The following is a 56,666-nucleotide window of genomic DNA, read 5'->3' as shown; positions in this document are numbered from 1 at the left end:
GAAGCTAAGCACATCGTGGGTGATGATACTACGCCTTACTGGCAGGGGGAAAGTAGCTCATTGCGGACTTGTTAAATATCTTCATTACTTACTTTATATATAAATCCTATGTTTATTTTTATTGTTGTTTTAGATGGTGTTTGGAATAGTGTAAAATAAAGATTTACTGTGTGCTTAGGGTTATATTAGAGAATAGGGTGTTTTTAGGGGTTTGGAAGGTTTAATATATTTGTATGAAAAGTAAAATAAATTAAATTTTATTCACACATTCCTTAAAGACTTTTCCACGCTCTGCGTAAGAGTTGAACTGATCTAAACTTGCACAAGCGGGACTTAAAAGAGCTACTTCATTGACTCTTAAGTGATTTGAAATTTCATTTACAGCTTTAGATAAAACTTCACATTTATAGGCTTTCAAATTCGCTTTTTTTGCATAATCAAGCATTTTTTCAGTACTAATACCTATAGCATAGAGTTCTATATCAAATCCTTTCATAAAATCAAATAAATTGCTAAGATCTACACCCTTATCATCTCCCCCTATGATAAGATGGATTTTTTTATCTTTATAGCGACTAAGTGCAGCCATTACAGCACTTTCATTTGTAGCTTTAGTGTCATTTACCCAAAGCCTATTTTGACTGTCTTTAAGCTCTTCGAGTTTATTTTTTTCCATTACAAAGCTATTTAAAAGCTCATAGCTTAAAGTATCAAGTAGAATTTTTTCTATAGCTAAAGCCATGATAGCATCGAGTAAAAAAGGATTTTTAAAGGAAATTTTTTCCGTATCAATGCCAAATTTAACAGATAGATCTTTTTCATCTTCATAGCTTATTTTATGAGCTTTTGTTGGAGTATTTGCATAAATTTTAGGCAGTATTACTACATCACATTCATTCATTCTTTTTAAAACGCTTAGCTTATCTTGAACATAATTATCAAAACTTTCATGCCAAGAAAGATGATCAGGACTTATAGGTAAAAGTGCATAAATTTCAGGTTTAGCTTTATGAGTGTAGTGTAGGGTAAAAGATGAAGTTTCAAGTATCCAAAGTTTTGCATAAGGATTAAGCTCTACTAAAGGAGTTCCAACATTTCCACCCATAACAGCACCAATGTGTGATAATAAATGTGTAGCCATTTGAGTGGTAGTGGTTTTGCCATTGGTTCCGCTTATCCAAACGGATTTTGGCATGATATCATAAAAAAAGTCATATTCACTTTGTAAATTTTTTGCTTTTTGAATGAGTTTGTGCTTTGGTGGAAAACCTGGACTAGGAATTTCAATATCGCTTAAATTATCATCAAAATCATTAGGATTTAAAAGTAAATTTCCTAGTGTATCTTTTTTTGTTTCTATAAAATGATCATCATAGATATCAAAAGACCCAAATTTATCTACCAAATTTTCAGCAATAGCGCGTGTGGTTTTTCCATATCCAAAAAGTGAAATTTTCATTATCTTAGCTTTATTGATGCAAGTGCAAGTAAATTTGAAAGTAGGGCTATCATCCAAAAACGCACTATAATTTTATTTTCTACCCAGCCAACTTTTTCAAAATGATGATGAATAGGTGCCATTTTAAATACTCTTTTATTAAAAATTTTAAAACTTCCAACTTGTAAAATTACAGAAACAGTTTCAAGAACAAAAACAAAACCTATGAGTAAAAGTAAAATTTCATTTTTGCTAATGATAGCTAAAAATCCTATGAATCCACCTAAAGCTAAACTTCCACTATCCCCCATAAAAACCTGTGCAGGATAACAGTTATACCATAAAAATCCCATTAAAGCACCGATTAATGCAGCACAAATAATCACTACTTCACCAAGTCCTTGAATTTTTGGCAAAAGTAAATATTCACTATAATTTAAATTCCCGCTCAAATATAAGAATATCCCTAAAGTAGATAAAGAAAAAATACTTGGAACTGTAGCTAAGCCATCAAGTCCATCGGTTAAATTTACAGCATTAGAGCTAGAAATTAAAACCAAAATCCAAAAAGCAATGGCAAAAATTTCCATATCAAAAAGAGGATGTTTGTAAAAAGGTATAAAAAGTTCTGTGCTAAGTTCTGAACTAAAATATAAAGGTAAGATACAAATAAGTCCTGCGATGATTTGCGCTAAAAGCTTCATTTTTGGGCTAAGTCCTGAATGATTATCTTTTTTTAGAACTTTGCCTAAATCATCTACGAGTCCTATCAAACAAAAAAGTATCAAACAAAGCAAAGCACTTATAGCAAAAATATTATCAAATTTGATACAAAATAAACTTGCGATTACTGCAGAACTGATGAAAATAAGCCCACCCATGGTTGGAGTATGGCATTTGGTTTTATGAGTTTCTGGGGCATATTCGTAAATAGGTTGACTAGCATTTTTAGCTTTTGCCCAAGTAATAAATTTAGGCATTAAAAATAAAGACAAACATAAAGCGATAAAAAAAGCAAATCCTGCACGCACACTAATATAAGTAAAAAAAGCATAATGACTTAAATCTGAAAGATAATACAAAACCTAGCCTTCTTTTTGGTTTTTAAAAGTTTAATTTTAGTAAAATCTAACCAAAAAAATTCTTATAAAAGAGAGAAAAATGAAGCAAAAATGCGTTTTAATTATTACAGATGGAATAGGGTATAATAAGAATAGTAAGTTTAATGCTTTTGAAGCAGCTAAAAAACCAAGTTATGAAAAGCTTTTTAAGGAAGTCCCAAATTCTTTACTAAAAACGAGTGGTTTAGCTGTAGGTTTGCCAGAACGGCAGATGGGAAATAGTGAAGTAGGGCATATGTGTATAGGAAGTGGGCGTATTATTTATCAAAATTTAGTGCGTATTAATAAAGCCATTGAAAACAAAGAACTTGAAAAAAATGAGAATTTACAAAAACTTTTAGCAAAATGTAAAAGAGTGCATATTATAGGGCTTTATAGCGATGGCGGGGTGCATTCTATGGATACGCATTTTAAAGCCATGCTTGAAATTTGTGCGAAAAATGGCAATGAAGTTTTTGCTCATGCAATCACTGATGGGCGCGATGTAAGTCCAAAAAGTGGCTTAAATTTCATAAAAGATTTAAAAGAATTTTGTGAAAACTTAGGCGTGCATTTTGCTACGATTTGTGGGCGTTTTTATGCTATGGATAGAGATAAGCGTTGGGATAGGGTAAAAGAGTATTATGAGTGCTTGTTAGGTAAGGCTTATAAAGTGCCAAATTTATTAGAATACCTACAAAAATCTTACGATGAAAATGTTACTGATGAATTTATCAAAGCAGCTCAAAATGAGAATTACAAGGGCATGAGAGAAGAAGATGGCATTATCTTTATCAACTTTAGAAATGATAGAATGAAACAACTTGTTGAAGTGTTAAATTCTAAGGATTTTAAAGAGTTTGAACGCGAAAAAATCTTTGAAAATTTACTTACTATGAGTGTTTATGATGATAAATTTAAACTCCCTGTGCTTTTTGAAAAAGAAAAAATTGAAAATACTTTAGCGCAAGTGATTTCTAAAGCAGGGCTTAGTCAGCTTCATACCGCAGAAACCGAAAAATATGCCCATGTAACTTTCTTTTTTAATGGCGGAAAAGAAGAGCTTTTAGAAAATGAAACAAGGGTTTTAATCCCAAGCCCCAAGGTAAAAACTTATGATGAAAAACCCCAAATGAGTGCTTTTGAAGTGTGTGATGCAGTGAAAAAAGGTATAGAAAAGGGTGAGGATTTTATAGTGGTAAATTTTGCAAATGGAGATATGGTTGGACATACAGGTGATTTTAATGCTACTATAAAGGCTGTTGAAGCGGTGGATACTTGTTTGGGCGAGATTGTAGAATGTGCAAAAAAGCATGATTATGCTTTTATCATTACAAGTGATCATGGAAATTGCGAAGCTATGCAAGATGAAAAAGGAAATTTGCTTACCAATCATACCACTTTTGATGTTTTTGTTTTTGTGCAAGCAAAGGGAGTTTCAAAGATTAAAGATAATATGGGGCTTAGCAATATCGCTGCAAGTGTGCTTAAAATTTTAGACTTAGAAATTCCAAAAGAAATGAATGAGGCTTTGTTTTAGTTTGTTTGCCTTTTTTATAAGAAATTTGTTAAGATTGCAATTTTTAAAATTAAACTTATTAAGGATAGATAATGAAATTTAGCGGAAAAAATGTTTTAATTACCGGAGCAAGTAAGGGAATAGGTGCTTCTATCGCAAAAACTTTAGCGGGTTTTGGACTTAAAGTTTGGATTAATTATCGTTCAAAACCTGAACTCGCAGATGCTTTAAAAGATGAAATTATTGCAAGTGGTGGCGTTGCTGCTGTGATTAAATTTGATGCAAGCAAAGAAGATGAGTTTGAAAATGGTGTAAAAACCATAGTGGAGAGCGATGGAGAGTTAAGTTATCTTGTAAATAACGCAGGCGTTACAAATGATAAACTTGCTTTAAGAATGAAATTAGAGGACTTTAGTGGCGTTGTGGATACGAATTTAAGCTCAGCTTTTTTAGGTTGTAGAGAAGCTTTAAAAACCATGAGTAAAAAACGCTTTGGTGCTGTTGTGAATATCGCTTCTATTGTCGGAGAAATGGGTAATGCTGGACAAGTAAATTATTCTGCTAGCAAAGGTGGAATGATAGCTATGACTAAATCTTTTGCTAAAGAAGGAGCAAGTAGAAATTTACGCTTTAACTGTGTAACTCCAGGTTTTATAAAAAGCGATATGACTGAAGTTTTAAGCGATGAAATCAAACAAGTTTATCAAGATAATATCCCTTTAAAACGCTTTGCAGAACCTGAAGAAGTGGCTAATTGTGTAGCGTTTTTACTTAGTGATTATGCCTCTTATGTGACAGGTGATGTGCTTAAGATCAATGGTGGTTTATATATGTAAGGAAAAATGATGGATTTAAAAGAAATAGCACAATTTTTAGATGATAATGCACCGGCATTTTTAGCCACTTTAGGAACTTGTGGAAATCCTAGAGTGCGTCCTATACAAAGTCCATTGCTTATGGGAGATAAAATTTATTTTTGCACAGCAAACACAAAGGGACTTTTTAAACATATAAAAAATTATAATGGTATTGAATTTTGTTCTTGTGCAAAAGATGGGACTTTTTTAAGACTTAGAGCTAATGCGGTTTTTGAACCAAATTTAGAAGTTAAAAAAATGATGTTTGAAAAATACCCTTATCTTGTAAATCTTTATGAAACTCCACAAAATCCAAAATTTGAAGTTTTTTATCTTGATCATTTAAGCGCTAGAATGCAATTTATGAATGGAGAATTTAAGCTTTTTAAGGCTTAATGATTTGATAATTTTATTAACTATATATTAATTAAGATAAATAATATCTTAATTAATATTAACTTTTTGTTATTTTTTTAAGATATAATCATTCCATTTAATTTGCAAGGAATAGATTATGATATATTGCAAAAATTTTTTAATATTTATTTTATTATATTCATCTATCTTCTTTGATTGCTTATCTTATGCTTTTTTATATTTATTAAATTATAAATTTGTTTTTAATTCATTTTATATTGAAAAGAGAGTTTGTTTTTGGATTTTTGGCATGCGGTTATGTAAGATTGACTTACATTAAAAATTATTATTAATTTTTTAAATAAGGAGAATGATATGGGTGAATTTTCTAGAAGAGATTTTATAAAAACAGCCTGTATTAGTGTAGGAGCTTTAGCTGCAAGTTCAAGTGGAGTTTATGCCTTAGATGATTCATCTAAGATGGATAAAGATACAAATTTACCTTCTTGTGATGTTTTGGTAATTGGATCAGGTGGAGCAGGTTTGCGTGCTGCAGCCGCAGTGAGAAAAGAAAATCCAAAATTAAGCGTTGTGGTAGCTACAAAGATGATGCCATCGCGTAACGCAACTTGTATGGCAGAGGGTGGAATTAATGGAGTTACTGATTTTTCTAATGGAGATTCCTATAAATTACATGCTTATGATACTATTAAAGGCGGAGCTTATTTGGTAGATCAAGACGCGGCTTTAAAATTTTGCGAATTAGCTGGAAAGGCTATTTTTAATATGGATTTTATAGGAACCTTGTTTTCAAGAAATGAGCAAGGTGGAGTAGCTCAGCGTTTAATGGGAGGAGCTTCTAAGAAACGCTGTAACTATTCTGCAGATAAAACAGGTCATATTTTAATGCATTCTTGTTTAGATGATGCTATTAGTAGTGGTGTGAAATTTTTAATGGATCATGAACTTTTGGATATAGGTGTTGTGGATGGAAAATGCGAGGGTGTCGTTTTAAGAGATATACAAAGCGGTGGAATTTATCCTGTATTATGCAAAGCTTTGGTGATTGCTACAGGGGGATATACAAGGATATTTTATAATAGAACTTCAACTCCTTTTATTGCCACAGGAGATGGCGTGGCAGCTGCTCTTAGAGCAGGACTTGGTTTTGAAGATCCTGAGATGATACAATTTCACCCAACAGGAGTTGCAAATAGCGGAACTCTTATTACAGAAGCGGCGCGCGGTGAAGGGGGATATCTTTTAAATAATCGTGGTGAGCGTTTTATGAAAAATTACCATGAAAAAATGGAGCTTGCACCGCGAGATGTAGTTGCGCGTGCTATAGAAACAGAAATTCGCGAAGGTAGAGGTTATGGTGAGGGACTTGGAGCTTATGTTTTGTGCGATGTACGCCACTTAGGAAAAGAAAAAATTTTAAAAGATTTACCAAAAATTCGTCACACTGCAATGCTTTTTGAAAATATTGATTTAGTAGATACTCCTGTACCTATCCGTCCAACGGCGCATTATTCTATGGGTGGAATTGAAGTGGCTAAATTTGAAGATATGAGTACTAAAATTGCTGGAATTTATGTAGGTGGAGAAGCTTCTTGTATTTCTATACATGGAGCTAATAGACTAGGGGGAAATTCTTTAGCCGATGCAGTTGTAACAGGGCATTTGGCAGGCATTGGTGCGACAAATTATGCTAAAGATGCAAGTTTTGGAAAAGGAGCAAAAACTCATGAACTTGCTCAAAAATGGCAGGCTAGATTTAAAGAAATTACAAATAATGGCGGAAATGGTCAAGAAATGTATGAATTGCGAGAAGAGCTAGGAAGTCAAAATTGGGATAATATGGGGATTTTTAGAACCCAAGAAAAACTCGATCTTCTAGCAAAAAATTTAGAAGATATACAAGCAAGATATGAAAAAATTTGTATTCCAAATCCTAATGAAGTGATGAATACTGCTTTTACAGATTATGTAGAGCTTGGTAATTTGATTTTACTTTCTCGCTGTGCTTGTTTAGCAGCTAGAAATAGACTTGAAAGTCGTGGGGCTCATACTAGAGAAGATTATCCAAAGCGAGATGATAAAAATTTCTTAAAACATAGCATTGTAAATTTAGAAAATGATGAATTAAAACTTAGTTATAAAGATGTCGTGGTAACTGAGTTTTCACTTGATGGAAGGAGAGTACAATGAAAATTATCATAGATCGTTTTAATGGCAAGGAAAAATATGAACAAAGTTATGATATTGATGATAAGGATATACAAGGAAAAACTCTGCTCTCTCTTTTGCTTTTTATCAAAAAAACAAAAGATATTACTTTAAATTTTACCGCCTCTTGTCAATCTGCAATTTGTGGGGCTTGTGCAGTTCGTGTGAATGGGCATTCTTATCTTGCTTGCGATACTAAAATGCAAGATTTGTTAAAAGAATATGATAATCCTTCAAGTATACGCATTTCTCCGCTTGGAAATTTTAGAGTAATTTCTGATTTAATTGTGGATTGGGAGCCTTCTATAGAAAATTTAAGAAAAATTCGTCCTGCTATGGTGGCAAAAAATGAATTTTCAGCGGAAAAGGGCTGTAAACAAAGTCAAGAAGAATTTGATCGTATTAGCAAGCAATGGGATTGTATTTTATGTGGTAGCTGTGCTTCAGAGTGTAATAAATTAGAAGCAGATAGTAGCGATTATATGCAACCTTTTGTTTTTACTCATGCTTGGCGTGCAGCGGCGGACTCTCGAGGTAAGGATCCTATGCTGCATGTAAAACCCAGCGTAATGAATGGACTTTGGCTTTGTGTTCATTGTCAAGAGTGCGCTGATCGTTGTCCAAAGGGTATAAGTTCAGTAAGTGATATAGCAAATTTAAGAGTGATGGCGATTAAAAAAGGTTTAAATGAAGGCTTAGGGCCTGATCATGCTGAAGCTTTTTATAAAGATTTAGTTGAAGGTTCAGGACGCTTGAATGAAATTTATCTTGCTTTGCGTTCTGAGGGTGTTATAGGTTCTATGGGTAAAACAGATATAGCTTTTAAACTTATGCGTGCAGGAAAAATGAATCCTATGCATGTTTTTGGCGAGGATGAAATAGAAGGGCATAAAGATTTGGTTAAAATGATAAAGGCGGCACAAGAAGCTGCTGTTAAGGAGTAAAATATGCAAAAAGAATACGCTTTTTTTCCAGGTTGTGTTTTATCTCAAGCTGCAAAAGAATCTAAAATTTCACTTGAAGCTATTGCACCTATTTTGGGTTGGAAGTTGAATGAAATTAAGGGGTGGAGTTGTTGTGGGGCTTCTCAAGCACAGTGTGTTGATCCTATTGCGACTTTGGTAGCTAATGCAAGAAATATTGCTTTAGCGGAAGAGATGAAAATGCCAATGCTTGCAACTTGTAGTACTTGTATGCTAACTTTAACTAAAGCAAAAAATACTCTTGATAAGGGTGCAAAAGAACGCATCAATACTTTTTTAGCACAAGGTGGAATGAAATATCAAGGTTCAACGCCTATTACAAGTCTTTTGTGGGAGCTTTATGAGGATTTGGATAATTTAAAAAGCAAGGTGAAAAAGCCGCTTTCAAATTTAAAAGTAGCTTTATTTTATGGTTGCCATAGTTTAAGACCTGAAGATACTTTCGGTAAAAAAGAAAGTTCAACCAATCCAAAAAGTTTTGAAAGTGTAGTAGAAGTTTTAGGGGCTAAAATAGTTCTTTTTGAAAAACGCCTTGATTGTTGTGGTTTTCATGCTTCTTATCCTGCAGAAAAATCTGTGAAAAAAATGTCTAGTCAAATTGTCAATAATGCAAGTGAAAATCAAGCTGATTGTGTTGTAACACCTTGTCCACTTTGTCAAATGCAGCTTGATATCTATCAAGAAAGATTTCAAGATTATACTAATTCTAAAGCAAGATTGCCTATTATTCATTTATCACAATTAGTAGGACTTGCATTAGGACTTTCTAAAGAAATGGTTGGTTTGGATTATAATATTATTGATGCAAGTAAAATTGCATAAAAACATGGGCAAAAAGCCCATGTTTAAAGATTTAATTCCATTCTTAAAGAATGCTCCCAAAAAGTCACTTCTAAGCGTGTTACAGTATGAAAAATTTCGCTGAGTTTTTGGAATTTTTGTGCACTAACACTTGAAGTATAAGAATTAACAAAATCTTCAAATTCTTTAGCTTCATTTTGAAAATTTTCACTTCCATAGGTCAAAATCCATTCCTTGTAAGGATGATCTTTTAAATTTTCATTTTTTAAACGATTTATAATTTCAGCACCTATTTTTGCATAGCCTATAGCGCAAGCACTAAGAGCAACTAACATATCTAAAAAATCTCCATTTTCACCTACGCTTAACATATAACGCGAATAGGCTATATTGACTAAACTTTCATCTTTTGCATCGAGTTCATCTGCATTAATGCCAAGAGATAAAATTGCACGATGAAGCTCCATTTCTCCTTCAACTATATAATTTTGAAATTTCATAGCAAAACGAAGTTCTTTTGCGGTATTTGAGTTAAGTGCTAATCTTGCATAACATTTTGCGTAATTAAGCAAATAAATATAATCTTGCTTGAGATAAAAAAGAAAATTTTCTTGCTTTAGGCTTTTATCTTCCAATTTTTTAACAAAATCATGATGTAGATAAGCATTCCAAATTTTTTGATTTTCTTTGATTAAATTAGAGAAAAGCATCATTTTTCCTTTATGTTTTAATATTTTATTTTCAAGTATAATGAAAAACTATAAATATTTTAAGCTTTTTATAGTAAAATACGCTTTATTTTAATTTTTTGAAGGAGAACAAATGGCAACATTTGATGATGTAAAAGCAGTAGTAGTAGAGCAATTAAGTATTGATGCAGATGCAGTTAAAATGGAATCAAAAATTATTGAAGATTTAGGTGCTGATTCTTTAGATGTTGTAGAGCTTATTATGGCTTTAGAAGAAAAATTTGAAGTAGAAATTCCAGATAGTGATGCTGAAAAATTAATTAAAATTGAAGATGTTGTAAATTATATTGACAATCTAAAAAAATAATTTTTTTCTTGCAAGGAGCTTATTCTTGAAAAGAGTTGTAGTTACAGGTATTGGTATGATCAATGCCCTTGGTTTAGATAAAGAAAGTTCATTTAAAGCAATTTGCAATGGAGAAAGCGGAGTAAATAAAATTACTCTTTTTGATGCCACAGACTTTCCTGTTCAAATTGCAGCTGAAGTTAAAAATTTTGATCCATTAGAGGTTGTTGATGGCAAAGAAGTAAAAAAAATTGACCGTTTCATACAACTTGGAATTAAAGCAGCAAGAGAAGCAATGCAGGATGCTGGATTTAGTGAAGAATTAGACAAAGAAGAATTTGGCATTGTTTCGGCTGCTGGTATCGGAGGTTTGCCTAACATAGAAAAAAATTCCATTATTTGTTCCGAGCGAGGTCCGCGTAAAATTTCCCCTTTTTTCATACCTTCAGCACTTGTAAATATGTTAGGAGGTTTGATTTCTATAGAGCATGGACTTAAAGGGCCAAATATTTCTTGTGTTACAGCTTGTGCAGCAGGAACTCATGCTATAGGAGAAGCTTATAAAAGTATAGCTTTGGGAAATGCTAAAAAGATGTTAGTCATAGGTGCAGAAGCTGCGATTTGTCCTGTGGGTATAGGTGGTTTTGCTTCAATGAAAGCTTTATCAACTAGAAATGAAGATCCACAGCATGCTTCAAGACCATTTGACAAAGAAAGAGATGGTTTTGTCATGGGAGAAGGTGCTGGAGCTTTAGTTTTTGAGGAATATGAAGAGGCTAAAAAACGCGGTGCTACAATTTATGCTGAATTAATTGGATTTGGAGAAAGTGCAGATGCGCATCATATTACTTCACCAACTTTAGATGGGCCTTTAAGAGCTATGAAAAAAGCTTTAAATATGGCAGGGAATCCAAAGGTAGATTATATCAATGCACATGGAACTTCAACCCCTGTAAATGACAAAAATGAAACAGCAGCAATTAAAGAGCTTTTTGGCAATAATATCCCGCTTATAAGTTCCACCAAGGGACAAACAGGCCATTGCTTGGGTGCTGCAGGTGCAATTGAAGCGGTTGTTAGTGTTATGGCTTTAAGAGATGGGGTGGTTCCACCTACAATCAATCAGCTTGTAAAAGATGATGAATGTGATCTTGATTATGTTCCAAATATATCAAGAAAAGTAGATTTAAAAGTGGTGATGAGTAATTCTTTTGGTTTTGGTGGCACAAATGGCTGTGTTGTATTTAAAAAAGTAGATTAATATGGCTTCTTATTTAGATTTTGAAAAAAATATTCAGCAAATTGATGAGGACATTATCAATGCTCAGATTAAAGGAGATACTGAAGCTGTATCGATTTTAAAGAAAAATCTTGAAAAAGAAATTTCTAAAACTTATAAGAATTTAAGCGATTTTCAACGTTTGCAATTAGCGCGTCATCCAGATCGCCCTTATGCTCTTGACTATATTGAACTTATTTTAAATGACGCTCACGAAATACATGGTGATCGTGCCTTTAGAGATGATCCTGCTATTGTTTGTTTTATGGGTTATTTAGGAGAGAAAAAAATAATTGTAATTGGTGAGCAAAAAGGACGTGGAACAAAAGATAAAATCGCTAGAAATTTTGGGATGCCACATCCTGAAGGATATCGTAAAGCCTTAAGAGTAGCAAGACTTGCAGAGAAATTTCAAATTCCTATTTTATTTTTAATAGATACTCCAGGTGCTTATCCTGGAATAGGTGCTGAAGAAAGAGGGCAAAGTGAAGCTATCGCTAGAAATTTATATGAATTAAGTGATTTGAAAATACCGACCATTGCTATAGTTATCGGAGAAGGTGGTAGTGGCGGGGCGTTAGCTATAGGGGTTGCAGATAGACTTGCAATGATGAAAAATTCTGTTTTTTCAGTAATTTCTCCTGAAGGTTGTGCTGCAATACTTTGGAATGATCCTGCAAAAAGTGAAGCTGCAACCAAGGCTATGAAGGTAACCGCTGATGATTTAAAATCTCAAGGTTTAATTGATGATGTTATAGATGAGCCTACAAATGGTGCACATCGTAATAAAGAAGCTGCAGCAGTAGCTATTGCTGATTATGTAAAAAAATCTCTAAATGAACTTGAAAATATTGATGTACGAGAACTTTCTGCAAATCGTATGCAGAAAATTTTAAAGCTTGGAGCCTATCAAGAGGCTTAGGCTTTTACTTCGCTTTTTTAAATAATTTTATTATTTATAATTGTTATCAAAATTAAGTTAATTAAAAGTATTCTTTTTTTATACTTCAAAAATGATTTTAAATATCAAAATAATTATTTTTAAAGGAATTAATTTGACTCAAATTAAAAATATAAAATTTAAAAAAAGTTTACTGTGTTTTTTAATTTTATCTGGAGCTTTGTTAAAAGCAGAAGAAAAATATCAACTTAATGATGTTGTGGTTAGTGCTAGTGGTTTTGAACAAGATTTGGTTGATGCGCCTGCTAGTATTTCTATCATTGCAAAAGAAGAGCTTGAAAAAAAACCAATTAAGGATATAGGGGAAGCTATAGGAGATATTCCAGGTGTAGATGTGACTATGAATAAAACAGGCACTTATGATTTTAGCATACGAGGTTTTGGTAGTTCTTATACTCTAGTTTTAATTGATGGAAAACGTCAAAGTGTTGCAAATGGGTTTTATGATAATGGTTTTAGTGGCAGTGAGTCAGGATATCTACCACCTTTGTCTATGATAGAGCGTATTGAGGTTATACGTGGTCCAGCTTCTACACTTTATGGCAGTGATGCTGTAGGTGGTGTGATAAATATTATCACTAAGAAAAATCCTGATAAGACTGAGGCAAATATAGAATTTAACACTCTTTTACAACAGCACTCTAATCACTATGGCAATGCTGGGGGATTTAATGCTTATGTGGCAACTCCTTTGATTGAAGATACATTATCAATTTCTGCAAGGTTGAAGTATTATGATAAGGCAACTTCTGATTTAAAATGGCCTACACCAGTTTGGAATAGTAGTCAACAAAGACCTGATAATTATCAAATTGCTAGTCATAGTCCAGGTGCTTTTACTAGTTTAGGTTTTGGTTCTAGGCTTAATTGGACAGTAAATGATAAAAATAATATATATTTTGATATAGAACGATATATTAATGAAATTTCAGTGAATTCTACAAGTAGTAGGGCTATTAAAAGTGAAAGACAACTTTTTAAGGATAATATTGTTTTAAATCATGATGGTAACTATGATTTTGGTTCAACTAACTCATATTTACAATATGGTAGCACTAAGGATAAGGAGCTGCATAGCCAAATTTGGGTAGGAGAAGGTAAGGTTGTTTTACCTTGGAATTTAGGTCAGTACGGTAATTTAGTAAATACCTTTGGTGCAAGGATTGATTATGAGATGTTAAAAAATGATCAAGCAAGCGCAGGTAGTCAAATAAGAGGTAAAAATCTTGATCAAACCACGGTTGCGCTTTATGGGGAAAATGAGTATTTTATAACAGATGATTTGATTTTTACTACAGGTTTGCGTTATATTTATAGCGATTTGTTTGATTCTGAATTTACGCCTAGGGTTTATTTGGTTTATCACTTAAATGATAATATAGTCTTTAAAGGAGGTGTTTCAAAAGGCTATAAAACTCCTGCTGCTAAGGAGTTGACAAATGGATATTATAATTATGCCAATGGTAATGCTTATTTTGGAAACCCTGACTTAAAACCAGAAGAAAGTATAAATTATGAATTGGGTGTTGATTTTAGGATATTTGATTTTGCACATTATTCTATCACAGGATTTATTACTGATTTTACAAATCAAATCAGTAGTGAAGATTTAACAGGTATGCAAAATGGTATTAATTGTAGCAATGGCACTGTTTGTACGCGTCCTATTAATCTTGGAAAAACACAGACTAAAGGTATAGAATTTGCATTTAATACCAAAACTTACAATGGCTTTAGCCTAAATTCAAGTTATACTTTTATGGATAATCGCTACAAAGATGGTCAAAAAAATTGGTTTGGTGGTGATAGAATAGAGAATTTACCAAGGCATATAGCAATGTTAAAATTAAACTATGAGCGAGGTAAATTTAGCTCCTATATAAAAACACGAGCAAGACTTGATACTATAGCCAAAGCAAAAGGTGGCGGTAATGGTAGTTTGCCATGGCAAAAATATAAGCCTTTTTATATAGTAGATTTAGGGATAAATTATAAAATCAATAAGCAATCTAGCTTAAGTTTTGTAGTACAAAATCTTTTTGATAAAAATTTCTTTGATCCTCAAGTTACTAAATGGGATGGGGCTAATCCTGCTGGATATGCAAATCGTTATCAAGACTATACAGAAGGAAGGAGTTTTTGGTTGAGTTATAAATATGAATTTTAATTTTTTAAGGCTTTAATCACCTTTATATTTTCAAAAAAGCAAAAATAAAGTACAATGTGAAAAATAAATAAAAGGTTTTATTATGGCATTTAAAAATTTAAAAGAACTTTCTTTTGAAAAATCAAATTATATTAAGCCTAAGAGATTTGCTTATGAAAGTAATGGTAAGTTTTGTACTTGGGATTTTATAGAATCTAAAGATAGTATTTCAGTGCTTTTGTATCATAAAGAATTAGAAAGTTTTATTTTTGTACGCCAATTTCGCATACCACTTTGGTATCATCAAATGCATGATAAAGATTATGTAAAAGATGATAATATGGGCTATACTATAGAGCTTTGTTCAGGACTTGTAGATAAAAAATTATCTTTAGAGGAAATAGCAAAAGAAGAATGTATAGAAGAACTAGGATATGCTCCTAAAAATTTAGAAAAAATAGGAGATTTTTATACAGGGTTTGGTTCAGGTGTAAGCAAGCAAAGTTTTTATTTCGCAGAAGTTGATGAAAAAGATAAAATTTCTTCTGGAGGTGGAGTTGATGATGAAGAGATTGAAGCTGTTTATGTTAAGGTGCAGGATTTTGAAAAAAAATGTAAAAATATGATAAGAACGCCTTTGCTTGATTTTGCTTATATGTGGTTTTTAAAGGAAAAGAGGGGAAAATTAAAGATTATTTAGGTTAAACCTTAAAAAGGTCCAACCTAGGATTTTAATGAACTGACTCATCAAGCATTTCTTTAAATACATTGAAAAGATCAAGCGATGCATTTTCGGCAACTTTACATTTATTAATTATGCTGTGTTGAGTAATATCTTTGCTAATATCTTCTGTATTTGCTATTGTTATGGCATTATTCATATTTTCATGAACTTTTTCATGTGGCTCGTTAATTTTTAAGAAGCTTTTATTTTGCCCAAATCTTTCTTTTCCTGTGCTAGCAAGCCATTTTCCTAAGCGACAAGATGTGTGATCAGCTAATTGCTTTCCTGATTTGGAAAAAATTTCTTTATAACCATTTAATTTAAAAGCTATATGATCTAGTTTTGCTAAAGATACGAAAGCTTCTGAAGCGATACCAACTGCATTTGAATTAGTAGAATGCGCTTCATTTACTAAGTGAGTAAATTTTTCGGAAAAACTCATAATATGAGCATTAGAATCTATGGAAATTTTTTCAACTTGCTCACTTTGAGTATACATTTCATTCGCATTTTGCTTTAGAAGGTTGATATTCATTTCAACTTCTGTGGTTGCTTTTTGTGTTTTTTCAGCTAGTTTTCTTACTTCATCAGCAACAACAGCAAAACCACGTCCATGTTCACCTGCGCGTGCAGCTTCTATAGCAGCGTTAAGAGCTAAAAGATTGGTTTGATCGGAAACATCTTTAATTAGATTGATTACATTAGTAATTTCATCTACACTTCTATGTAAGGTTCCTGCAGCATCTCTTGTTTTATTGGCTGATTCTGTAATATCTCCTAAGGAAGCATTGATAGAATTAGCAATATGGTTAAGTTCATCCATTTCAGCAAGAGAAGTTTTAGAATAGCTAGAGATAACTTCTGCCTTATTTACATTTTCTAGCATATCGCCTTGAACAATAGTAATATTTTTTAAAACTCCGGTTAATAAAACATTTAAAAGATCTGTTTTAAGTTTAGACTCTAAAGCCTCTTGTTCTAATGATGTAATTTTATTTTTTAATTCTAAATTTTCCGATTGAAATTTTTCAATTTTATGTGCAAGATTTTTATTTTCTTCTTCAAGTTTTTGAAGATCAGAATGGTTTATTTTACTTCCAAACATTGTTTTGCCTTATTTTTTATAATTTGCTAGATATTGGCTAAGTTCATCTTTTACATGAAGCTTTTCTTTTTTTAAGGTTGAAATTTCCATGCTGCTAAGAGAAGTTCTACCTTCTTCTGCATCTTTAATCATGTCATCAAGTTCATTATGACGATCAAATAGTTTATCAAAATGAGCATCTTTACCTTTTAGCTCTGACATTAATTCTCTATATTCATGTAGCATAAACTCTCCTTGTATTAGTGAAATTTAAAATTCATTTAACAAGGTATTTTACACTATTAAAAGATATTTTTGGCTTAAAAAATAATAAAATTAATAATAATTTTTAAATGTGTGTTATATAAGTGATTTATTAAAGTTTATTTTTAAATTGGAAATTTTAAAATTGAGGAATAAATCCTCAAAATTATTTAGAATTTTGTTTTTTTAGAGTTCTTAGAGTAGAAGCTGCAATTCTCATTTTTCTCGTGGTGCCATCTTCTAAAGTTACACGAACTGTTCTGAGATTAGGTAAAAAGCGTCTTTTTGTTTTATTGTTAGCATGGCTGACATTATTACCCACCATTGGACCCTTGCCTGTGATTTGACATACTCTTGCCATTTTCTTGTCCTTATGAAAATTTTTAAATGGAGATTTTATCAAAATTAAGCTTAAAATATTCCATAATTTATAGTTTTTTTAATATATAAGTCGATAAAATATTATTTATCACATTTATATATACTTTAAGGTTTTGATCATGTATGTAGCTCCAAGTTTATTGTCTGCAAATTTTTTGAAATTAGAAGAAGAAGTTAAAGCTATTGAAGCTGCAGGTGCAGATCTTTTACATATTGATGTAATGGATGGACACTTTGTTCCAAATTTGACTTTTGGACCTTGCGTGATCGAAAAAATTTCAACTATTAGTAAGTTGCCATTAGATGTGCATTTGATGGTTAAAGATGTAAGTAAATTTATAGATCTTTTTATCCCTTTGAAACCAAAATTCATTTCTTTTCATATGGAAAGCGAAGTTCATCCTATAAGACTTTGTGAATATATAAGAAGTCAAGGAATCCATCCTGCTATTGTTTTAAATCCGCACACTCCTATTGATTCTATTAAACACATGCTAGAATTTGTAGATATGGTACTTTTAATGAGTGTTAATCCTGGATTTGGTGGACAAAAATTTTTACCTTTGGTGCATGAAAAAATCAAAGAATTGCGCCAAATGATTGATAAAAAAAATGCTAAAGTTTTTATAGAGGTTGATGGTGGTGTTAATGGTTTAAATGCTAGCGATTTAGAAGAATCCGGAGCTGATATTTTGGTGGCTGGAAGTTATATTTTTTCTTCTAATGATTATAAAACTGCAATTTCATCTTTAAAGCTTGAATTTTGAGTTTACAGCAAATTGATCAGATTATTTCTATATTAAATAAGCAAAGCAAGCCTTATGATTGGGTGATGCAAGAGTTTGCCAAAGTTGAAGAATTAAAAAATTTTGATTTAGATTTGGAAACTTTTGAGCTTTTGGGTTTGGGTTTAACTTTGAATAAAGATAATATTTTTACCCTTAAAACACGCACAACAAAAATTAAAGATGAAATTTTTTGCATAGTAGATATAGAAAGTACTGGCGGTGTAAGTAAGGGGGAAATTTTAGAAATTGGAGCAGTAAAAATTCAAAATTCTAAAGAAATTGGACGCTTTCAAAGTTTTGTTAAAGTAAAAGAAATTCCAGAAAATATAACCGAACTTACGGGTATTACTTATGAGATGGTGGAAAATGCTCCAAGTTTAGCAAAGGTTTTAAGTGATTTTAGGCTTTTTTTAAAAGACAGTATTTTTGTAGCGCATAATGTGCGTTTTGATTATAGTTTTATTTCTAAGGCTTTAAATGAGTGTGGTTTTGGCATTTTGCTTAATCGTCGTATTTGCACTATAGAATTTGCACAATGTTGTATAGAAAGTCCAAAATATAAACTAGAGGTTTTGAAAGAATTTCTGGGCGTGGAAAATACGCATCATAGGGCCTTAGATGATGCTTTAGCAGCTGCTGAAATTTTTAAATATTGCCTTGGAAAACTTCCTTATCATATAAAAACTACAGAAGAACTTATAAATTTTACAAAGACTGCACGCATAAAGCAAAAATAAATATTTAAAGTGTATAATTAAAACATAAATGACGGGAGCTTGTGTAACAGGCTGAGAGTAAGCTAAAAGCTTAGACCGAACCGGATCTGGATAATGCCAGCGTCGGGAAGATTTATAAATTTCAATACTTTAAAAATTTATACTCACCCTTCATTTATCCAAATTTTTTAAAGGATAAATTTATGAAAACTCAAATGAATTATGCCAAACAAGGTGTTTTTACTAAAGAAATGCAGATTGTTGCACAAAAAGAAAATTTAAGTAAAGATTTTTTGCTTGAAAATATTGCTTGCGGTAAAATTATTATCCCTGCAAATATTAATCATAAAAGTCTTGATCCAAATGGTATAGGTTTTGGACTGCGTACTAAGGTTAATGTAAATTTAGGAGTTTCAAATGATTGCGTTGATTATAGCGAGGAAATGAAAAAAGTAGAGCTCGCTCATAAATTTGACATAGAAGCGATTATGGACTTAAGCAATTATGGCAAAACAAGTCGTTTTAGAGACGAGCTTGTTAATGTTTCAAAAGCTATGATAGGAACAGTTCCTGTATATGATGCGGTAGGATTTTTAGAAAAAGATTTAAAACAAATTGGTGCTAAAGACTTTTTAGATGTTGTATATCATCATGCTAAAAGTGGGGTTGATTTTATGACAATTCATGCAGGTATTAATTCTCGCGCAGCGCATATTTTTAAACAAAGTAAAAGACTTACAAATATAGTTTCAAGAGGAGGCTCTGTGCTTTATGCTTGGATGATGATGAAAGATGCCGAAAATCCTTTTTTTGAGTATTATGATGATTTGCTTGACATTTGTTTAAAATACGATGTAACTTTATCTTTGGGCGATGCTTTGCGTCCTGGCTCTACTCACGATGCAAGTGATGGGGCGCAAATTTCAGAGCTTATAGAATTATCGCTTCTTACCCAAAGGGCTTGGGATGTTGGGGTTCAAGTAATGATAGAAGGTCCAGGGCATATGGCTATTAATGAAATAGAGGCAAATATGCAATTAGAAAAGCGTTTATGCAAAGGAGCGCCTTTTTATGTCTTAGGACCTTTGGTAACAGATATTGGCGCAGGGTATGATCATATTAGTGGTGCTATTGGAGGAGCTGTGGCTGCAGCTAGCGGTGCTGATATGCTGTGCTATGTAACACCTGCTGAACACTTAAGACTTCCAAATTTAGAAGATGTTAGAGAGGGTATAGTTGCGACTAAAATTGCAGCTCATGCAGGAGATATAGCCAAACTTCCAAAAGAAAGAGCAAGGGATGATGAGATGAGTAAGGCTAGACAAGAGATAGATTGGGAGAAAATGTTTAAGCTTGCTATTGATGGAGAAAAGGCTAAAAAAATGTTTAATGAGCGTCGCCCTGATGATTTAAACTCATGTTCCATGTGTGGAAAAATGTGTGCAATGAATACTATGAATCAAATTTTAAAAGGTGAAGATGTGAGTTTAGCTTGAATAAACTTTGAGAGTAAGATCTATAGAGATGCCTTGCTCTCCTGCTTTAAGATTAAGCGGATAATCAAGCTTGATTAAGTTATTATAGTTTTTTAGAGCATCAATAAAATCATAAAGCCTTCTAGGATTGTTCATTGTCGCTTTAATGGCTAAGCGGTTTTTTAGATATTTTTCTTGTTTTTCGGGCTTAGTTTCTTGAATTTTTACATTTTGAAAATATTTTTGTAAAAAAATATCAAAATTTCCTATATTAAAATTTTGCTCAAATTGCTCTAAACTTTTGTTGTTTTCGCTTCTTAGGGTTGATATTTTATCTTCACTAAAGTCAAATTTTGATTTAGCGGCTTTTAAGATGGCAAGTTGTGAGTTTTCTCTAAGATTTGCTTGTTTGTAATTTTTTAATGTCGGCAAAAGTAAAAATAAGATCAAGGCTGTGCAAACGCTTATAAAACTTAACGCGCAAATGATAAGCTTTAATAAATCAATTTCTTCTAGGCTTTTATCTTTCATCTGTAACTCCTGGAATTTGTTTACTAATACTAACAAAACGATACCACCCATTATCTAAGCGATAATAGGTTGTATAGCTTTGATCAAAGATGCTTTTTAAAGGGGTTTCTAAAAGTAGAGTAAACATTTCTCTTGTAGGAGTGACTCCGATAAGTTTTAAGGAATATTCGTCTTGTTCAACACTTTCAAGAGTAATATTATCAGTTTTTACAATAATATCAAATAGATTTCTTAAGCTTTCTTTAACAATTTGATTTTGAGTGTTAAAATTTTTCGCTATTTGGCTTTGATCAAATAAAATTTCATAAAGCATTTCATTTTGCTTAGTTTGATTTTGAAGCACTATAACTTGTTGTTTTTCATCATCGATAGAGCTATTGATTAATGCAATTTTTATTGTATATGTAAAATATACTAGCAAGATAAATAATATACTAAAACCAAAAAGTCCTAGCCAAATTTTATCAAAGAGTGTGAAAATAGGTTTTTTTCTTGGCTGTATGAAGCTATAAGTCATTTAAGCTCCTTTCGCATCAACTCTATCATAAGATCTAAGGTGTTGATTTGTTTCGTTTTTATCTCTAAAAAAGTTTCACTTTCTAAAAAATCAATAGCACTTATGTTAATATCTGATTCGCTATATAATAAAATACCATTGATAAATACCCCAGCATATTTATCATCATTGTAAAATTTTTCAATGCTCGTAATAATATAACGACAAAGTTCCATATCGTTGCTAAATTGATTTAATTCATCAAGATTAAAATTATCATTATTATCCAAAGTTTCAAGATTATTTTCTTGATCAAGTAGGTCAAATTTATTATTTAAGGCTTCATTGAAGTTATCTAAGGTAACTTCAGTATCATCGTTGTTGTTTTCAATTTCTTGATTATCTTCTGATGGAAGTTCAAGCTCTAAACCTAATTCTTGCTCAAATATTTTAAAATCACCGTATAAAATAGTATTGCCTTTAGCAACAATAATTGCCAAAAGATGTCCTTGTTTAAATCCATAAAGTAAAATTTGATCATCAGGCTGTTTTTCTTTTTGTATATTGTAGTAAAGAAGGGCAAAAGGGGAATATAAAAAATCTAAACCTCTATATTCTTCAAAAAGCTCGCTATAATATTCCACATGTTCGGTAGCCGTATAAACAAGGGCATTATTAAACAAAATATGCTGTAAGCTGATTTTTCCTATATTAAAGTGCTCACAATCTTGAATATTTGTACTAGGTATTAATCCTTGTTCTTTGGCATCCAAAAATAAAGTAGTGTGGTAAAATAAGAAATGCTTGCTTAAATTTTTTATGTATTCTAATAAATTTTCGCTTTTATCAAAAGTTTTTTCATTGCTACTGATTAGTTTATTTCCTCTATAAATAGAAGCTTTTACAATATTTTTTTTATCTTCTAAAATAATACTAATAAAAAGTTGTGGAAATATTTTTTTAAGTAAAAATAACATTTCATTCCTTAAATTGATCAGCTAAGCTAATTTTATCAAATTGTTCCATTAGAAATTCTTTAGCTTTTTCTTTATCTAAAGATAAAATATCCAAAGGTTCACTTAGACTATAAGTAATCTTACTAAAAGGTTTTGGCAAGATCATCTTATCCCAACTTTTAAATTCCCAAAAACGATTTGCTTCATAGTTTAAAATTCTTATCTTTAGTTCTTTTTTTTGAGCCAAAATGATAGAACCATCTGAAATACTATGATAAGGCCCTCGTGGACCATCGGGCGTGATAACTATATCGTCATTTTGTTCTAAAACTTTAAATGCAGCTCTAAGTGCACTGCTAGCACCCCTTGAAGTGCTTCCTCTTACAGTATCAAGACCGAAAAGCTTGATGATTTTTGCAATTTGTTCTCCATCTTTATGGTGGGAGATCATGACATAGGCTTTTTTATTTTTTTGTCTATAATGTCTAAACGCAAAAGGCATGAGTGCTAATTTTCCATGCCAAAAAAGTATCACACCAGCTTTACGGTCAACTTTTTCACCTTTATAGTGCTTTTTACAGCTTAAAAAAATAAGCCATTGCAAGATGAAAATTATATATGTTAAGCAATGGATTTTAAACGATTTCCCCATATAAAACCATACGCTTTGCATTAGTTATTTTTACTTCTTTAAATTGCCCTAAAAGTTCTTCGCTACCTTCAACTTGAACTAAAAAATTATTATCTGTTCTTCCAGCAATGCTATTGCCTGCTCTTAATTCTTCAAATAAAACTTTAAAAGTTTTATTTTCTTGTTTTTTTACAATTTCATCTAAAATTTCACTATGACGATTTTGTAAGGTGCTAAGTCTTCTTGAAGCTGTTTCTTCATCGATTTGATTAGGCATGGTTGCAGCTTTTGTTAAAGGGCGTTTGGAGTATTTAAAAGAAAAAATTTGTTCAAAACGCACTTTTTCCAAAACATCCATAGTTTCTTCAAAATCTTTTTCACTTTCCCCTGGAAAAGCTACAATAATGTCTGTAGAAATGCTAACATTTGGACAAAGTTCTCTAAGTTTTAAAGCTCTATTTAAATACCATTCTTTAGTATAGCCACGCTTCATAGCTTTTAAAATTTCACTTGAGCCGCTTTGTAAAGGCATGTGCATGGATTTGCAAACTTTTGGATTATTGGCAAAAACTTCTAAAAATTTATCATCCATATGCAAAGGATGTGGACTTGTAAAGCGAATGCGCTCCAAACCTTCTATAGTGCTAAGTTCTTCTAAAAGATCTGAAAAGTCCATTTTTTTATGTTCGTTTCTAAATCTTTTGCCGTAGTTATTGACATTTTGTCCTAGCAAGAAAATCTCTTTAGCGCCTTTTTCAACGGCTTTTTGAGCTTCTTTGTAGATGATGTTAAAAGGTATGGAAATTTCATCTCCTCTAGTATGTGGCACTATACAATAAGTGCAGTGTTTATCACAACCTATGGAGATATTAATATAGGATTTATAAATACTATTTCGAAAATCTGCAAAAGCAAATTCACTTTCATCATAGTTTATGTCCACGCCCATAAATTTTGGAGTTTTTATAGCTTGAGTGATTTTGGAAATATTTCTTGCCCCTAGAACAAAATCCACATAAGGAGCACGTTTGAAAATTTCATTTCCTAAATGTGATGCAGTGCATCCACAAACTCCTATTTTAGCACCTTCTTTTTTAACTTTTTCAAAGCCACCCACTTCTGAGAAAAGTTTATGCACAGGTTTTTCACGCACTGAACAGGTATTAATAAGAATAAGATCTGCTTCTTTGATATCTTCTGTTAGTGCGTAATTTTCTTTTTGTGCTAATTCTGCGATCATATGCTCAGAATCTCTGACATTCATCGCACAACCTAAAGTTTGGATAAAAAGTTTTTTAGCACTCAAAGAATATGTACCTCATACATAAAATCATTATCATCAAGTCCGTATTTTACGGTTCTATGATAAATGCTTACTCCTTTTTTTTCAAAATGATTTACAAGGGCAATGAGTTGTTTGTGTGTATTATCTTTATCAAAATAAAAAAACTTTTGTCCTTCTTTTTCTATAGCCTCTTCGATTTTTTCTAGGCTAATATTTTTAGGTTTTTCATTAATCAAAGTTCTTGCCAATTTTAATTCCATAGCTAAATCCTTAAGAATTTTCATTTTAATCTATAATTTTAGCAAATTTTACTTTTAATTAAACTTATTAAGGATATAATTTTTATCTACATTTTTAAATTTCCCACAAAAAAGGTTTTATAAAATATGGAAAAGATAGCAGATATTATCGAATCTATTGCTAATGAAAAAAATTTAAACTTAGAGAATGTAAGAGAAAAGGTAGCTACCGCTTTAATCAATACTGCAAAAAGAATTTATGGACAAGAATATGAGTTTTTTGTGGATCCTAAAAATTTAAATCTTTATCAAAAAATCACCATAGTAGCAGATAATGACGAGAGATTGCAAAATAAAAGTGAGAGTTTTATCGCGTTAAGTAAGGCAAAATCAGAAGCTCCAGATGTTGAAATAGGAGATGAATTAACCTATGAATGTTCTTTGGAAAATTTAGGAAGAACTGCGGTAAATACCTTGCACAAAGAACTTGAATATCATATACAAAAATTATTAGAACAAACTATTTTTGAAAAATATAAAAACAAAGTAGGGCAAATGGTTTTTGGTACAGTTGTTAGAGTGGATAATGAAGAAAATACTTTTATTGAAATAGATGAATTAAGAGCTTTTTTACCAAGAAAAAATCGCATTAAAGGGGAAAAGTTTAAAATAGGTGATGTGGTAAAAGCTGTGATACGCCGTGTTTATACAGATAAGGGTATTAAAATCGAGCTTAGTCGTACAAGTCCTAAATTTTTAGAATGTTTACTTGAAGCTGAGGTTCCAGAAATCAAAGATGGTTATGTCAATATTATAGGATGTGCTAGAATTCCAGGTGAAAGAGCAAAAATCATTCTTCAGGCCAATGGAGCAAATATCGATCCTGTAGGCGCTACAGTAGGTGTTAAAGGTGTAAGAATTAATGCAGTAAGCAAAGAGCTTCATAATGAAAATATTGATTGTATAGAATTTACAAATGAGAGTGAAATTTTAATTTCTCGTGCCTTGGCTCCTGCTATTGTAAATTCTGTAAAAATTGAAGATAAAAAAGCTATTGTAAGTTTAAATAGCGAACAAAAAAGTAAAGCTATAGGAAAAAATGGTATTAATATTCGCCTTGCTTCTATGTTAAGTGGTTATGAAATAGAGCTCAATGAATTAAGTTCATCACAGCTAAATAATGCCATCAGCAATGAAGAAGCAATGAAAAATCTTCAGGATTTGTTTAAAATTTAAAATATTTGTGAATTTTCACAAATATTTTTTATAAAACCACCTCCAATAAAATGCCGCAAAGATAAAAATCATACCTAATAAACCTGTAATCAGTTCTAAACTCAAGCCTATTTCAAATAAAAAGCCCATAAGCATTGAAATAATAGCACTAAAACTAAGATAAATCATATCTGTATAAGCGATTACCCTACCATGATATTCTTTGTCAGCATTTTTTTGTATCATGGTGTAAGTATAAGCCCAAAGCGCTGAGGTAAAAAAACCTGCACCAATTAAACCTAAAAAAGAAATATAAAAATTAAATTGAGTTAAAGCCCAAAGTATAATACCAAAACCTTGACCAAGATACATGTAAAATAAATTTTTATCATTAATAAATTTGCTTAAAATCATAGGTCCTATAGCTAAAGAACAAGCACGTACCGCATTTAAAAACCCTATTACTAAAGCAGCGGATAAAACTTCTTTATATTGATGTTGTGCTAAAAGCGTAACCAAGGTTTCATAAGCAGTTAAACCTATAAAAGCATGAAGTAAAATAAGATGAAAAATTATTTTATTATTTAAAACATAGAAAAATCCTTCTTTTATCATGGTAAAAAAGCGACTTTGTGTTTTTTGATGAAAATCAGGAATGCTTAATCTTACTAAAAAAGAAATGCCTATGAGTATAAGTATACAGTCAAATAAAAAAGCGGTTTTAACTCCTAGAAAATAAATAAAAATTCCCGCACTTGCCATACCTGCTGTATAAGAAATCGCCCAAATGACACTGTGCATTTCATTAGCGAGTTTAAGTTCTTGAGGGGTTAAAATTTTGGCCAATAAACTCATTTCAGCTTGAAAATAAATCGAAGCAACACAAAGTCTTATGAAAATTAAAATAAATAAAAGCCAAAGCATGCTAAGACTTGTGACAAAAATAAGACAAAAAATAGAAATTAATTCTATGCTAATCATACTGAGTAAAAGTTTTTTAGGTTTATTTTTCTCTACTATGACGCCATTAATAGGAGCAAGTAAAACTCCAGGTAAAAAAGCAAGCATAGCACTTGTAGCTGTTGCCCAAGTAGGAGCATTAAGCTCAACCAAAAGGGTAAAAACTCCTGTTTGAGAAAACCATGCTCCAAAATATACTATAAACTGAACCGAAGCTAATATTCTGATATTTTTATTATTTTTTAATAGTTCAATGTAATTCATAAGCGAAACTATAGCATAATTTATATTTTAAATGCTATAATTATTTTAATTATGTAAAAAACAAGGAAAAATTTTGAAAAGACTGGATAAAAAAGAAGCTTTAGATTTATTAGATCATGCGAGTTTAACTGAACTTGGAGAAATGGCTTATAAAAGAAAATTAGAACTTCATCCTGAAAAAATTACCACTTTTGTTGTGGATAGAAATATTAATTATACCAATGTTTGTTGTATTGATTGTTCTTTTTGTGCTTTTTATCGCCATCATAAAGAAGATGATGCTTATATTTTAAGTTTTGAAGAGATAGGCAAGAAGATAGAGGAGCTTGAAGCTATTGGGGGTACACAAATTCTTTTTCAAGGCGGGGTGCACCCAAAATTAAAAATAGAATGGTATGAAGAATTAGTTTCTTGGATAAAAGAACATTATCCAAATATCACTGTGCATGGTTTTTCAGCAGTTGAAATCGCTTATATTGCAAAAGCATCTAAAATTTCAATCACTGAAGTGTTAAAAAGATTACAAGCTAAGGGTTTATTTTCTATACCAGGAGCGGGAGCTGAGGTGCTAAGTGATAGGGTGCGTGATATTATCGCACCCAATAAATGCGATACAGCTACTTGGTTAGAAGTACATCGCCAAGCTCATAAAATCGGTATGAAAAGTACAGCTACCATGATGTTTGGAACGGTTGAAAATGATGAAGAAATCATCGATCATTTTGAACATTTAAGAAAATTACAAGATGAAACAGGTGGTTTTAGAGCTTTTATTTTATGGAGCTTTCAAAGTGATAATACTGCTTTAATCCAAAAACATCCAGAGATTATGAAACAAAGTTCTAACAAGTATTTAAGACTTTTAGCTTTAGCAAGACTTTATTTAGATAATTTTAAAAATTTACAAAGTTCTTGGGTGACTCAAGGCTCACTTATAGGCCAGCTTGCTTTAAAATTTGGGGCCAATGATTTAGGCTCAACTATGATGGAAGAAAATGTAGTAAGTGCTGCAGGAGCAAGTTATAGAATGAATCAAGATGAGATGATAAGGCTGATTAGAAGTTTAGGCGAAAATCCAGCTAAACGCAATACCGCTTATGAAATTTTAGAAAGGTTTTAATGCAGTATTTAGAGAGTAGGGGTGTTAAAATCCCTTTTATTTTTGAAAAAAATTCTGATTTTCCCATTGTTGTTTTAAAGCTTGTTTTTAGAAATTGCGCTAGAAGTTATGATGAAATAGCAGGTTTAGCTAAGATGTTTTCACGTATTTTAAATGAAGGCGTGGATGATAAATTTTTTAAGGATTTAGAATTTAGAGCGATAAATTTAGAGGCAAGTAGTGGTTTTGAAAGCTTGGAAATCAATCTTTCTTGCTTGAAAGAAAATTTTGATTTTGCTTTAAAGAGTTTAGAAAAATTGCTTTTAAAACCAAGAATAGAAGAAAAAACTTTGCAAAAATTAAAAATCAATGCCTTAGGTGAGCTCGCGAGTAAAAATAGTGATTTTGATTATTTAGCAAAAAATTTACTCAATACTCAAATTTTTAAATGTAAAGAATTTCAAAGTCCAAATGATGGGGATGAAAAAAGTATAGAAACTTTGTCTTTAAAAGATTTGCAAAATTTTTATAAAAATTTTATCCATCTTAGTGATTTGGTTGTGATTTTAGGAGGAGATTTAGAAGAAAAACAAGCCAAGGAAGATCTTTTAAAACTCTTATCAAAACTTCAAATAGGTAAGAAAAATACTCCAAAAAAATATGAGTTAAGCAAAAACATCAAAGATGAAATTTTGCTACGCCCAGAAAGTGAACAAGCTTATATTTATTTTGCTACACCTTTTTTTGCTGATTTTAAAGATAAGGATTTATATCTTGCAAAAATTGCATTATTTGTTCTAGGGCAAGGAGGATTTGGTTCAAGGATTATGGAAGAAATTCGCGTTAAAAGAGGTCTTGCATACTCAGCTTATGCTATACTTGATATGAATATGTCTTTTTCTAGAGTTTTTGGATATTTACAAACTAAAAATGAAAGCGCTAAAGAAGCTAAAAAAATCGTAAAAGAGCTTTTTGAAGATTTTATAAAAAATGGCATGACTCAAAATGAACTTGATCAAGCTAAAAATTTTCTCATAGGATCAACTCCTTTGCGTTATGAAAGCTTAAGCAAGCGTTTATCTATGACCTTTAATGAATTTTATCAAGGTTTAAAATTAGGATATTATAAAGAAGAGTTAAAACTTATGGAAAAGGTTAAACTTGAAACCATCAATGCTTATATTAAAAAACATCAAGAGCTTTTAAATATAAGTTTTGCAAGCATACAAAATGAAAATTAAAGAAAGTGATTTTGAATTTTTTAAAAAATTAAAAATTAGAAGTGCTATTGATTTAGCCCTTCTTTTACCTAAAAAAATTGAAAATTTAAATCCAAGTAAAAATCCCAAAGAAAATGAAATTTGCACCCAAAAAATCACTATAAAAAGCGTTAGTTCAAGAAAAAATCAACTTTTTGGTTTAGGTTTTTGTGAAGAATGGCAAGAAAATATTTCTTTTGTGTTTTTTCATCCTAGAGCTTGGCATTTTAGGATTTGTAAGGTAGGAAAAGAGCTTATTTTTAATGCCAAGCTCTCGCGTTTTAATCACACTTGGCAATTTAACAATCCTAAAATTTTAACTTCTTTTGAGGGTTTTAGTCCAAAGTATCAAATTTTAGGTTTAAAAGATGCAAAAATTGCTGCTTTTATACATAAATATCTTAATTATGAAAATTTAAAAGAAAGTGGCATAGAGGATAAATATATACATTTTCTTTTAAATTTACATACTTATGATGAAAAAAGTTTTTTTATGTTTGAAAATTTGCAAAATTTTAGCAAAGATTTAAAATATATAGAAATATATAATTTTTTAAAGCGTTTAAAAGCTAAAAAAACGCATTTTAAAGCTCATCAAATCAATGTTTTTAATATAGCTAATTGGCTTAAAGATTTGCCTTTTTCTCTTACTAAAGATCAGCTTAACGCCTTAAAAGATATAGAAAAAGATTTGCATTCAAAAGAAGCCAAAAGGCGTGTGATTATGGGTGATGTGGGGTGTGGTAAAACCTTGGTTTTACTCGGTGCGGCTTTGATGGTTTATCCTAAGCAAGCTATTTTAATGGCACCTACTAGTATTTTAGCGTATCAGCTTTATGAAGAGGCTAAGAAATTTTTACCTGATTTTATGAATATTTTGTTTATTAAAGGGGGTAAAAAAGAAAAAGATTTAGAACAAAATATCCAAAAAGCAAATCTTATCATAGGCACTCACGCTTTAATTCATTTAGAAAGTCATAATGCCGTGCTTGTAATGATAGATGAACAACATCGTTTTGGATCAGCTCAGCGTGAAAAAATTCATTCTTTAAATAAACAAGAATTTGCCCCTCATTTTATACAGTTTTCGGCTACGCCTATTCCAAGAACTTTAAGCATGATACAATCTGAACTTTTAAATTTTAGCTTTATTAAACAAATGCCTTTTAAAAAAGATATTACAACTTATTGCATACAAAATGAAGGTTTTTCTAAGCTTAGCGAGAAGATCAAGGAAGAAATTTCTAAAAATCATCAAATTATCATTATTTATCCCTTAGTGAGTGCTAGTGATAAGATTCCTTATCTTTCTTTAGAGCAGGCCAAAGAATATTGGCAGAGTCATTATGAAAAAGTTTTTGTAACTCATGGAAAAGATAAACAAAAAGATGAAATTTTAGAGCGTTTTAGAGATGAGGGAAATATTTTACTAAGCACTACAGTGGTGGAAGTAGGTATTTCTTTGCCAAGATTGAGTATGATAGTGATTGTGGGGGCGGAACGTTTAGGACTTGCTACCTTACATCAACTTCGTGGCCGTGTAGGCCGTGTAGGGCTTAAAAGTACTTGCTATCTTTATACTAAACTTAAAGAAATTCCGAGTCGTTTAAAAGAATTTGCTAGCACTTTAGATGGGTTTAAAATAGCAGAGCTTGATCTTAAAAATCGTTTGAGTGGAGATTTGCTCGATGGTTTTATGCAACATGGAAATGAGTTTAAATTTTTTGATTTTTCTAAGGATGAGGAGATTTTACAAAAGGTAAAAAAAGATTTGGCAAAAAAATTGCCAAATTAATGTCCACCATACTTATAAAGCATATTTTGAAAATGTGAAGCTATCATTTGTGCACGCTGTAAAATAACTGCTTTCATTTCTTCATTATAAACCATATTTAAACTTTCTTCAAAAAGTCCTAGCCAAACTTCAAAAAATTCTTGAGGAAAAGGAGGTAAATCTAGATGTTTTTTTAAGGGTTGCCCATTATAATCACCTTCGCCTAAAAGCATGCCTGCCCAAAAATTTCCTATTTTTGCTTTATGTTCTTCCCATTCTTCATCGTTTGTTCCAATAGCATTGTTAAAAATAGGCCCTAAATCCTTATCTTTTCTAATTTTTTCATAAAATATTTCCATGAGTTTTGCTATGCTTTCTTGATTAATTGTTTCAAATTTCATATAAGCCTTTCTTAAATGTTAATTTTATGGCGTTAATATAGCAAAAATAAGATAAATTAAATTTAACATAAGTTAAGAATGGAAAATGTATATAATGAAAGACTATTTAGAACTTTTATCTAGTGTAGGAAAATTAAAAAAATTTCAAAAAAATAGTATTTTATTTTATGAAGGCGAAGAGGCTAAAAATTTTTTTATTTTACTCAAGGGAAAAATACGCATTTATAAAAGTACATCAAGTGATAAAGAAATTACTTTGCATTATTTTAATCCTCCAAATTTTATAGCAGAAATGCCTGCTTTTAAAAAATTAAATTATCCTGCTAATGCTGTCTTTGAAGAAGATGGAGAAATTTTGGAAATTGATTTTATTAATTTTCAAAATTTATGCAGTGAAAATAAAGAATTTAATTTTTTACTTATCAGCTCACTTTTTGATAAAATCAAAATTTTAGAAAAGAAATTATCTCAAAATGCATTAGATTTAAGGACGAGATTATTAAAGTATCTTTTGGAAAATGAAAAAAATTTAGATACAATTTCACAAAAACAAATTGCAATTGATTTAAATGTTAGAGCACAATCTTTATCTCGAGTGTTAAAAGAACTTAAAATTTCAGAACTTATTGATACAAAAAAAGGTAGAATTGAAATTTTAAATAAAGATATGATCATGAAAGAACTTTGGTAAAAATTTAAGGTAGAGAATGGATTTTGATTTTATATTAGCTCAAGCTCCTGCTTTTTTAACGGCTGCTTGGCTTACGATAAAACTAAGCTTTTTTGGAATTATTTTTTCTTTGATAATAGGTTTGTTTTGTATTTTAATGAGTTATTTTAAAATAAAAATTTTAGAAAATATTTGCAAGCTTTATATAGAGTTTTCAAGAAATACGCCTTTATTAATTCAACTTTTTTTCTTATATTATGCTTTACCTAAATTTAATATACATTTAGAGCAAATTCCACCGCTTGATTTGATTTGCTTAAGCGTAGAAGAAACTTTAAGGCCTTCTTTTGCTTGTGCTATAGTAGGACTTAGTTTTTTAGGAGGTTCTTATATGGCTGAAAGTTTAAGAGCGGGATTTGAAGCCATAAGAAAACAGCAGTTTGAAGCGGGACTTTCTTTGGGTTTTTCAAAATTTGGAAATTTGCGTTATGTGATTTTGCCGCAAGCTTTGGCTATTTCTATGCCAAGTATTAGTGCTAATATTATATTTTTAATCAAAGAAACTTCAGTTGTTAGCATTATTGCCTTGCCAGATTTGGTGAATTTAATGAAGAGTTTAAATTCCTTAACCTATAAGACAGATGAGCTATTGTTTTTGTTGTTTATGGGATATTTATGCATTATTTTGCCTTTGTCTTTTATTTTGCTAAAGTTTGAAAAAAGGTTGCTTCATGCTTGAATTTTTAAATACTGATACGCTTTTAAGACTCTGGCAAGGGCTTTTTGTCACTCTTGAAATTTCATTTATCAGCATTATTATTACTTCGATAGGTGGGTTGTTTTTGGGAATTTTAATGAGTTTTAAAAATACCTATATCTATGCTTTTTGTCGTTTAGGTTTAGAATTTGTGCGTGTTATGCCACTTTTGGTATGGCTTTTTGTGGTGTATTTTGGTTTTCCTAGATGGTTTGGGTGGGATTTGAGTTCTGTAAGTGCAGCTATTATTGTTTTTAGCATTTGGGGTTGTTTTGAGATGATGGATTTGGTGCGTGTTTCCTTGCAGAGTATTCCAAAACATCAGTATGAAAGTGCATCATCTTTAGGTTTAAATACGGTGCAAAGTTTTGTTTATATTATTATTCCACAAGCTATGCGTCGTTTAACTCCTATGAGCATGAATTTACTTACTCGCATGATTAAAAGTACAACCTTTGCTTATTTAATCGGTGCGGTAGAGCTTGTAAAAGTAGGGCAACAAATTATAGAATTTCATAATAGAAATGATTTTGCACCTTTTGTTATTTATGGTTTGATTTTTTTTATCTTTTTTATACTTTGTTATCCCATCACTTTATATTCAAGAAAATTAGAGAAAAAATGGAGCTAAAATGAGCATACTAAAAATAGAAAATTTACAAAAGTATTATGGTTCGCATCACGCCTTAAAAGATATTAATTTAGAAGTTAAGGCTAAAGAAGTTGTGGTGATTTTAGGTCCTAGCGGATGTGGAAAATCTACGCTTTTGCGTTGTATTAATGGGCTTGAAGAGATTGCAAGTGGTAATATTTATATTGATAATGAGAAAATAGATAAAGATTTTAAAGAATGGCCAAGAATGCGTCAAAAAGTTGGTATGGTTTTTCAATCTTATGAGCTTTTTGAGCATTTAAGTGTTGAAGAAAATATACTTTTAGGGCCTATGAAAGTGCAAAAAAGAAAGAAAGATGAGGTTTTAAAAGAGGCTAAAATTTGGCTTGAAAAGGTGGGGCTTTTGCATAAAATTCATGCTTATCCAAGAGAGCTTAGCGGAGGACAAAAGCAAAGAATTGCCATAGTAAGAAGTTTATGTATGAATCCTGAGTTAATGCTTTTTGATGAGGTTACAGCAGCACTGGATCCTGAGATTGTTAGAGAAGTTTTAGAAGTGATGTTAAATCTTGCAAAAGAGGGTATGACTATGCTTATTGTTACCCATGAAATGGGTTTTGCTAAAGCTGTAGCAGATAAAATCATTTTTATGAATGAAGGAAAAATCATCGAAGAAAATGATCCTAAAAGTTTTTTTGAAAATCCAAAAAGCGAAAGAGCAAAGAAATTTTTAAATTTGTTTGATTATCATAAATAGATAAAAATAATATTGGTTTATGATAATAAACTTTACAAGACTAAAATTTTATAGAAAAACTAAAAAAGTCTTGACAAAAATTTTTTTTTGAGTTATAATCTCACTTTTATTTTTGCTGGTTTAGCTCAGTTGGTAGAGCAGCTGCCTTGTAAGCAGCAGGTCGGGGGTTCAAGTCCCTTAACCAGCTCCATTTATTTTAGCAGTGTTTGACCAGAATATTGAAAAAGCAATATTTTTATGGTGAGTTACTCAAGTGGCCAACGAGGGCAGACTGTAAATCTGCTGGCTTTCGCCTTCCGTGGTTCGAATCCACGACTCACCACCATGCTTTGCGGGAGTAGCTCAGTTGGCTAGAGCATCAGCCTTCCAAGCTGAGGGTCGCGGGTTCGAGTCCCGTTTCCCGCTCCAATAATTTAAAAGAACTGGGAGCTGTATTTTAAAACCTTTAACTTACAGTATATATCCCATTTAAGAGTTTTTGTTGTCTGTTATTGTGTATAATTTTTCTGAGCGCTCGTATGGCTCAGAGGTAGAGCACTCCCTTGGTAAGGGAGAGGTCGCGGGTTCAATTCCCGCTATGAGCTCCATGAATTGAAAAAATTATATAGATATAAGACTTGCTTTGCTCAATTTATTTTTTATACGGAGGAAAAAAATGGCTAAAGAAAAATTTTCACGTAATAAGCCACACGTAAATATTGGTACTATTGGTCACGTTGACCATGGTAAAACTACTTTAACAGCTGCTATTTCTGCTGTTCTTTCTAGAAGAGGTTTAGCAGAGCTTAAAGATTATGATAATATCGATAATGCTCCAGAAGAAAAAGAGCGTGGTATTACTATTGCTACTTCTCATATTGAATATGAAACAGACAATCGTCACTATGCACACGTTGACTGCCCAGGTCACGCAGATTATGTTAAAAACATGATTACAGGTGCTGCACAAATGGATGGAGCGATCTTGGTTGTTTCTGCTGCAGATGGTCCTATGCCACAAACTAGAGAACATATTCTTCTTTCTCGTCAAGTAGGCGTTCCATATATTGTTGTTTTTATGAATAAAGCAGATATGGTTGATGATGCTGAACTTTTAGAGTTAGTTGAAATGGAAATTAGAGAATTATTAAGCTCTTATGATTTCCCAGGCGATGATACACCTATTATTTCTGGTTCTGCTTTAAAAGCTCTTGAAGAAGCTAAAGCTGGACAAGATGGTGAATGGTCAGCAAAAATTATGGATCTTATGGCTGCAGTTGATAGCTATATTCCAACTCCAACTCGTGATACTGAAAAAGACTTCTTGATGCCAATTGAAGATGTTTTCTCAATTTCAGGTCGTGGTACTGTTGTTACAGGTAGAATTGAAAAAGGTGTTGTAAAAGTAGGTGATACTATCGAAATCGTTGGTATTAAAGATACTCAAACAACAACTGTAACAGGTGTTGAAATGTTCAGAAAAGAAATGGATCAAGGCGAAGCAGGAGATAACGTAGGTGTTCTTCTTCGTGGTACTAAAAAAGAAGAAGTTATCCGTGGTATGGTTCTTGCTAAACCAAAATCAATTACTCCACACACTGACTTTGAAGCTGAAGTTTATATCTTGAATAAAGATGAAGGTGGTAGACATACTCCATTCTTTAACAACTATAGACCACAGTTTTATGTAAGAACAACTGATGTTACAGGTTCGATTAAATTAGCTGATGGTGTTGAAATGGTTATGCCAGGTGAAAATGTGAGAATTACTGTAAGCTTGATCGCTCCAGTAGCACTTGAAGAAGGAACTCGTTTTGCTATTCGTGAAGGTGGTAAAACTGTTGGTTCAGGTGTTGTTTCTAAAATTATTAAATAATTTAATAAAGCCAAGTTAAAAGCTTGGCTTTAATTTTTTAAGGAAAATTAAAATGAGAATTAAAGTTGGTTTAAAGTGTGAAGAATGTGGTGATATTAATTATAGCACCTATAAAAATAGTAAAAATACTACTGAAAAATTAGAATTAAAAAAATATTGCCCAAGATTAAAAAAACATACACTTCACAAAGAAGTTAAGCTAAAAAGTTAAGCTTGTGCCCTTAGGGCAATAGCTCCAACGGTAGAGCGCCGGATTCCAAATCCGATGGTTGGGGGTTCGAATCCCTCTTGCCCTGCCATAATTAAGGTTTAAATAAATGGAAAAATTAATAACTTATTTTAAATTATCAAAAGCCGAATTAAGGAAAGTAATTTTTCCTTTAAAAGAACAGGTAAGAAATGCCTATATTACAGTTTTTGTGGTTGTTGCGGTGATTTCTTTGTTTTTGGCGTTAGTGGATTGGCTTATGTCCTCTATTGTTTCTGCGATCGTATAAGGAGAGTAAATGAGTACTCATAAATGGTATGCAATTCAAACTTATGCTGGCAGTGAAATGGCAGTTAAAAGAGCCATTGAAAATTTAGTAAAAGATAACGGAATTGAAGAACAACTTAAAGAAATTGTTGTTCCAACTGAAGATGTTATTGAATTTAAGAATGGAAAGGAGAAGATTAGCGAAAGAAGTTTGTATTCAGGATACGTTTTTGCACTTCTTGATTTAAATACAGAGCTTTGGCATCGCATTCAATCTCTTCCAAAGGTTGGTCGTTTTATTGGAGAATCCAAAAAGCCAACCCCTTTAACAGAAAAAGATATTAATTTGATTTTGGAAAAAGTTCACAATCGTGCAGCGCCTAAACCAAAAATTTCTTTTGAAGAAGGGGAAAATGTGAGAATCACAGAAGGGCCATTTGCAAACTTTACTGCAATTGTAGAAGAGTATGATATGGTTCGTGGTTTATTAAAATTAAATGTTTCTATTTTTGGACGCTCAACTCCAGTGGAGATCTTATATTCTCAAGTTGAGAAAATAATTTAATTTATATCAAGTAAGGAGATTTGTTATGGCTAAAAAAGTCGTAGGCGAAATTAAATTGCAAATTGCTGCCACAAAAGCAAACCCATCACCACCTGTTGGCCCTGCTTTGGGTCAGCAAGGTGTTAATATTATGGAGTTTTGTAAGGCTTTTAATGAAAGAACAAAAGATATGGCAGGTTTTAATATCCCTGTTGTTATCACTGTTTATGCAGATAAAAGTTTTACTTTTATTACAAAACAACCGCCAGCTACGGATTTGATCAAAAAAGCAGCTGGAATTTCTAAAGGTACGGATAATCCACTTAAAAATAAGGTTGGCAAATTAACTCGTGCTCAAGTTTTAGAAATAGTAGATAAGAAAATTGCAGATTTAAATACTAAAGATAGAGATCAAGCTGCTAAAATTATTGCAGGTTCAGCTCGTTCTATGGGTGTTGAAATCGTAGATTAATCCTTTCACCGCCAAGGTAAAAGGCGGTAGCACTTTAAAATGCGGAGAAAATAAATGGCTAAGATAGCAAAAAGATTAAAAGAATTATCACAAAAAATTGATTCAAATAAAGAGTATGCTTTAAGCGATGCAATTGATACAATAAAGACTTTAAAGTCTGCTAAATTTGATGAGACTGTAGAAATTGCTTTAAAACTCAATGTTGATCCAAGACATGCAGATCAAATGGTAAGAGGATCTGTTGTTTTACCTGCTGGAACGGGTAAAAAAGTTCGTGTTGCTGTAATTGCAAAAGACGCAAAAGCTGATGAAGCGAAAAATGCTGGTGCAGATATTGTGGGTAGCGATGATTTAGTAGAAGAAATTCAAAAAGGTAATATGAATTTTGATGTTTTGATTGCTACTCCAAATTTAATGGGACTTGTTGGTAAAGTTGGTAGAATTTTAGGCCCAAAAGGTTTAATGCCAAATCCTAAAACCGGAACAGTGACTATGGATGTTGCTCAAGCAGTTAATAATGCAAAAAGTGGTCAGGTAAATTTCCGTGTTGATAAGCAAGGAAATATCCATGCAGGTCTTGGTAAAGTAAGTTTTTCCAAAGAACAATTATGGGACAATGTTAGCACTTTTGTAAAGGCAATCAACAAACATAAACCTGCCGCAGCTAAAGGTAGATATATTAAAAATGCGGCTTTATCTTTGACAATGAGCCCTTCTGTAAAGCTTGAAACACAAGAATTGCTTGATATGAAATAAGAGTTGCTTTTTTGCAACTCTTTTGTTTTAAAATAAACATTTGAAAAAATTTTTGATTTTTTGAGATGTTTATTTTAGATTGAAGATAGTCGAGGCGTAAGCTTAATTGGATTTCCACTCTACTTGAAATCTCAATCGGAAAGGAGAAAATGTGACTAGAAGCGAAAAAGTTGAGATTATTGCTAAACTTGAAGAAGGTTTTAAAGCTAGTGAAGCTATTGTAGTTTGTAATTACAGAGGTCTTAGCACAAAAAAACTAGAAGAGCTTAGAAATAATGCAAGAGAAAACAATGTAAAAGTTCAAATTGTTAAAAATACTTTGGCTAACATTGCTCTTAACAATTCCGGTAAAACAGGTCTAGTTCTTAAAGATACAAATATTTATCTTTGGGGCGAAGATCAGCTAAGTGTTTCAAAAGTAGCTGCTAAATTTGAAGAAAATAACGATAAATTTGAAATCAAAACAGCTCATATTGAAGGCGAAGTTGCAGATGTTGCTAAGGTTAAAGCTCTTGCTAAAATGCCTTCACGCAATGAGTTGCTTGCTATGCTTTTGCAAGTTTGGAATGCGCCAATTACCAATTTCACAATAGGTTTAAATGCGCTTAAAAATAAAAAAGAATCTAAATAAATTAAATAAAAGGATAAAAAATGGCAATTTCTAAAGAAGATGTATTAGAATATATTTCAAATTTAAGTGTTCTTGAGTTATCAGAACTTGTAAAAGAATTTGAAGAAAAATTTGGTGTGTCTGCTGCTCCTGTAATGGTGACTGGTGGTGCTGCAGCTGGTGGTGCTGCAGCTGCTGCTGAAGAAAAAACTGAATTTGATATCGTTTTAACTGATGGCGGTGCTAAAAAGATTGAAGTTATTAAAATCGTTCGTGCTCTTACAGGCCTTGGTCTTAAAGAAGCAAAAGATGCAGTTGAGCAAACTCCTTCAACTCTAAAAGAAGGTGTGGCTAAAGCTGAAGCTGAGGAAGCTAAAAAACAACTTGAAGAAGCTGGTGCTAAAGTAGAACTTAAGTAATTTTAAGCTTTAAAGTTAGAAGAAGATTTGCCAAGGCAAGTCTTCTTTTTTTATTTTTACCTAATTTTTAGGTCTTCTTTTTTAAATTTACAAAATTTACCATGAGGTATGTGCGATATGTTAGATAATAAATTAGGAAATCGTTTAAGAGTAGACTTCTCAAACATTTCAAAACAAATAGAAATCCCAAATCTTCTACAATTACAAAAAAAGAGTTTTGATTATTTTTTAAATCTTGATAATGGTGAAAGTGGTATAGAAAAAGTTTTTAAATCAATTTTTCCTATTCATGATCCGCAAAATAGATTGAGTCTTGAATATGTTAGTAGTGAAATAGGCAAGCCAAAATATACCATTCGCGAATGCATGGAAAGAGGTTTGACTTATTCTGTAAATTTAAAAATGAAAATCCGTCTTACTCTGCATGAAAAAGATGAAAAAACAGGGGAAAAAGTTGGAGTAAAAGATATTAAAGAACAAGAAATTTATATCCGCGAAATTCCTTTAATGACAGATCGTGTATCTTTTATCATTAATGGGGTTGAGAGGGTGGTTGTAAATCAATTACATAGAAGCCCTGGTGTTATTTTTAAAGAAGAAGAAAGTTCAACGGTTGCAAATAAGCTTGTTTATACAGCACAAATTATTCCTGATCGTGGTTCGTGGCTTTATTTTGAATACGATGCCAAAGATGTTCTGTATGTAAGAATCAATAAGCGTAGAAAAGTTCCTGTAACTATGCTTTTTAGAGCTTTAGGGTATAAAAAACAAGATATTATTAAGTTGTTTTATCCTATTCAGACTATACATGTGAAAAAAGATAAATTTTTAACAGAATTTAATCCAAATGATTTTATGGATAGAATAGAATATGATATTAAAGATGAAAAAGGAAAAATCGTTCATCAAGCTGGAAAAAGACTTACAAAGAAAAAAGCAGAACAGCTTATTAAAGACGGTTTAAAATGGATAGAATATCCTGTAGAAATTTTACTTAATCGTTATTTAGCAAATCCTATTATTGATAAAGAAAGTGGAGAGGTTTTATTTGATTCTTTAACTTTGTTAGATGAGAGTAAGCTTGCTAAGATTAAAGAGCAAAAAAGTTTTGATATAGCAAATGACTTGGCTAATGGCGTTGATGCAGCGATTATTAACTCCTTTGCTCAAGATGGAGAAACTCTAAAACTTCTTAAACAAAGTGAAAATATCGATGATGAAAATGATTTAGCTGCGATTAGAATTTACAAAGTTATGCGCCCAGGTGAACCTGTGGTAAAAGATGCAGCGAAGGCTTTTGTAAATGATTTATTCTTCAATCCTGAAAGATACGATCTTACCAAGGTAGGTCGTATGAAAATGAACCATAAGTTAGGTCTTGAAGTGCCTGAGTATGTTACTGTTTTGACTAATGAAGATATTATTAAAACTGCAAAATATTTAATTAAAGTAAAAAATGGTAAAGGACATATTGATGATAGAGATCATTTGGGAAATCGTCGTATCCGTTCTATAGGTGAACTTTTAGCCAATGAGCTTCATTTAGGTCTTGCAAAAATGCAAAAGGCGATCAGAGATAAATTTACTTCTTTAAATGCGGATCTTGATAAAGTAATGCCTTATGATTTAATCAATCCTAAAATGATTACTACAACTATCATTGAATTTTTTACAGGAGGTCAGCTTTCGCAATTTATGGATCAAACCAACCCTTTAAGTGAGGTTACTCATAAGCGTCGTTTGTCAGCGCTTGGTGAAGGTGGGCTTGTAAAAGAAAGAGCAGGTTTTGAAGTGCGTGATGTTCACGCGACACATTATGGTAGAATTTGTCCAGTTGAAACACCTGAAGGTCAAAATATTGGTTTGATTAACACTCTTTCTACTTATGCAAAAGTAAATGAACTTGGCTTTGTTGAAGCGCCATATAGAAAAGTTGTAAATGGTAAAGTGACTAATGAAGTTGTTTATCTTACAGCAACACAAGAAGAAGGCTTATTTATCGCACCAGCTTCAACTAAGGTTGATGCTAAAGGCAATATAGTAGAAGAATTTGTTGAGGCTAGACAAGATGGTGAAACTATACTTGCAAGACGCGAAGAAGTGCAATTAATCGATCTTTGCTCAGGTATGGTTGTTGGGGTTGCGGCTTCTTTGATTCCGTTTTTAGAGCACGATGATGCAAACAGGGCACTAATGGGTTCAAACATGCAACGTCAAGCTGTGCCACTTCTTACTGCTTCAGCTCCGATAGTAGGAACAGGTATGGAACAAATTATTGCGCGTGATGCTTGGGAAGCTGTTAAAGCAAAGCGTGGCGGTGTGGTTGAGAAAGTGGATAATAAAAGTATTTTCATTTTAGGTGAAGATGATAAAGGTCCATTTATTGACCATTATACTATGGAGAAAAATTTAAGAACCAATCAAAATACAAATTATATTCAACATCCTATTGTTAAAAAAGGTGATATAGTAAAAGCAGGACAAATTATCGCAGATGGTCCTTCTATGGATCAAGGCGAACTTGCTATAGGTAAAAATGCTTTAATCGCTTTTATGCCTTGGAATGGTTATAACTATGAGGATGCTATAGTTGTAAGTGAGAGAATTATTCGTGAAGATACCTTTACAAGCGTGCACATTTATGAAAAAGAAATTGAAGCAAGAGAACTAAAAGACGGTATAGAAGAAATTACCAAAGATATTCCAAATGTAAAAGAAGAAGATGTTGCGCATCTTGATGAGAGCGGTATTGCAAAAATTGGTACCCATATCAAACCAGGTATGATTTTGGTGGGCAAGGTTTCTCCAAAAGGTGAGGTTAAACCAACTCCTGAAGAAAGACTTTTAAGAGCGATTTTTGGAGAAAAAGCAGGACATGTTGTGAATAAATCCCTTTATGCAACCGCTTCTTTAGAGGGTGTTGTTGTGGATGTTAAAATTTTCACTAAAAAAGGCTATGAAAAAGATGATCGTGCAATAAAATCTTATGATAAGGAAAAAATGGCTTTAGAAAAAGAACATCATGATAGACTTTTGATGATGGATAGAGAAGAAATGCTTCGTGTTTGCGCTCTTCTTTCGAAAGCCCCTTTAAATAGCGATCAAAAAATTGGAGATAAAAATTATAAAAAAGGACAAACCGCAGATATTAGCGAACTTGAAAAAATCAATCGTTTTACTTTAACAACTTTGATTAAAGCTTATTCTAAAGAGATTCAAAAAGAATACGATGATTTAAAAAATCATTTCCAAAATGAGAAGAAAAAATTAAAAGCAGAACACGATGAAAAGCTTGAAATTTTAGAAAAAGATGATATTTTACCAAGTGGGGTAATTAAGCTTGTTAAAGTTTATATTGCTACAAAGAGAAAGCTTAAAGTCGGTGATAAAATGGCAGGGCGCCATGGAAACAAAGGTATAGTCTCAACCATAGTTCCTGAAGTGGATATGCCTTATTTACCAAATGGTAAAAGTGTGGATATTGCACTTAATCCACTTGGCGTTCCAAGTCGTATGAATATAGGCCAAATTTTAGAAAGCCATTTGGGTTTAATTGGACTTAGACTTGGGGATCAAATTCAAGAAATTTTTGACAGAAAGCAAAAAGATTTTCTTAAAGAATTAAGAGCAAAAATGCTTGAAATTTGTTCTATTCCAAGACTTGCAAGCGAAAAAGAATTTATTAAAAGCTTAAGCGATGAAGAGCTTTTAAACTATGCTAGAGACTGGAGTAAAGGAGTTAAATTTGCTACTCCTGTTTTTGAAGGTGTAAATATAGAAGAATTTAGCAAGCTTTTTGAAATGGCCAAGATAGATATGGACGGCAAAACAGAACTTTATGATGGACGTACGGGTGAGAAAATCGCAGAGCGTGTTCATGTGGGATGTATGTATATGCTAAAACTCCACCACTTAGTTGATGAGAAAGTTCACGCAAGAAGTACAGGACCTTACAGCTTAGTTACCCAACAACCTGTGGGTGGTAAAGCACTCTTTGGGGGACAAAGATTTGGGGAGATGGAAGTTTGGGCACTTGAAGCTTATGGAGCAGCTCATACTTTAAGAGAAATGTTAACTATCAAATCAGACGATGTAGAAGGTAGATTTAGTGCTTATAAAGCATTGACAAAAGGTGAAAATGTTCCAGCAACAGGAATTCCTGAAACATTTTTTGTATTAACCAATGAGCTTAAATCTCTTGCTCTAGATGTTGAGATTTTTGATAAGGATGAAGATAATGAGTAAATTTAAAGTAATAGAAATCAAAGAAGATGCAAGACCTAGGGATTTTGAAGCGTTTCAACTAAGACTTGCAAGTCCTGAAAAAATCAAATCATGGTCTTATGGAGAAGTAAAAAAACCAGAAACTATCAATTATAGAACCTTAAAGCCTGAAAGAGATGGGCTTTTTTGCGCAAAGATTTTTGGACCTATAAGAGATTATGAATGTCTTTGTGGTAAGTATAAAAAAATGCGTTTTAAAGGCGTTAAGTGCGAAAAATGTGGTGTTGAAGTAGCAAATTCAAAAGTGCGTCGTTCTAGAATGGGACATATCGAGCTTGTAACTCCTGTGGCTCATATTTGGTATGTTAATTCTCTTCCAAGTCGTATAGGAACGCTTTTGGGTGTTAAGATGAAAGATCTTGAGCGTGTGCTTTATTATGAAGCTTATATCGTTGAAAACCCAGGCGATGCTTTCTATGATAATGAAAGCACCAAAAAAGTAGAATATTGTGATGTTTTAAACGAAGAGCAATATCAAAATTTAATGCAACGCTATGAAAATAGTGGCTTTAAAGCAAGAATGGGTGGAGAAGTTGTTCGTGATTTACTTGCAAATTTAGATCTTGTAGCACTTTTAAATCAGCTTAAAGAAGAAATGGCGGCTACAAATTCAGAGGCTAAGAAAAAAACTATCATTAAACGCTTAAAAGTTGTAGAAAATTTCTTAAATTCAAATTTAAATGCCAATACCGATAGCGATGAAGCCGTACCAAATCGTCCTGAATGGATGATGATTACAAATCTTCCAGTTTTACCGCCAGATTTGCGTCCTTTAGTGGCTTTAGATGGTGGGAAATTTGCAGTTTCTGATGTGAATGACTTATATCGTCGCGTTATCAATAGAAATACACGTCTTAAAAAACTTATAGAACTTGATGCACCGGAAATCATTATAAGAAATGAAAAAAGAATGCTTCAAGAGGCTGTTGATGCACTTTTTGACAACGGTCGTCGTGCTAATGCTGTAAAGGGAGCAAATAAACGCCCATTGAAATCTTTAAGTGAAATTATTAAAGGTAAACAAGGACGTTTCAGACAAAACTTATTAGGTAAGAGGGTGGATTTCTCAGGTCGTAGTGTTATTGTTGTGGGTCCAAAACTTAGAATGGATCAATGTGGTTTACCTAAAAAAATGGCTTTAGAGCTCTTTAAGCCACATCTTTTAGCTAAGCTTGAAGAAAAAGGTTATGCAACCACAGTAAAACAAGCTAAAAAAATGATAGAAAACAAAACCAATGAAGTTTGGGAATGTTTAGAAGAGGTAGTAAAAGGGCATCCTGTTATGCTAAACCGTGCGCCTACTTTACATAAACTTTCTATTCAAGCTTTTCATCCTGTTTTAGTGGAAGGTAAGGCTATACAACTTCATCCTTTAGTTTGTGCAGCATTTAACGCAGACTTTGATGGGGATCAAATGGCGGTGCATGTGCCACTTTCTCAAGAGGCTATTGCAGAATGTAAAGTGCTCATGCTTTCATCAATGAATATTCTTTTGCCAGCAAGTGGTAAGTCTGTAACCGTTCCATCGCAAGATATGGTTTTAGGAATTTATTATCTTTCATTGGAAAAAGCCGGTGCTAAAGGTTCGCATAAAATTTGCACAGGCATTGATGAAGTGATGATGGCACTTGAAAGCAAGTGTTTGGATATTCATGCGAGTATACAAACTATGGTAGATGGTAGAAAGATTACCACTACAGCAGGAAGATTGATTATTAAATCCATTTTACCTCATTTTGTGCCTGAAAATAGCTGGAATAAAGTTTTAAAGAAAAAAGACATTGCCGCGCTTGTGGATTATGTTTATAAACAAGGTGGTTTAGAGATTACAGCAAGTTTCTTGGATAGACTTAAAAATTTAGGTTTTGAGTATGCAACTAAAGCAGGTATTTCAATTTCGATTGCAGATATTATTGTTCCTAATGACAAGCAAAAAGCTATCGATGAAGCAAAAAAACAAGTAAGAGAAATTCAAAATTCTTATAATCTTGGTTTGATTACTTCAGGGGAAAGATACAATAAAATCATTGATATTTGGAAAAGTACAAACAATGTCCTTTCAAAAGAGATGATGAAGCTTGTAGAAAAAGATAAAGAAGGCTTTAACTCTATTTATATGATGGCAGATTCTGGTGCTAGGGGTAGTGCGGCTCAAATTTCTCAGCTTGCTGCAATGAGAGGACTTATGACTAAACCTGATGGTTCTATTATCGAAACTCCTATTATTTCGAATTTCCGTGAAGGGCTAAATGTTCTTGAATACTTTATTTCAACTCACGGTGCTAGAAAAGGTCTTGCAGATACCGCTCTTAAAACAGCAAATGCGGGTTATTTGACAAGAAAACTTATCGATGTTGCACAAAATGTAAAAATTACCATTGAAGATTGTGGAACGCATGAGGGTGTTGAAATCAATGAAATTACCGCAGATAGCTCTATTATAGAAACTTTAGAAGAAAGAATTTTAGGCAGGGTTTTAGCTGAAGATGTGATCGATCCTATTACAAATTCTGTGCTTTTTGCAGAAGGTACTTTAATGGATGAGGAAAAAGCAAAAATTCTTGGAGAAAGCGGTATAAAAAGTGTCAATATCCGCACTCCTATTACCTGCAAAGCTAAAAAAGGAATTTGTGCAAAATGTTATGGTATCAATCTTGGTGAAGGTAAATTGGTAAAACCAGGCGAAGCGGTAGGAATTATTTCCGCTCAATCTATCGGTGAACCAGGAACGCAGCTAACTCTAAGAACTTTCCACAGCGGGGGAACTGCAAGTACGGATTTACAAGATAGACAAGTAAGCGCACAAAAAGAAGGTTTTATAAGATTTTATAATCTTAAAACTTATAAAAACAAAGAAGGTAAAAATATCGTAGCAAATCGTAGAAATGCGGCGATTTTACTTGTGGAGCCAAAAATCAAAACTCCATTTAAAGGTGTGATTAATATAGAAAATATTCATGAAGATGTGATTGTTTCTATTAAAGATAAAAAACAAGAAGTAAAATACATACTAAGAAAATACGATCTTGCTAAACCAAATGAATTAGCAGGTGTAAGTGGCAGTATAGATGGAAAACTTTATTTGCCATATCAAAGCGGTATGCAAGTAGAAGAAAATGAAAGTATCGTAGAAGTGATTAAAGAGGGTTGGAATGTGCCAAATCGTATTCCTTTTGCGAGTGAAATTTTAGTAGAAGATGGTGAGCCTGTAGTGCAAAATATCAAAGCAGGCGAAAAAGGAACGCTTAAATTTTATATCCTTAAAGGCGATGGTTTAGATAGAGTAAAAAATGTTAAAAAAGGCGATATTGTTAAAGAAAAAGGATTCTTTGTAGTGATTGCTGATGAAAATGATAGAGAAGCAAAAAGACACTATATACCAAGAGAATCTAAGATAGAATTTAACGATAGTGAAAAAATCGATGATGCAAATACTATCATTGCAAGTGCTCCTAAAAAAGAAAGAAAAGTGATTGCAGAATGGGATGCTTATAATAATACTATCATTGCAGAAATTGATGGTGTTGTAAGCTTTGAGGATATTGAAGCAGGTTATAGTGCTGATGAGCAAATTGATGAAGCTACAGGTAAGCGTTCTTTAGTGATTAATGAATATTTACCAAGCGGAGTTAGACCGACTTTGGTAATTGCAGGAAAAGGTGATAAGGCTGTGCGTTATCAGCTTGAACCAAAAACCGTTATTTTTGTTCATGATGGTGATAAAATCGCTCAAGCAGATATTTTAGCAAAAACTCCAAAAGCAGCAGCTAAATCAAAAGATATTACAGGAGGTCTTCCAAGAGTTTCTGAACTTTTTGAAGCAAGAAAACCAAAAAATGCGGCTGTGATTGCAGAAATTGATGGTGTTGTTCGTTTTGATAAACCTTTGCGTTCTAAAGAAAGAATTATTATCCAAGCAGAAGATGGTACAAGTGCTGAGTATTTAATCGATAAATCAAAACACATTCAAGTAAGAGATGGCGAGTTTATCCACGCAGGTGAAAAACTTACAGATGGAGTTGTTTCAAGTCATGATGTGCTTAAAATTTTAGGTGAAAAAGCCTTGCATTATTATTTGATTTCTGAAATTCAACAAGTTTATCGCGGACAAGGTGTTGTGATTTCTGATAAACATATAGAAGTTATCGTTTCTCAAATGCTAAGACAAGTAAAAGTTGTAGATAGTGGACATACGAAATTTATCGAGGGTGATTTGGTTTCAAGACGTAAATTCCGTGAAGAAAACGAAAGAATCATTAGAATGGGTGGAGAACCTGCTATTGCTGAGCCTGTGCTTTTAGGTGTAACAAGAGCAGCGATTGGAAGCGATAGTGTTATTTCTGCAGCTTCATTCCAAGAAACTACTAAAGTTCTAACCGAAGCAAGTATAGCGGGTAAATTTGACTACTTAGAAGATTTAAAAGAAAATGTTATTCTAGGTAGAATGATACCTGTTGGAACAGGGCTTTATGGTGAACAAAATTTAAAACTTAAAGAACAAGAATAAAACTCTATTTTATAGCCCTTCTGGGCTATATTTCTTCATTTTCAATCTTTTTAACTAAAATATAAGCAAAATTTAGATATCATCCAAATTTTATTACATTTTTAAAGAAAGGAATTATTGTGCCTACCATAAATCAATTGGTTAGAAAAGAGCGCAAAAAAGTTTTAGAAAAATCTAAATCTCCAGCGCTTAAAAATTGTCCACAAAGAAGGGGAGTTTGCACTAGGGTTTATACTACAACACCTAAAAAACCAAACTCAGCGTTAAGAAAAGTTGCCAAAGTAAGACTTACTAGTGGCTTTGAAGTGATCAGCTATATCGGCGGTGAAGGTCATAACTTGCAAGAACACAGCATTGTTTTAGTGCGTGGTGGTAGGGTAAAAGACTTACCAGGGGTTAAATATCACATCGTTCGTGGTGCTCTTGATACAGCAGGTGTTGCAAAAAGAACAGTTTCTCGTTCTAAATATGGTGCTAAACGCCCTAAAGCAGGCGCTGCAAAATAATCATTCATACAGACAAATCCGTTAGATTTGATTTTGTTTGAGTAAAATTTAAAATTTGAAGGAAAAATAATGAGAAGAAGAAAAGCTCCGGTAAGAGAAGTCTTGCCTGATCCGATTTATGGTAATAAAGTAATCACAAAATTTATTAATTCTTTAATGTATGATGGTAAAAAAAGCACAGCTACAACAATTATGTATGGTGCTTTGGAAGCTATTGATAAAAAAGGTGGCGAGAAAAAAGGTATTGATATTTTTAATGATGCGATTGAAAATATTAAGCCTTTATTAGAAGTGAAATCTCGTCGTGTAGGTGGTGCAACCTATCAAGTTCCAGTAGAAGTTCGCCCTGCTAGACAACAAGCTTTGGCGATTCGTTGGATTATTTCTTTTGCAAGAAAAAGAAGCGAAAGAACTATGATTGATAAACTTGCAGCTGAGCTTTTAGATGCAGCAAATAGCAAAGGTGCTTCATTTAAGAAGAAAGAAGATACTTATAAAATGGCTGAAGCAAATAAAGCATTTGCTCACTATCGTTGGTAAGAAGGAGTGTGTATGTCAAGAAGTACTCCTTTAAAAAAAGTTAGAAATATCGGTATTGCTGCTCACATCGATGCGGGTAAAACGACTACATCTGAAAGAATTCTTTTCTTTACTGGTATGAGTCATAAAATCGGTGAAGTTCATGATGGTGCTGCAACTATGGACTGGATGGAACAAGAGAAAGAGCGTGGGATTACTATCACTTCTGCGGCTACAACTTGTTTTTGGAAAGATCATCAAATCAATCTTATTGACACTCCAGGCCACGTGGATTTTACAATTGAAGTTGAAAGATCTATGCGTGTTCTTGATGGTGCTGTTGCGGTATTTTGTTCAGTGGGTGGGGTGCAGCCTCAAAGTGAAACAGTTTGGAGACAAGCAAATAAATATGGTGTTCCAAGAATAGTATTTGTAAATAAAATGGATAGAATCGGTGCAAATTTTTATAATGTAGAAGATCAAATTCGCAACCGTTTAAAAGCTAATCCAGTTCCACTTCAAATTCCAATTGGTGCTGAGGATAATTTTAAAGGCGTAATCGATCTTGTAACTATGAAAGCTTTAGTTTGGGAAGATGATACTAAGCCAACGGATTATGTAGAAAAAGAAATTCCAGCTGAACTTAAAGAAAAGGCAGAAGAATATCGCACAAAAATGATAGAAGCAGTTTCTGAAACTTCAGATGAGTTGATGGAAAAATATTTAGGCGGAGAAGAATTAAGCCTTGAAGAGATCAAAACAGGGATTAAAGCAGGATGTTTAAGTCTTTCCATCGTTCCTATGCTTTGCGGTACAGCGTTTAAAAATAAAGGGGTTCAACCTTTACTTGATGCTGTTGTGGCTTATTTGCCAGCTCCTGATGAAGTGGCAAATATCAAGGGTGAATATGAAGATGGCACAGAAGTTTCTGTAAAATCAACTGATGATGGCGAGTTTGCAGGACTTGCATTTAAAATCATGACAGATCCATTTGTAGGACAACTTACTTTCGTGCGTGTTTATCGCGGTTGTTTAGAAAGCGGTTCTTATGCATATAACTCAACTAAAGATAAAAAAGAAAGAATTGGCCGTTTGTTAAAAATGCACTCTAACAAAAGAGAAGAGATTAAAGTGCTTTACGCAGGCGAAATTGGTGCTGTTGTAGGACTTAAAGATACTTTAACAGGGGATACTCTTGCAAGTGAAAAAGATAAGGTAATCCTTGAAAGAATGGATTTTCCAGATCCAGTTATTTCTGTTGCAGTTGAGCCAAAAACTAAAGCTGATCAAGAAAAAATGTCTATTGCTTTAAATAAATTAGCACAAGAAGATCCAAGTTTTAGAGTTTCTACAGATGAAGAAAGTGGTCAAACTATCATTTCAGGTATGGGTGAGTTACACCTTGAAATTATCGTTGATAGAATGCTTCGTGAATTTAAAGTTGAAGCTGAAGTAGGTCAACCACAAGTTGCTTATCGCGAAACTATTAGAAAAACTGTTGAACAAGAATACAAATACGCTAAACAATCAGGTGGTCGTGGTCAGTATGGACATGTATTCTTACGCCTTGAACCGCTTGAGCCAGGTAGTGGATATGAATTTGTTAATGATATTAAAGGTGGGGTAATTCCAAAAGAATACATTCCTGCAGTTGATAAAGGTGTTCAAGAAGCATTGCAAAATGGTGTTTTAGCAGGTTATCCTGTGGAAGATGTTAAAGTAACTGTTTATGATGGAAGTTATCACGAGGTGGATTCATCTGAGATGGCATTTAAACTTGCTGCTTCTATGGGCTTTAAAGAAGGTGCTAGAAAAGCAGGTGCTGTGATCTTAGAGCCTATGATGAAAGTTGAAGTAGAAACTCCTGAAGATTACATGGGTGATGTTATTGGAGATCTTAACAAACGCCGTGGTCAAGTAAATAGCATGGATGAGCGTGGTGGAAATAAAATCATCACAGCATTTTGTCCTTTGGCTGAAATGTTTGGTTATTCTACTGATCTTAGAAGTCAAACTCAAGGTCGTGCGACTTATTCTATGGAATTTGATCACTATGATGAAGTTCCTAAAAATGTTGCGGATGAAATCATCAAAAAAAGAAACGGTTAAATTTTTAGCGGGATTTTTCCCGCTTTCTGTCCTCGTAGCTCAGCAGGATAGAGCGCAAAATTCCTAATTTTGAGGCCGTGAGTTCGAATCTCGCCGTGGACACCATTTTATGAGGTGTTATTATGATAAAAATTGCTTTTTTTATAACTTTTGTAATTTCTTTTTTGACAGCACAAAGCCCAGTAAATTTTAAAGAAGATAATAATATAACAAAAGAACAAAATATATTTAAAGAACAACCTCCAAAACGCATTAAAATTCCAACGCATTAAAATATATGTCAGATTTGATTACGCTAGCACAATTATCACAAGGGTATCGTTATAATAGTGATTCTTTAATTTTAGCTAATTTTATTTTAAAACAAGGAATTAAAGGCGCTGTTTTTGATGTAGGTGCGGGCTGTGGTATCATAGGTATTTTACTTAAAAAAAATATTGCAAATTTAAGTTTATCTTTGATTGATATTCAAAAAGAAAATATAAAATTGATTGAAAAAAATTTAAAATCCAACCAAATACAAGGCGATATTTTTCATGATGATTTCAATCAATTTCAAAGCATAAAAAAATTTGACTTCATAGTTTGCAATCCTCCATTTTATAGACAAGGAGCTTACAAGAGTGAAGATCGGCATAAAGCTATAAGTAAATTTCAGGAATTTTTACCCTTGCATAGCTTTTTAACTAAAGCAAATTCTATGCTTAAGCCAAATGGTACTTTGTATTTTTGCTATGAAGCTTTAGCTTTAGATGAAATTTGTTTTATTTTAAAAGATATGAAAATAAAAATAACAAAGCTTTGCTTTGTACATACACATCAAAACAAAAAAGCAAGACTTGTTTTGATACAGGTAAAAAAAGGTTCAAAATCGCCTTGTGAGATTTTACCTCCTTTTTTTGTATATGAAAATGAAATTTTAAGCAAACAAATGCAAGAAATTCACTTAAGATTTAGGTTAAAAAGTTATGATATTTGATAAAAATTTTTCTTATGCTTTTGATGAAAATGCTTGTGAGAAATGCGGTGGAAAGTGTTGCACTGGAGAAAGTGGCAATATTTTTGCAAGCAAGGAAGAATTAGAAGCATTAAGAAAGCATTTAAATTTAGAAAGCAAAGAATTTGCTGAAAAATACTTGAGAAAAGTGGGCTTTAAAATGAGTTTTAAGGAAGTCGAATTTGAAGATGGCTTTGCTTGCATTTTTTTTGATGCTCAAAAAAGAAATTGCAGTATCTACGATTTTCGTCCAAAACAATGCAGAACTTTTCCATTTTGGGAATATTTTAAAACACATCAAAAGGAATTAGAAAAAGAATGTATAGGTATTTGTTATTTGTCTTAGCAGCCTTTTTTTTGGCAGCTTGTGGAAGTTCAAAAATCAATGTTGTTTATCCTGATTATACAAAATATAAAAGCAATGATTTTGATTTAAGGGTTATGAAGGCTTATAATTATGAGTATTATAAACAATACAAAGAAGCCAGAGATGAATTTTTAAGTCTTTATCAAGATTATAATAATACTAATTTTTTAGAAAATGCATTTTTACTTACTTTAGCAAACAATCTTGACAAGCAAGCAGAGTTAAATAATCTAGCAAAGCCTTATTTAAATCAAAATGACAATCTTAAGCGACTTAGTGCTCTTTATGCTTTAAATTCAAATGATATCAACAATGCTCAAAAACTTATGAAAGAGCTTTTAACAAAAAAGGATAGTGATCCTAGAAATTTAGAGCTTTACGGGGATATTTTGGTTAAAAAAAATGATTTAAAAAATGCTACAAAATACTATAGATCTGCTTATAATCAAGTGCAAAATGAAGAAATTTTATTTAAACTCATAGGAATTTATGCGATTTTGAATGATGCTTTAAATATTAAAAATGTTTTAGAATTTTCAAGAAAAACCAATGGTTGCACTCTCAAAACTTGCGTCTTGCTTGCTAAAATTTATTTTGATGAAAAAAATATCGAAGCTTTAAAAAGTATATATAAAGAGCTTTATCAACTTACCAAAAATAAAAGTTTTGCATTGGCTTTGGTTGAGCTTTTAAATTCTCAAGGTAAAACAGAAGAAGCTTTAAAAATTTCTTTGCAGTATGATTTAGATGATGATATTAAACTCGCTTTGTATCAGAATTTAAAACGCTTTGATGATGCTAAAAAAATGAGTTTAGCTCTTTATCATAAAACAAAAAATAAAGAATATCTTCTACGAGCGGCAGTTTTTGAATTTGAAGCTGCAAATGAAGCTAAAAAAATCACTCCAAAAGTAATTGATTCTGTAAAAGAAAAATTCGAACAGGCTATCGATAAAGATAGCAATGCTTTGTATTTAAACTACTATGGATATTTGCTTATAGATTATGATTTAGATGTTAAAAAAGGTATAGAGCTTGTGAAACTTGCCTTAGAAAAAGATCCGCAGAATTTGTATTATTTAGATTCTTTAGCTTGGGGGTATTATAAACTAGGCGATTGTAAGCAAGCATGGGAAATTTTAAAACAAACATTAGATGATAAAGAATTTGCAAATTCTGATGAGAGTAAAGCTCATATAAAAGCGATAAAGGCGTGTGTAAAACCATGATATTGGATAAAATTTTTGAAAAAACAAAAGAAGATTTAAAAGAACGCAAACTAAAACTTCCTTATGATATGTTAGGGCGTTCTTTAGCTTCAAATCCTTTCTTTCCAAAAGATGTGATTAAAGCTTTAAAAAGAGTAGAAAAAGAAGTTAAAATCATAGCAGAAGTAAAAAAAGCAAGTCCTAGCAAGGGAGTCATTAGAGAAGACTTTGATCCTTTGAGTATCGCTTTAAATTATGAGAAGAACAAAGCTGCGGCGATTTCTGTTTTGACTGAGCCACATTTTTTTAAAGGTTCTTTAGAATACTTAAGTCTTATACGCCGTTATACACAAATTCCTTTACTTAGAAAAGATTTTATCTTTGATGAGTATCAAATTTTAGAAGCTTTGGTTTATGGGGCAGATTTTGTATTGCTGATCGCTAAAATGCTAAGCATGAAAGAGCTTAAAAAACTGCTTGAGTTTGCAAGACATTTAGGTCTTGAGGCTTTGGTTGAAATTCATGATAAAGAGGATTTGAGTAAGGCTATTTTTGCTGGAGCGGATATTATCGGTATCAATCATCGTAATTTAGAGGATTTTACTATGGATATGAGTTTGTGCGAAAAACTTATCCCACAAATCCCAAATTCAAAAATCATCATCGCAGAAAGCGGTTTAGAAAATAAAGAATTTTTAGGGCATTTACAAAATTTAGGCGTTGATGCTTTTTTAATCGGCGAATATTTTATGCGTGAAGAAGATGAAGGAAAGGCTTTAAAAGCTTTGCTTTAAGGAGGGAAAATGCAGTATTTGTATGCACCATGGCGGAGTGAGTATTTTGAAAAAGAAAAAAGCATTTGTCCATTTTGTGATTGTGCTAATAAGATTAAAAGTGATGAAGATTTAGGCGTGATTTTTAGAGCAAAGCATTGTTTTGGAGTGATGAACCGCTATCCTTATTCTGCGGGGCATTTTATGGTGATTCCTTATATACATGAAGAGCATATAGAAAATTTAAGCGATGAAATTTGGCAAGAAATGAGCCATTTTGTGCGTTTGGGAGTGAAAATTTTAAAAGAGCAAATTCATGCAAATGGGGTCAATATCGGTATGAATTTAAGCAAAGATGCGGGAGCTGGCATAGCTTTTCATTGTCATTATCATCTAGTGCCACGCTGGGCAGGAGATACAAATTTTATCACAACCATAGGAGAAACTAGGGTTTGTGGCACTAATATCGAGCAAGTTTATCAAAAACTTGTTTTGGCTTTTAAAAATGCTCAGTGAAGTTGAATTTACAGAATTTCAAAAAGAAAATTTCTCTCTTTTAATCGATGCAAGAAGCCCTAGAGAATTTTTGCATTCTCATTTGATAGGAGCTTTAAATTTTTATGCACTCAATGATGAAGAATATCAAGAAATAGGAACAATTTATAAGAAAAATCAAGCTTTAGCTAAGGCTAGGGGTGCGAGTTATATTTGTCAAAATACCGCTAAGCATATATTAGAAATCACCCAAAATTTTCGCATAGGAGAAAAGGTGGGGATTTATTGTTCTCGTGGGGGTTTGCGTTCAAAGTCTATCGCAGTGATTTTAAGTGAGCTTGGCTTTAGAGTGGTGCGTTTAAAAGGTGGCTTTAAAGCTTATAGAACTTTTGTAACGCATTATTTTGAAAATGAAATAAATTTTGATTTTTTTACTCTTTGCGGCAATACAGGCTGTGGAAAAACAGAGCTTTTAGAGCAACTTCCACAAGCTATAAATTTGGAAAAAATAGCAAATCATTTAGGCTCGTCTTTTGGTGATATTTTAGGAAAACAACCTACGCAAAAAGCTTTTGAAGCAGAACTTTTTCACAATATGCAAAATTTAGAAAATTTTGCTTTCATAGAAAGCGAAAGTCGCAAAATAGGGGATATCATCTTACCTTTGAAATTTTATGAAAAAATGCAAAAGGCTTTTAAAATTTATTGTTTTTGTTCTTTGGAAAATCGCATTAAAAGAATACAAAAAATTTATCAAGAGAAAATGACTCTTTTAAAATTTCAACAATGTGTGCAAAAAATTAGCCCTTATATCAGCTTAAATTTACGCCAAGATTTGCTTCAAAGTTATGAGAGAAAAGAATGGCAAAAGCTTATTGTTATGCTTTTGGAGTATTATGATAAAACTTATAAAAAACCAGATAAGATTGATCTTGAGTTAAATACTGATGATATTTTAAAAGCTAAAGAAGAAATTTTAAGATATTTTAAGCTAAAAAACTACATTTTAATTTAATTTTTTTATCACTTTGCAAAAAAATTATACTATTTTCTTTAAAAAAATAAAAAAAATCACAAATTTCTTTTTTATTTTTGAAATTGTTATTTTTTAATTTCTCAAAGTATTGTAAATTAGGCTTTTAGATATTGTTTTTTCATTTACCCTAAATTTTTATATAAAAGTAATATTTATTACATAAATCATTTTATTTAGGGCTTTTAAATGTAGTTTTTATAGTATTTAAAAGCCAATCATGTATTTATTTTTTTGTTTAAAATATGGATATTATATTTCAATGGGAATAAAATAATAAATTTTAATTTAATTTATAATTAAGCTAAATTTAATTAGAATTGCACTCGTTTTTTTGCGATGTTATAAAACATTGTTATTTTAATTTTATTTTCCAAGGACATCTATGCCAGCTATTAAGCTTTTTAACTTCACGGGGGGGGGGTATAGAGAATTTTGGTTTAGACTTTCTATTGTCACTTTCTTAAGTGTCAATGCTTTTGCAACCACTTAAGAAAACACTACAGATAATCTAAATTTCAATATTCCAGAACATTATTTTAGTAATAACGAACTTTATGATAAAAGCAATTCTACTTATAAAAAACTCCAAGGTATAAATTATTATGCTAAGAGTTCTAAACAAGATATTAATAATCTTACTCTAATTTATAACAATCCTAAATCAAATATTTCAAATACAAACGATTTAAA

At 32.1% G+C, this 56,666-nt stretch carries 56 protein-coding genes, 6 tRNA genes, 2 pseudogenes and 1 riboswitch; of the genes and pseudogenes, 50 read left to right on the top strand and 14 right to left on the bottom strand.

Annotated elements, in window-relative coordinates:
- Positions 1–250: 250 nt before the first annotated feature.
- Together murD and mraY are read right to left on the bottom strand one after the other, a co-directional pair.
- On the bottom strand, positions 251–1,459 hold the full coding sequence (murD, locus tag ELQ07_RS07670; RefSeq protein WP_134224959.1) for a UDP-N-acetylmuramoyl-L-alanine--D-glutamate ligase: 1,209 nt from the start codon (positions 1,457–1,459) through the stop codon (positions 251–253).
- The gene (gene mraY / locus ELQ07_RS07665) at positions 1,459–2,520 is read right to left on the bottom strand and encodes a phospho-N-acetylmuramoyl-pentapeptide-transferase (RefSeq protein WP_002881164.1); all 1,062 of its coding nucleotides are present in this window, start codon (positions 2,518–2,520) and stop codon (positions 1,459–1,461) included. Before mraY ends, murD begins: the two co-directional genes overlap by 1 nt.
- Before the next feature lie 79 nt (positions 2,521–2,599).
- Between mraY and gpmI the strand changes: the two genes are divergently transcribed.
- The 7 genes from gpmI (at position 2,600) to sdhE (ending at position 9,305) form a co-directional block, all read left to right on the top strand.
- On the top strand, positions 2,600–4,078 hold the full coding sequence (gpmI, locus tag ELQ07_RS07660) for a 2,3-bisphosphoglycerate-independent phosphoglycerate mutase (protein WP_134224958.1): 1,479 nt from the start codon (positions 2,600–2,602) through the stop codon (positions 4,076–4,078).
- Positions 4,062–4,160 carry a hypothetical protein gene (locus ELQ07_RS08445; protein ID WP_032603128.1) on the top strand — a complete coding sequence of 33 codons (99 nt, stop codon included), beginning with the start codon at positions 4,062–4,064 and terminating at the stop codon, positions 4,158–4,160. The genes gpmI and ELQ07_RS08445 overlap by 17 nt, the downstream gene beginning before the upstream one ends.
- Complete coding sequence (fabG, locus tag ELQ07_RS07650) at positions 4,150–4,893, top strand: 3-oxoacyl-ACP reductase FabG (RefSeq protein WP_070316517.1); 744 nt, start codon at positions 4,150–4,152, stop codon at positions 4,891–4,893. The genes ELQ07_RS08445 and fabG overlap by 11 nt, the downstream gene beginning before the upstream one ends.
- A gap of 6 nt (positions 4,894–4,899) precedes the next feature.
- Positions 4,900–5,310, top strand: coding sequence for a pyridoxamine 5'-phosphate oxidase family protein (locus ELQ07_RS07645; protein ID WP_079263854.1), 411 nt, complete (start codon positions 4,900–4,902; stop codon positions 5,308–5,310).
- 336 nt (positions 5,311–5,646) lie between these two features.
- Positions 5,647–7,482 carry an 8-methylmenaquinol:fumarate reductase flavoprotein subunit gene (sdhA, locus tag ELQ07_RS07640; RefSeq protein ID WP_134224957.1) on the top strand — a complete coding sequence of 612 codons (1,836 nt, stop codon included), beginning with the start codon at positions 5,647–5,649 and terminating at the stop codon, positions 7,480–7,482.
- A complete protein-coding gene (gene sdhB, locus ELQ07_RS07635) occupies positions 7,479–8,444 on the top strand; it encodes an 8-methylmenaquinol:fumarate reductase iron-sulfur subunit (RefSeq protein ID WP_002854950.1) in 966 nt (321 codons plus the stop codon). The genes sdhA and sdhB overlap by 4 nt, the downstream gene beginning before the upstream one ends.
- Before the next feature lie 3 nt (positions 8,445–8,447).
- Complete coding sequence (sdhE, locus tag ELQ07_RS07630; protein ID WP_070316520.1) at positions 8,448–9,305, top strand: 8-methylmenaquinol:fumarate reductase membrane anchor subunit; 858 nt, start codon at positions 8,448–8,450, stop codon at positions 9,303–9,305.
- Between the two features lie 23 nt (positions 9,306–9,328).
- Here sdhE and tenA read toward each other — a convergent pair whose 3' ends face one another.
- Positions 9,329–9,997, bottom strand: a complete 669-nt coding sequence (gene tenA / locus ELQ07_RS07625; protein WP_088303704.1) for a thiaminase II — start codon at positions 9,995–9,997, stop codon at positions 9,329–9,331.
- Between the two features lie 109 nt (positions 9,998–10,106).
- Between tenA and acpP the strand changes: the two genes are divergently transcribed.
- The 5 genes from acpP to ELQ07_RS07600 all read left to right on the top strand — a co-directional run bounded on the left by acpP (position 10,107) and on the right by ELQ07_RS07600 (position 15,405).
- Positions 10,107–10,340 (top strand): acyl carrier protein, encoded by a 234-nt coding sequence (gene acpP, locus ELQ07_RS07620; protein WP_002854831.1) that lies wholly within the window; start codon positions 10,107–10,109, stop codon positions 10,338–10,340.
- A gap of 25 nt (positions 10,341–10,365) precedes the next feature.
- The gene (locus ELQ07_RS07615) at positions 10,366–11,580 is read left to right on the top strand and encodes a beta-ketoacyl-ACP synthase II (protein WP_002882383.1); all 1,215 of its coding nucleotides are present in this window, start codon (positions 10,366–10,368) and stop codon (positions 11,578–11,580) included.
- 1 nt (position 11,581) lies between these two features.
- The gene (locus tag ELQ07_RS07610; protein WP_002854780.1) at positions 11,582–12,520 is read left to right on the top strand and encodes an acetyl-CoA carboxylase carboxyltransferase subunit alpha; all 939 of its coding nucleotides are present in this window, start codon (positions 11,582–11,584) and stop codon (positions 12,518–12,520) included.
- Between the two features lie 142 nt (positions 12,521–12,662).
- Complete coding sequence (locus ELQ07_RS07605) at positions 12,663–14,726, top strand: TonB-dependent receptor (RefSeq protein WP_134224960.1); 2,064 nt, start codon at positions 12,663–12,665, stop codon at positions 14,724–14,726.
- 82 nt (positions 14,727–14,808) lie between these two features.
- Positions 14,809–15,405, top strand: coding sequence for an NUDIX domain-containing protein (locus ELQ07_RS07600; protein WP_134224956.1), 597 nt, complete (start codon positions 14,809–14,811; stop codon positions 15,403–15,405).
- 31 nt (positions 15,406–15,436) lie between these two features.
- Here ELQ07_RS07600 and ELQ07_RS07595 read toward each other — a convergent pair whose 3' ends face one another.
- The 3 genes from ELQ07_RS07595 to rpmB form a co-directional block, all read right to left on the bottom strand.
- Complete coding sequence (locus ELQ07_RS07595) at positions 15,437–16,534, bottom strand: methyl-accepting chemotaxis protein (RefSeq protein WP_088303706.1); 1,098 nt, start codon at positions 16,532–16,534, stop codon at positions 15,437–15,439.
- Positions 16,535–16,543: 9 nt separating this feature from the next.
- Positions 16,544–16,759: a YdcH family protein gene (locus ELQ07_RS07590; protein WP_002855201.1), complete on the bottom strand. Its 216-nt coding sequence runs from the start codon at positions 16,757–16,759 to the stop codon at positions 16,544–16,546.
- Positions 16,760–16,943: 184 nt separating this feature from the next.
- Complete coding sequence (gene rpmB, locus ELQ07_RS07585) at positions 16,944–17,138, bottom strand: 50S ribosomal protein L28 (protein ID WP_002854974.1); 195 nt, start codon at positions 17,136–17,138, stop codon at positions 16,944–16,946.
- A 139-nt stretch (positions 17,139–17,277) separates the two neighbouring features.
- Between rpmB and rpe the strand changes: the two genes are divergently transcribed.
- The 3 genes from rpe to thiC all read left to right on the top strand — a co-directional run bounded on the left by rpe (position 17,278) and on the right by thiC (position 20,158).
- Positions 17,278–17,925 carry a ribulose-phosphate 3-epimerase gene (rpe, locus tag ELQ07_RS07580; RefSeq protein WP_002859889.1) on the top strand — a complete coding sequence of 216 codons (648 nt, stop codon included), beginning with the start codon at positions 17,278–17,280 and terminating at the stop codon, positions 17,923–17,925.
- Complete coding sequence (locus ELQ07_RS07575) at positions 17,922–18,683, top strand: 3'-5' exonuclease (RefSeq protein WP_002933070.1); 762 nt, start codon at positions 17,922–17,924, stop codon at positions 18,681–18,683. The genes rpe and ELQ07_RS07575 overlap by 4 nt, the downstream gene beginning before the upstream one ends.
- 21 nt (positions 18,684–18,704) lie before the next feature.
- Positions 18,705–18,809, top strand: a riboswitch (TPP riboswitch).
- A 56-nt stretch (positions 18,810–18,865) separates the two neighbouring features.
- Positions 18,866–20,158, top strand: coding sequence for a phosphomethylpyrimidine synthase ThiC (gene thiC, locus ELQ07_RS07570; RefSeq protein WP_088303708.1), 1,293 nt, complete (start codon positions 18,866–18,868; stop codon positions 20,156–20,158).
- On the opposite strand, the gene ELQ07_RS07565 is transcribed toward thiC, so the two are convergent.
- From ELQ07_RS07565 to ELQ07_RS07540, 6 genes are read right to left on the bottom strand one after another with little or no spacing between them, the layout of a single operon-like run.
- A complete protein-coding gene (locus ELQ07_RS07565; RefSeq protein WP_002868197.1) occupies positions 20,150–20,668 on the bottom strand; it encodes a hypothetical protein in 519 nt (172 codons plus the stop codon). The two genes, thiC and ELQ07_RS07565, sit on opposite strands and share 9 nt — an antisense overlap.
- Positions 20,658–21,185, bottom strand: a complete 528-nt coding sequence (locus tag ELQ07_RS07560; RefSeq protein ID WP_019109158.1) for a hypothetical protein — start codon at positions 21,183–21,185, stop codon at positions 20,658–20,660. Before ELQ07_RS07560 ends, ELQ07_RS07565 begins: the two co-directional genes overlap by 11 nt.
- Entirely contained in the window at positions 21,182–22,141 is a 960-nt protein-coding gene (locus ELQ07_RS07555) for a clan AA aspartic protease (protein WP_134224955.1), read from the bottom strand. The genes ELQ07_RS07560 and ELQ07_RS07555 overlap by 4 nt, the downstream gene beginning before the upstream one ends.
- Before the next feature lies 1 nt (position 22,142).
- Complete coding sequence (locus tag ELQ07_RS07550; protein ID WP_002880682.1) at positions 22,143–22,772, bottom strand: lysophospholipid acyltransferase family protein; 630 nt, start codon at positions 22,770–22,772, stop codon at positions 22,143–22,145.
- The gene (gene miaB / locus ELQ07_RS07545) at positions 22,756–24,057 is read right to left on the bottom strand and encodes a tRNA (N6-isopentenyl adenosine(37)-C2)-methylthiotransferase MiaB (RefSeq protein ID WP_134224954.1); all 1,302 of its coding nucleotides are present in this window, start codon (positions 24,055–24,057) and stop codon (positions 22,756–22,758) included. The genes ELQ07_RS07550 and miaB overlap by 17 nt, the downstream gene beginning before the upstream one ends.
- Entirely contained in the window at positions 24,054–24,296 is a 243-nt protein-coding gene (locus tag ELQ07_RS07540; protein ID WP_002851103.1) for an HP0268 family nuclease, read from the bottom strand. Before ELQ07_RS07540 ends, miaB begins: the two co-directional genes overlap by 4 nt.
- Before the next feature lie 126 nt (positions 24,297–24,422).
- On the opposite strand from ELQ07_RS07540, the gene nusA reads away from it, so the two are divergent.
- Complete coding sequence (gene nusA / locus ELQ07_RS07535) at positions 24,423–25,511, top strand: transcription termination factor NusA (protein WP_002859895.1); 1,089 nt, start codon at positions 24,423–24,425, stop codon at positions 25,509–25,511.
- 15 nt (positions 25,512–25,526) lie between these two features.
- Here nusA and ELQ07_RS07530 read toward each other — a convergent pair whose 3' ends face one another.
- Positions 25,527–26,714 carry an MFS transporter gene (locus ELQ07_RS07530; protein ID WP_070316527.1) on the bottom strand — a complete coding sequence of 396 codons (1,188 nt, stop codon included), beginning with the start codon at positions 26,712–26,714 and terminating at the stop codon, positions 25,527–25,529.
- 73 nt (positions 26,715–26,787) lie between these two features.
- Between ELQ07_RS07530 and ELQ07_RS07525 the strand changes: the two genes are divergently transcribed.
- Genes ELQ07_RS07525 through recG form a run of 3 tightly spaced genes read left to right on the top strand, consistent with a single transcriptional unit; the run spans position 26,788 to position 30,867 of the window.
- Positions 26,788–27,834, top strand: coding sequence for a dehypoxanthine futalosine cyclase (locus ELQ07_RS07525; RefSeq protein ID WP_070316528.1), 1,047 nt, complete (start codon positions 26,788–26,790; stop codon positions 27,832–27,834).
- Complete coding sequence (locus tag ELQ07_RS07520) at positions 27,834–29,054, top strand: pitrilysin family protein (protein WP_134224953.1); 1,221 nt, start codon at positions 27,834–27,836, stop codon at positions 29,052–29,054. Before ELQ07_RS07525 ends, ELQ07_RS07520 begins: the two co-directional genes overlap by 1 nt.
- Complete coding sequence (gene recG / locus ELQ07_RS07515) at positions 29,044–30,867, top strand: ATP-dependent DNA helicase RecG (protein WP_070316530.1); 1,824 nt, start codon at positions 29,044–29,046, stop codon at positions 30,865–30,867. The genes ELQ07_RS07520 and recG overlap by 11 nt, the downstream gene beginning before the upstream one ends.
- On the opposite strand, the gene ctb is transcribed toward recG, so the two are convergent.
- Positions 30,864–31,247, bottom strand: a complete 384-nt coding sequence (gene ctb / locus ELQ07_RS07510) for a truncated hemoglobin Ctb (RefSeq protein ID WP_052806201.1) — start codon at positions 31,245–31,247, stop codon at positions 30,864–30,866. The two genes, recG and ctb, sit on opposite strands and share 4 nt — an antisense overlap.
- A 94-nt stretch (positions 31,248–31,341) precedes the next feature.
- Between ctb and nssR the strand changes: the two genes are divergently transcribed.
- The 31 genes and pseudogenes from nssR to ELQ07_RS07355 form a co-directional block, all read left to right on the top strand.
- Entirely contained in the window at positions 31,342–31,938 is a 597-nt protein-coding gene (gene nssR / locus ELQ07_RS07505; RefSeq protein WP_070316531.1) for a nitrosative stress-sensitive transcriptional regulator NssR, read from the top strand.
- Between the two features lie 16 nt (positions 31,939–31,954).
- Entirely contained in the window at positions 31,955–32,656 is a 702-nt protein-coding gene (locus ELQ07_RS07500) for an amino acid ABC transporter permease (RefSeq protein ID WP_002858512.1), read from the top strand.
- The gene (locus ELQ07_RS07495; protein ID WP_070316532.1) at positions 32,649–33,305 is read left to right on the top strand and encodes an amino acid ABC transporter permease; all 657 of its coding nucleotides are present in this window, start codon (positions 32,649–32,651) and stop codon (positions 33,303–33,305) included. The genes ELQ07_RS07500 and ELQ07_RS07495 overlap by 8 nt, the downstream gene beginning before the upstream one ends.
- Position 33,306: 1 nt before the next feature.
- Positions 33,307–34,067 (top strand): annotated as a pseudogene (locus ELQ07_RS07490) (amino acid ABC transporter ATP-binding protein).
- Positions 34,068–34,158: 91 nt separating this feature from the next.
- A tRNA-Thr gene (locus ELQ07_RS07485) sits at positions 34,159–34,234 on the top strand.
- Between the two features lie 49 nt (positions 34,235–34,283).
- A tRNA-Tyr gene (locus tag ELQ07_RS07480) sits at positions 34,284–34,369 on the top strand.
- A 6-nt stretch (positions 34,370–34,375) separates the two neighbouring features.
- Positions 34,376–34,452: transfer RNA gene (locus ELQ07_RS07475), tRNA-Gly, on the top strand.
- A gap of 104 nt (positions 34,453–34,556) precedes the next feature.
- Positions 34,557–34,631 (top strand) — tRNA-Thr (locus tag ELQ07_RS07470).
- A gap of 68 nt (positions 34,632–34,699) precedes the next feature.
- Positions 34,700–35,899, top strand: coding sequence for an elongation factor Tu (tuf, locus tag ELQ07_RS07465; protein WP_002855271.1), 1,200 nt, complete (start codon positions 34,700–34,702; stop codon positions 35,897–35,899).
- 52 nt (positions 35,900–35,951) lie between these two features.
- The gene (gene rpmG, locus ELQ07_RS07460; RefSeq protein ID WP_002793551.1) at positions 35,952–36,110 is read left to right on the top strand and encodes a 50S ribosomal protein L33; all 159 of its coding nucleotides are present in this window, start codon (positions 35,952–35,954) and stop codon (positions 36,108–36,110) included.
- A 12-nt stretch (positions 36,111–36,122) separates the two neighbouring features.
- Positions 36,123–36,198, top strand: a tRNA-Trp gene (locus tag ELQ07_RS07455).
- Between the two features lie 18 nt (positions 36,199–36,216).
- On the top strand, positions 36,217–36,396 hold the full coding sequence (gene secE / locus ELQ07_RS07450; RefSeq protein WP_002854985.1) for a preprotein translocase subunit SecE: 180 nt from the start codon (positions 36,217–36,219) through the stop codon (positions 36,394–36,396).
- 9 nt (positions 36,397–36,405) lie between these two features.
- Entirely contained in the window at positions 36,406–36,939 is a 534-nt protein-coding gene (gene nusG / locus ELQ07_RS07445; protein WP_002851098.1) for a transcription termination/antitermination protein NusG, read from the top strand.
- Positions 36,940–36,964: 25 nt separating this feature from the next.
- On the top strand, positions 36,965–37,390 hold the full coding sequence (gene rplK / locus ELQ07_RS07440) for a 50S ribosomal protein L11 (protein ID WP_002779452.1): 426 nt from the start codon (positions 36,965–36,967) through the stop codon (positions 37,388–37,390).
- A 54-nt stretch (positions 37,391–37,444) separates the two neighbouring features.
- Positions 37,445–38,146, top strand: coding sequence for a 50S ribosomal protein L1 (gene rplA, locus ELQ07_RS07435; RefSeq protein WP_002854928.1), 702 nt, complete (start codon positions 37,445–37,447; stop codon positions 38,144–38,146).
- A 151-nt stretch (positions 38,147–38,297) separates the two neighbouring features.
- Entirely contained in the window at positions 38,298–38,777 is a 480-nt protein-coding gene (rplJ, locus tag ELQ07_RS07430; protein WP_134224951.1) for a 50S ribosomal protein L10, read from the top strand.
- Positions 38,778–38,797: 20 nt separating this feature from the next.
- Positions 38,798–39,175, top strand: a complete 378-nt coding sequence (gene rplL / locus ELQ07_RS07425) for a 50S ribosomal protein L7/L12 (RefSeq protein WP_070316533.1) — start codon at positions 38,798–38,800, stop codon at positions 39,173–39,175.
- A 108-nt stretch (positions 39,176–39,283) separates the two neighbouring features.
- On the top strand, positions 39,284–43,420 hold the full coding sequence (gene rpoB, locus ELQ07_RS07420) for a DNA-directed RNA polymerase subunit beta (RefSeq protein ID WP_072225851.1): 4,137 nt from the start codon (positions 39,284–39,286) through the stop codon (positions 43,418–43,420).
- Positions 43,413–47,966, top strand: coding sequence for a DNA-directed RNA polymerase subunit beta' (gene rpoC / locus ELQ07_RS07415; RefSeq protein ID WP_070316534.1), 4,554 nt, complete (start codon positions 43,413–43,415; stop codon positions 47,964–47,966). The genes rpoB and rpoC overlap by 8 nt, the downstream gene beginning before the upstream one ends.
- Positions 47,967–48,085: 119 nt before the next feature.
- Positions 48,086–48,472: a 30S ribosomal protein S12 gene (gene rpsL, locus ELQ07_RS07410; protein WP_002782934.1), complete on the top strand. Its 387-nt coding sequence runs from the start codon at positions 48,086–48,088 to the stop codon at positions 48,470–48,472.
- A gap of 69 nt (positions 48,473–48,541) precedes the next feature.
- On the top strand, positions 48,542–49,012 hold the full coding sequence (gene rpsG / locus ELQ07_RS07405) for a 30S ribosomal protein S7 (RefSeq protein WP_002779471.1): 471 nt from the start codon (positions 48,542–48,544) through the stop codon (positions 49,010–49,012).
- A 12-nt stretch (positions 49,013–49,024) separates the two neighbouring features.
- Complete coding sequence (gene fusA / locus ELQ07_RS07400) at positions 49,025–51,100, top strand: elongation factor G (protein ID WP_002779472.1); 2,076 nt, start codon at positions 49,025–49,027, stop codon at positions 51,098–51,100.
- A 28-nt stretch (positions 51,101–51,128) separates the two neighbouring features.
- Positions 51,129–51,205, top strand: a tRNA-Arg gene (locus tag ELQ07_RS07395).
- A 17-nt stretch (positions 51,206–51,222) separates the two neighbouring features.
- Entirely contained in the window at positions 51,223–51,372 is a 150-nt protein-coding gene (locus ELQ07_RS07390) for a hypothetical protein (protein ID WP_002857548.1), read from the top strand.
- 5 nt (positions 51,373–51,377) lie between these two features.
- Positions 51,378–52,079, top strand: coding sequence for a tRNA1(Val) (adenine(37)-N6)-methyltransferase (locus tag ELQ07_RS07385; protein ID WP_070316535.1), 702 nt, complete (start codon positions 51,378–51,380; stop codon positions 52,077–52,079).
- Complete coding sequence (locus ELQ07_RS07380) at positions 52,069–52,443, top strand: YkgJ family cysteine cluster protein (protein WP_070316536.1); 375 nt, start codon at positions 52,069–52,071, stop codon at positions 52,441–52,443. Before ELQ07_RS07385 ends, ELQ07_RS07380 begins: the two co-directional genes overlap by 11 nt.
- Positions 52,416–53,693, top strand: coding sequence for an ATP-dependent nuclease subunit B (locus ELQ07_RS07375; RefSeq protein WP_134224950.1), 1,278 nt, complete (start codon positions 52,416–52,418; stop codon positions 53,691–53,693). Before ELQ07_RS07380 ends, ELQ07_RS07375 begins: the two co-directional genes overlap by 28 nt.
- Positions 53,690–54,466 carry an indole-3-glycerol phosphate synthase TrpC gene (gene trpC / locus ELQ07_RS07370; RefSeq protein ID WP_134224949.1) on the top strand — a complete coding sequence of 259 codons (777 nt, stop codon included), beginning with the start codon at positions 53,690–53,692 and terminating at the stop codon, positions 54,464–54,466. Before ELQ07_RS07375 ends, trpC begins: the two co-directional genes overlap by 4 nt.
- 9 nt (positions 54,467–54,475) lie before the next feature.
- Complete coding sequence (locus ELQ07_RS07365) at positions 54,476–54,961, top strand: HIT domain-containing protein (RefSeq protein WP_070316538.1); 486 nt, start codon at positions 54,476–54,478, stop codon at positions 54,959–54,961.
- Positions 54,951–55,955, top strand: a complete 1,005-nt coding sequence (mnmH, locus tag ELQ07_RS07360) for a tRNA 2-selenouridine(34) synthase MnmH (RefSeq protein WP_070316539.1) — start codon at positions 54,951–54,953, stop codon at positions 55,953–55,955. Before ELQ07_RS07365 ends, mnmH begins: the two co-directional genes overlap by 11 nt.
- Before the next feature lie 403 nt (positions 55,956–56,358).
- Positions 56,359–56,666 (top strand): annotated as a pseudogene (locus ELQ07_RS07355) (hypothetical protein); the annotation flags it as partial.

The organism is Campylobacter sp. US55, from assembly GCF_004378955.1.
Classification (GTDB): Bacteria; Campylobacterota; Campylobacteria; order Campylobacterales; family Campylobacteraceae; genus Campylobacter_D; species Campylobacter_D jejuni.
Note: the sequence above shows the minus strand (reverse complement) of the source record. Positions and strands in the feature narration are given on the sequence as shown.

What these genes read in the sequence shown, in the direction of transcription:
- ELQ07_RS07500 (WP_002858512.1), top strand. Translation starts at nt 31,955, where the DNA reads ATGGATTTTGATTTTATATTAGCTCAAGCTCCTGCTTTTTTAACGGCT.
- rpmB (WP_002854974.1), bottom strand. Translation starts at nt 17,138, where the DNA reads ATGGCAAGAGTATGTCAAATCACAGGCAAGGGTCCAATGGTGGGTAAT.
- murD (WP_134224959.1), bottom strand. Translation starts at nt 1,459, where the DNA reads ATGAAAATTTCACTTTTTGGATATGGAAAAACCACACGCGCTATTGCT.
- ELQ07_RS07385 (WP_070316535.1), top strand. Translation starts at nt 51,378, where the DNA reads ATGTCAGATTTGATTACGCTAGCACAATTATCACAAGGGTATCGTTAT.
- rpmG (WP_002793551.1), top strand. Translation starts at nt 35,952, where the DNA reads ATGAGAATTAAAGTTGGTTTAAAGTGTGAAGAATGTGGTGATATTAAT.
- nusA (WP_002859895.1), top strand. Translation starts at nt 24,423, where the DNA reads ATGGAAAAGATAGCAGATATTATCGAATCTATTGCTAATGAAAAAAAT.
- ELQ07_RS07550 (WP_002880682.1), bottom strand. Translation starts at nt 22,772, where the DNA reads ATGGGGAAATCGTTTAAAATCCATTGCTTAACATATATAATTTTCATC.
- gpmI (WP_134224958.1), top strand. Translation starts at nt 2,600, where the DNA reads ATGAAGCAAAAATGCGTTTTAATTATTACAGATGGAATAGGGTATAAT.
- acpP (WP_002854831.1), top strand. Translation starts at nt 10,107, where the DNA reads ATGGCAACATTTGATGATGTAAAAGCAGTAGTAGTAGAGCAATTAAGT.
- ELQ07_RS08445 (WP_032603128.1), top strand. Translation starts at nt 4,062, where the DNA reads ATGAGGCTTTGTTTTAGTTTGTTTGCCTTTTTTATAAGAAATTTGTTA.
- ELQ07_RS07495 (WP_070316532.1), top strand. Translation starts at nt 32,649, where the DNA reads ATGCTTGAATTTTTAAATACTGATACGCTTTTAAGACTCTGGCAAGGG.
- rpoC (WP_070316534.1), top strand. Translation starts at nt 43,413, where the DNA reads ATGAGTAAATTTAAAGTAATAGAAATCAAAGAAGATGCAAGACCTAGG.
- ELQ07_RS07595 (WP_088303706.1), bottom strand. Translation starts at nt 16,534, where the DNA reads ATGTTTGGAAGTAAAATAAACCATTCTGATCTTCAAAAACTTGAAGAA.
- ctb (WP_052806201.1), bottom strand. Translation starts at nt 31,247, where the DNA reads ATGAAATTTGAAACAATTAATCAAGAAAGCATAGCAAAACTCATGGAA.
- ELQ07_RS07365 (WP_070316538.1), top strand. Translation starts at nt 54,476, where the DNA reads ATGCAGTATTTGTATGCACCATGGCGGAGTGAGTATTTTGAAAAAGAA.
- nusG (WP_002851098.1), top strand. Translation starts at nt 36,406, where the DNA reads ATGAGTACTCATAAATGGTATGCAATTCAAACTTATGCTGGCAGTGAA.
- recG (WP_070316530.1), top strand. Translation starts at nt 29,044, where the DNA reads ATGAAAATTAAAGAAAGTGATTTTGAATTTTTTAAAAAATTAAAAATT.
- rpsG (WP_002779471.1), top strand. Translation starts at nt 48,542, where the DNA reads ATGAGAAGAAGAAAAGCTCCGGTAAGAGAAGTCTTGCCTGATCCGATT.
- mnmH (WP_070316539.1), top strand. Translation starts at nt 54,951, where the DNA reads ATGCTCAGTGAAGTTGAATTTACAGAATTTCAAAAAGAAAATTTCTCT.
- ELQ07_RS07600 (WP_134224956.1), top strand. Translation starts at nt 14,809, where the DNA reads ATGGCATTTAAAAATTTAAAAGAACTTTCTTTTGAAAAATCAAATTAT.
- sdhB (WP_002854950.1), top strand. Translation starts at nt 7,479, where the DNA reads ATGAAAATTATCATAGATCGTTTTAATGGCAAGGAAAAATATGAACAA.
- ELQ07_RS07590 (WP_002855201.1), bottom strand. Translation starts at nt 16,759, where the DNA reads ATGCTACATGAATATAGAGAATTAATGTCAGAGCTAAAAGGTAAAGAT.
- rplA (WP_002854928.1), top strand. Translation starts at nt 37,445, where the DNA reads ATGGCTAAGATAGCAAAAAGATTAAAAGAATTATCACAAAAAATTGAT.
- ELQ07_RS07540 (WP_002851103.1), bottom strand. Translation starts at nt 24,296, where the DNA reads ATGGAATTAAAATTGGCAAGAACTTTGATTAATGAAAAACCTAAAAAT.
- ELQ07_RS07645 (WP_079263854.1), top strand. Translation starts at nt 4,900, where the DNA reads ATGATGGATTTAAAAGAAATAGCACAATTTTTAGATGATAATGCACCG.
- ELQ07_RS07530 (WP_070316527.1), bottom strand. Translation starts at nt 26,714, where the DNA reads ATGAATTACATTGAACTATTAAAAAATAATAAAAATATCAGAATATTA.
- ELQ07_RS07390 (WP_002857548.1), top strand. Translation starts at nt 51,223, where the DNA reads ATGATAAAAATTGCTTTTTTTATAACTTTTGTAATTTCTTTTTTGACA.
- fusA (WP_002779472.1), top strand. Translation starts at nt 49,025, where the DNA reads ATGTCAAGAAGTACTCCTTTAAAAAAAGTTAGAAATATCGGTATTGCT.
- sdhE (WP_070316520.1), top strand. Translation starts at nt 8,448, where the DNA reads ATGCAAAAAGAATACGCTTTTTTTCCAGGTTGTGTTTTATCTCAAGCT.
- ELQ07_RS07560 (WP_019109158.1), bottom strand. Translation starts at nt 21,185, where the DNA reads ATGACTTATAGCTTCATACAGCCAAGAAAAAAACCTATTTTCACACTC.
- rpe (WP_002859889.1), top strand. Translation starts at nt 17,278, where the DNA reads ATGTATGTAGCTCCAAGTTTATTGTCTGCAAATTTTTTGAAATTAGAA.
- tenA (WP_088303704.1), bottom strand. Translation starts at nt 9,997, where the DNA reads ATGATGCTTTTCTCTAATTTAATCAAAGAAAATCAAAAAATTTGGAAT.
- tuf (WP_002855271.1), top strand. Translation starts at nt 34,700, where the DNA reads ATGGCTAAAGAAAAATTTTCACGTAATAAGCCACACGTAAATATTGGT.
- ELQ07_RS07520 (WP_134224953.1), top strand. Translation starts at nt 27,834, where the DNA reads ATGCAGTATTTAGAGAGTAGGGGTGTTAAAATCCCTTTTATTTTTGAA.
- ELQ07_RS07375 (WP_134224950.1), top strand. Translation starts at nt 52,416, where the DNA reads ATGTATAGGTATTTGTTATTTGTCTTAGCAGCCTTTTTTTTGGCAGCT.
- ELQ07_RS07610 (WP_002854780.1), top strand. Translation starts at nt 11,582, where the DNA reads ATGGCTTCTTATTTAGATTTTGAAAAAAATATTCAGCAAATTGATGAG.
- sdhA (WP_134224957.1), top strand. Translation starts at nt 5,647, where the DNA reads ATGGGTGAATTTTCTAGAAGAGATTTTATAAAAACAGCCTGTATTAGT.
- ELQ07_RS07380 (WP_070316536.1), top strand. Translation starts at nt 52,069, where the DNA reads ATGATATTTGATAAAAATTTTTCTTATGCTTTTGATGAAAATGCTTGT.
- nssR (WP_070316531.1), top strand. Translation starts at nt 31,342, where the DNA reads ATGAAAGACTATTTAGAACTTTTATCTAGTGTAGGAAAATTAAAAAAA.
- secE (WP_002854985.1), top strand. Translation starts at nt 36,217, where the DNA reads ATGGAAAAATTAATAACTTATTTTAAATTATCAAAAGCCGAATTAAGG.
- thiC (WP_088303708.1), top strand. Translation starts at nt 18,866, where the DNA reads ATGAAAACTCAAATGAATTATGCCAAACAAGGTGTTTTTACTAAAGAA.
- trpC (WP_134224949.1), top strand. Translation starts at nt 53,690, where the DNA reads ATGATATTGGATAAAATTTTTGAAAAAACAAAAGAAGATTTAAAAGAA.
- fabG (WP_070316517.1), top strand. Translation starts at nt 4,150, where the DNA reads ATGAAATTTAGCGGAAAAAATGTTTTAATTACCGGAGCAAGTAAGGGA.
- rplL (WP_070316533.1), top strand. Translation starts at nt 38,798, where the DNA reads ATGGCAATTTCTAAAGAAGATGTATTAGAATATATTTCAAATTTAAGT.
- ELQ07_RS07565 (WP_002868197.1), bottom strand. Translation starts at nt 20,668, where the DNA reads ATGAAAGATAAAAGCCTAGAAGAAATTGATTTATTAAAGCTTATCATT.
- rpoB (WP_072225851.1), top strand. Translation starts at nt 39,284, where the DNA reads ATGTGCGATATGTTAGATAATAAATTAGGAAATCGTTTAAGAGTAGAC.
- rplK (WP_002779452.1), top strand. Translation starts at nt 36,965, where the DNA reads ATGGCTAAAAAAGTCGTAGGCGAAATTAAATTGCAAATTGCTGCCACA.
- ELQ07_RS07555 (WP_134224955.1), bottom strand. Translation starts at nt 22,141, where the DNA reads ATGTTATTTTTACTTAAAAAAATATTTCCACAACTTTTTATTAGTATT.